This is a genomic window from Nitrospina gracilis 3/211 (assembly GCF_000341545.2).
Classification (GTDB): domain Bacteria; phylum Nitrospinota; class Nitrospinia; order Nitrospinales; family Nitrospinaceae; genus Nitrospina; species Nitrospina gracilis.
Genome location: NZ_HG422173.1, coordinates 1,244,032 through 1,301,112 on the forward strand (window position 1 = coordinate 1,244,032; position 57,081 = coordinate 1,301,112).

Annotated in this window: 54 protein-coding genes and 2 pseudogenes (1 of these 56 only partly in view); 29 read left to right on the forward strand and 27 right to left on the reverse strand. The window is 56.6% G+C overall.

Going from position 1 to position 57,081, the window contains the following annotated elements:
• Positions 1-26: 26 nt before the first annotated feature.
• Positions 27-644, reverse strand: a complete 618-nt coding sequence (locus TX82_RS15110; RefSeq protein ID WP_005008102.1) for an Lcl C-terminal domain-containing protein — start codon at positions 642-644, stop codon at positions 27-29.
• Positions 645-747: 103 nt separating this feature from the next.
• On the opposite strand from TX82_RS15110, the gene TX82_RS05965 reads away from it, so the two are divergent.
• Positions 748-1,053, forward strand: a complete 306-nt coding sequence (locus TX82_RS05965) for a Rieske (2Fe-2S) protein (protein ID WP_005008106.1) — start codon at positions 748-750, stop codon at positions 1,051-1,053.
• 4 nt (positions 1,054-1,057) lie between these two features.
• Here TX82_RS05965 and TX82_RS05970 read toward each other — a convergent pair whose 3' ends face one another.
• Together TX82_RS05970 and TX82_RS05975 are read right to left on the reverse strand one after the other, a co-directional pair.
• The gene (locus tag TX82_RS05970) at positions 1,058-3,634 is read right to left on the reverse strand and encodes an ABC transporter permease (RefSeq protein ID WP_005008108.1); all 2,577 of its coding nucleotides are present in this window, start codon (positions 3,632-3,634) and stop codon (positions 1,058-1,060) included.
• Positions 3,631-4,320 (reverse strand): ABC transporter ATP-binding protein, encoded by a 690-nt coding sequence (locus TX82_RS05975; protein ID WP_005008111.1) that lies wholly within the window; start codon positions 4,318-4,320, stop codon positions 3,631-3,633. The genes TX82_RS05970 and TX82_RS05975 overlap by 4 nt, the downstream gene beginning before the upstream one ends.
• A gap of 118 nt (positions 4,321-4,438) precedes the next feature.
• Here TX82_RS05975 and TX82_RS05980 point away from each other — a divergent pair, with 118 nt between their 5' ends.
• Positions 4,439-5,041 carry an arylesterase gene (locus TX82_RS05980; RefSeq protein ID WP_005008116.1) on the forward strand — a complete coding sequence of 201 codons (603 nt, stop codon included), beginning with the start codon at positions 4,439-4,441 and terminating at the stop codon, positions 5,039-5,041.
• A 10-nt stretch (positions 5,042-5,051) separates the two neighbouring features.
• Here the strand turns inward: TX82_RS05980 and TX82_RS05985 are convergent, their stop codons facing one another.
• On the reverse strand, positions 5,052-6,176 hold the full coding sequence (locus tag TX82_RS05985; RefSeq protein ID WP_005008118.1) for a putative Glycosyl transferase family, helical bundle domain protein: 1,125 nt from the start codon (positions 6,174-6,176) through the stop codon (positions 5,052-5,054).
• A 46-nt stretch (positions 6,177-6,222) separates the two neighbouring features.
• On the opposite strand from TX82_RS05985, the gene TX82_RS05990 reads away from it, so the two are divergent.
• The 3 genes from TX82_RS05990 (at position 6,223) to TX82_RS06000 (ending at position 9,501) form a co-directional block, all read left to right on the forward strand.
• Entirely contained in the window at positions 6,223-7,941 is a 1,719-nt protein-coding gene (locus TX82_RS05990; protein WP_005008124.1) for a radical SAM protein, read from the forward strand.
• 8 nt (positions 7,942-7,949) lie between these two features.
• Complete coding sequence (locus tag TX82_RS05995; RefSeq protein ID WP_042250661.1) at positions 7,950-8,843, forward strand: CDP-alcohol phosphatidyltransferase family protein; 894 nt, start codon at positions 7,950-7,952, stop codon at positions 8,841-8,843.
• Between the two features lie 73 nt (positions 8,844-8,916).
• Positions 8,917-9,501: a hypothetical protein gene (locus tag TX82_RS06000; RefSeq protein ID WP_005008128.1), complete on the forward strand. Its 585-nt coding sequence runs from the start codon at positions 8,917-8,919 to the stop codon at positions 9,499-9,501.
• A gap of 241 nt (positions 9,502-9,742) precedes the next feature.
• Here TX82_RS06000 and TX82_RS06005 read toward each other — a convergent pair whose 3' ends face one another.
• The 8 genes from TX82_RS06005 to TX82_RS06040 form a co-directional block, all read right to left on the reverse strand.
• Positions 9,743-10,375 (reverse strand): putative metal-binding motif-containing protein, encoded by a 633-nt coding sequence (locus TX82_RS06005; RefSeq protein WP_005008130.1) that lies wholly within the window; start codon positions 10,373-10,375, stop codon positions 9,743-9,745.
• Between the two features lie 253 nt (positions 10,376-10,628).
• On the reverse strand, positions 10,629-11,279 hold the full coding sequence (locus TX82_RS06010; protein ID WP_005008132.1) for a response regulator: 651 nt from the start codon (positions 11,277-11,279) through the stop codon (positions 10,629-10,631).
• Entirely contained in the window at positions 11,276-12,580 is a 1,305-nt protein-coding gene (locus tag TX82_RS15115) for a sensor histidine kinase (RefSeq protein WP_187291919.1), read from the reverse strand. Before TX82_RS15115 ends, TX82_RS06010 begins: the two co-directional genes overlap by 4 nt.
• Positions 12,581-12,763: 183 nt before the next feature.
• Positions 12,764-13,453 carry an LON peptidase substrate-binding domain-containing protein gene (locus TX82_RS06020; protein ID WP_005008136.1) on the reverse strand — a complete coding sequence of 230 codons (690 nt, stop codon included), beginning with the start codon at positions 13,451-13,453 and terminating at the stop codon, positions 12,764-12,766.
• A 9-nt stretch (positions 13,454-13,462) separates the two neighbouring features.
• Complete coding sequence (locus TX82_RS06025) at positions 13,463-14,350, reverse strand: transglutaminase family protein (RefSeq protein ID WP_005008138.1); 888 nt, start codon at positions 14,348-14,350, stop codon at positions 13,463-13,465.
• Between the two features lie 19 nt (positions 14,351-14,369).
• The gene (locus TX82_RS06030; protein WP_005008140.1) at positions 14,370-15,104 is read right to left on the reverse strand and encodes a proteasome-type protease; all 735 of its coding nucleotides are present in this window, start codon (positions 15,102-15,104) and stop codon (positions 14,370-14,372) included.
• A complete protein-coding gene (locus TX82_RS06035; RefSeq protein ID WP_005008142.1) occupies positions 15,101-16,084 on the reverse strand; it encodes an alpha-E domain-containing protein in 984 nt (327 codons plus the stop codon). The genes TX82_RS06030 and TX82_RS06035 overlap by 4 nt, the downstream gene beginning before the upstream one ends.
• A gap of 45 nt (positions 16,085-16,129) precedes the next feature.
• A complete protein-coding gene (locus TX82_RS06040) occupies positions 16,130-17,575 on the reverse strand; it encodes a circularly permuted type 2 ATP-grasp protein (protein ID WP_005008144.1) in 1,446 nt (481 codons plus the stop codon).
• 183 nt (positions 17,576-17,758) lie between these two features.
• On the opposite strand from TX82_RS06040, the gene TX82_RS06045 reads away from it, so the two are divergent.
• From TX82_RS06045 to TX82_RS06115, 15 genes are all read left to right on the forward strand, one after another.
• Complete coding sequence (locus tag TX82_RS06045) at positions 17,759-19,156, forward strand: hypothetical protein (RefSeq protein WP_005008146.1); 1,398 nt, start codon at positions 17,759-17,761, stop codon at positions 19,154-19,156.
• Between the two features lie 12 nt (positions 19,157-19,168).
• Positions 19,169-19,411, forward strand: a complete 243-nt coding sequence (locus tag TX82_RS06050; protein WP_005008148.1) for a glutaredoxin family protein — start codon at positions 19,169-19,171, stop codon at positions 19,409-19,411.
• 17 nt (positions 19,412-19,428) lie between these two features.
• Entirely contained in the window at positions 19,429-20,562 is a 1,134-nt protein-coding gene (locus tag TX82_RS06055; protein WP_005008150.1) for a KamA family radical SAM protein, read from the forward strand.
• 127 nt (positions 20,563-20,689) lie between these two features.
• Positions 20,690-21,151: a type II secretion system protein gene (locus tag TX82_RS06060; RefSeq protein WP_005008153.1), complete on the forward strand. Its 462-nt coding sequence runs from the start codon at positions 20,690-20,692 to the stop codon at positions 21,149-21,151.
• Positions 21,148-21,606: a prepilin-type N-terminal cleavage/methylation domain-containing protein gene (locus TX82_RS06065; protein WP_005008154.1), complete on the forward strand. Its 459-nt coding sequence runs from the start codon at positions 21,148-21,150 to the stop codon at positions 21,604-21,606. The genes TX82_RS06060 and TX82_RS06065 overlap by 4 nt, the downstream gene beginning before the upstream one ends.
• Positions 21,607-21,610: 4 nt before the next feature.
• Positions 21,611-22,099: a prepilin-type N-terminal cleavage/methylation domain-containing protein gene (locus tag TX82_RS06070; protein WP_005008155.1), complete on the forward strand. Its 489-nt coding sequence runs from the start codon at positions 21,611-21,613 to the stop codon at positions 22,097-22,099.
• A gap of 1 nt (position 22,100) precedes the next feature.
• Complete coding sequence (locus TX82_RS06075) at positions 22,101-23,198, forward strand: DUF7305 domain-containing protein (RefSeq protein ID WP_005008158.1); 1,098 nt, start codon at positions 22,101-22,103, stop codon at positions 23,196-23,198.
• Between the two features lie 183 nt (positions 23,199-23,381).
• Positions 23,382-25,199, forward strand: a complete 1,818-nt coding sequence (pilM, locus tag TX82_RS06080; protein ID WP_005008159.1) for a type IV pilus assembly protein PilM — start codon at positions 23,382-23,384, stop codon at positions 25,197-25,199.
• Positions 25,196-25,783: a hypothetical protein gene (locus TX82_RS06085; protein ID WP_005008160.1), complete on the forward strand. Its 588-nt coding sequence runs from the start codon at positions 25,196-25,198 to the stop codon at positions 25,781-25,783. The genes pilM and TX82_RS06085 overlap by 4 nt, the downstream gene beginning before the upstream one ends.
• A 7-nt stretch (positions 25,784-25,790) precedes the next feature.
• Positions 25,791-26,219, forward strand: a complete 429-nt coding sequence (locus TX82_RS06090; RefSeq protein ID WP_005008161.1) for a hypothetical protein — start codon at positions 25,791-25,793, stop codon at positions 26,217-26,219.
• Positions 26,220-26,367: 148 nt separating this feature from the next.
• Positions 26,368-28,335 carry a secretin GspD/PilQ domain-containing protein gene (locus TX82_RS06095; protein WP_005008165.1) on the forward strand — a complete coding sequence of 656 codons (1,968 nt, stop codon included), beginning with the start codon at positions 26,368-26,370 and terminating at the stop codon, positions 28,333-28,335.
• 9 nt (positions 28,336-28,344) lie between these two features.
• Entirely contained in the window at positions 28,345-29,874 is a 1,530-nt protein-coding gene (locus TX82_RS15120; protein ID WP_005008168.1) for an AAA family ATPase, read from the forward strand.
• Positions 29,874-30,770 carry a hypothetical protein gene (locus tag TX82_RS06105; protein ID WP_005008170.1) on the forward strand — a complete coding sequence of 299 codons (897 nt, stop codon included), beginning with the start codon at positions 29,874-29,876 and terminating at the stop codon, positions 30,768-30,770. Before TX82_RS15120 ends, TX82_RS06105 begins: the two co-directional genes overlap by 1 nt.
• Before the next feature lies 1 nt (position 30,771).
• Positions 30,772-31,524, forward strand: coding sequence for a tetratricopeptide repeat protein (locus tag TX82_RS06110; RefSeq protein ID WP_042250678.1), 753 nt, complete (start codon positions 30,772-30,774; stop codon positions 31,522-31,524).
• A 76-nt stretch (positions 31,525-31,600) separates the two neighbouring features.
• On the forward strand, positions 31,601-32,248 hold the full coding sequence (locus TX82_RS06115) for a DUF502 domain-containing protein (RefSeq protein ID WP_005008174.1): 648 nt from the start codon (positions 31,601-31,603) through the stop codon (positions 32,246-32,248).
• A gap of 6 nt (positions 32,249-32,254) precedes the next feature.
• Here the strand turns inward: TX82_RS06115 and TX82_RS06120 are convergent, their stop codons facing one another.
• From TX82_RS06120 to flgC, 7 genes are all read right to left on the reverse strand, one after another.
• Positions 32,255-32,839 (reverse strand): MotE family protein, encoded by a 585-nt coding sequence (locus tag TX82_RS06120; RefSeq protein ID WP_052338201.1) that lies wholly within the window; start codon positions 32,837-32,839, stop codon positions 32,255-32,257.
• Positions 32,836-33,273 carry a flagellar export protein FliJ gene (gene fliJ, locus TX82_RS06125; RefSeq protein WP_005008178.1) on the reverse strand — a complete coding sequence of 146 codons (438 nt, stop codon included), beginning with the start codon at positions 33,271-33,273 and terminating at the stop codon, positions 32,836-32,838. Before fliJ ends, TX82_RS06120 begins: the two co-directional genes overlap by 4 nt.
• Complete coding sequence (locus tag TX82_RS06130; protein ID WP_005008181.1) at positions 33,270-34,613, reverse strand: FliI/YscN family ATPase; 1,344 nt, start codon at positions 34,611-34,613, stop codon at positions 33,270-33,272. Before TX82_RS06130 ends, fliJ begins: the two co-directional genes overlap by 4 nt.
• Before the next feature lie 6 nt (positions 34,614-34,619).
• Positions 34,620-35,573: a FliH/SctL family protein gene (locus TX82_RS06135; RefSeq protein ID WP_187291920.1), complete on the reverse strand. Its 954-nt coding sequence runs from the start codon at positions 35,571-35,573 to the stop codon at positions 34,620-34,622.
• Positions 35,566-36,597 (reverse strand): flagellar motor switch protein FliG, encoded by a 1,032-nt coding sequence (gene fliG / locus TX82_RS06140; protein WP_005008185.1) that lies wholly within the window; start codon positions 36,595-36,597, stop codon positions 35,566-35,568. Before fliG ends, TX82_RS06135 begins: the two co-directional genes overlap by 8 nt.
• Positions 36,598-36,603: 6 nt before the next feature.
• Positions 36,604-38,190, reverse strand: a complete 1,587-nt coding sequence (gene fliF / locus TX82_RS06145; protein WP_005008186.1) for a flagellar basal-body MS-ring/collar protein FliF — start codon at positions 38,188-38,190, stop codon at positions 36,604-36,606.
• Positions 38,191-38,304: 114 nt separating this feature from the next.
• The gene (gene flgC / locus TX82_RS06150; protein ID WP_005008191.1) at positions 38,305-38,742 is read right to left on the reverse strand and encodes a flagellar basal body rod protein FlgC; all 438 of its coding nucleotides are present in this window, start codon (positions 38,740-38,742) and stop codon (positions 38,305-38,307) included.
• Between the two features lie 562 nt (positions 38,743-39,304).
• On the opposite strand from flgC, the gene TX82_RS06155 reads away from it, so the two are divergent.
• On the forward strand, positions 39,305-41,401 hold the full coding sequence (locus TX82_RS06155) for an SIR2 family NAD-dependent protein deacylase (RefSeq protein WP_005008195.1): 2,097 nt from the start codon (positions 39,305-39,307) through the stop codon (positions 41,399-41,401).
• 12 nt (positions 41,402-41,413) lie between these two features.
• Here TX82_RS06155 and TX82_RS06160 read toward each other — a convergent pair whose 3' ends face one another.
• The 3 genes from TX82_RS06160 to TX82_RS06170 are packed head-to-tail and all read right to left on the reverse strand — an operon-like array spanning position 41,414 to position 46,614.
• Entirely contained in the window at positions 41,414-42,799 is a 1,386-nt protein-coding gene (locus TX82_RS06160; RefSeq protein ID WP_005008197.1) for a sigma-54-dependent transcriptional regulator, read from the reverse strand.
• Positions 42,796-44,061 (reverse strand): two-component system sensor histidine kinase NtrB, encoded by a 1,266-nt coding sequence (locus tag TX82_RS06165; RefSeq protein WP_042252011.1) that lies wholly within the window; start codon positions 44,059-44,061, stop codon positions 42,796-42,798. The genes TX82_RS06160 and TX82_RS06165 overlap by 4 nt, the downstream gene beginning before the upstream one ends.
• Before the next feature lie 57 nt (positions 44,062-44,118).
• On the reverse strand, positions 44,119-46,614 hold the full coding sequence (locus tag TX82_RS06170) for a tetratricopeptide repeat protein (protein WP_005008200.1): 2,496 nt from the start codon (positions 46,612-46,614) through the stop codon (positions 44,119-44,121).
• A gap of 263 nt (positions 46,615-46,877) precedes the next feature.
• Here TX82_RS06170 and TX82_RS06175 point away from each other — a divergent pair, with 263 nt between their 5' ends.
• The gene (locus TX82_RS06175) at positions 46,878-47,954 is read left to right on the forward strand and encodes a sensor domain-containing diguanylate cyclase (protein ID WP_005008205.1); all 1,077 of its coding nucleotides are present in this window, start codon (positions 46,878-46,880) and stop codon (positions 47,952-47,954) included.
• A gap of 1 nt (position 47,955) precedes the next feature.
• Positions 47,956-48,819, forward strand: coding sequence for an HDOD domain-containing protein (locus TX82_RS06180; protein WP_187291921.1), 864 nt, complete (start codon positions 47,956-47,958; stop codon positions 48,817-48,819).
• On the opposite strand, the gene TX82_RS06185 is transcribed toward TX82_RS06180, so the two are convergent.
• From TX82_RS06185 to TX82_RS16660, 4 genes and pseudogenes are all read right to left on the reverse strand, one after another.
• The gene (locus TX82_RS06185; RefSeq protein ID WP_084604061.1) at positions 48,803-50,260 is read right to left on the reverse strand and encodes a nicotinate phosphoribosyltransferase; all 1,458 of its coding nucleotides are present in this window, start codon (positions 50,258-50,260) and stop codon (positions 48,803-48,805) included. The genes TX82_RS06180 and TX82_RS06185 overlap by 17 nt on opposite strands.
• Positions 50,237-50,794: pseudogene (locus TX82_RS17155) on the reverse strand (isochorismatase family protein); the annotation flags it as partial. The gene TX82_RS06185 and the pseudogene TX82_RS17155, both read right to left, overlap by 24 nt.
• Before the next feature lie 100 nt (positions 50,795-50,894).
• Positions 50,895-52,115: a hypothetical protein gene (locus TX82_RS06190; protein WP_005008215.1), complete on the reverse strand. Its 1,221-nt coding sequence runs from the start codon at positions 52,113-52,115 to the stop codon at positions 50,895-50,897.
• 10 nt (positions 52,116-52,125) lie between these two features.
• A complete protein-coding gene (locus TX82_RS16660) occupies positions 52,126-52,761 on the reverse strand; it encodes a M20/M25/M40 family metallo-hydrolase (protein WP_005008218.1) in 636 nt (211 codons plus the stop codon).
• Between the two features lie 218 nt (positions 52,762-52,979).
• Here TX82_RS16660 and TX82_RS06195 point away from each other — a divergent pair, with 218 nt between their 5' ends.
• The 5 genes and pseudogenes from TX82_RS06195 to TX82_RS16505 all read left to right on the forward strand — a co-directional run bounded on the left by TX82_RS06195 (position 52,980) and on the right by TX82_RS16505 (position 56,026).
• Positions 52,980-53,177 (forward strand): hypothetical protein, encoded by a 198-nt coding sequence (locus tag TX82_RS06195; RefSeq protein WP_187291922.1) that lies wholly within the window; start codon positions 52,980-52,982, stop codon positions 53,175-53,177.
• Positions 53,178-53,222: 45 nt separating this feature from the next.
• The gene (locus tag TX82_RS06200) at positions 53,223-54,467 is read left to right on the forward strand and encodes an O-antigen ligase family protein (RefSeq protein ID WP_005008221.1); all 1,245 of its coding nucleotides are present in this window, start codon (positions 53,223-53,225) and stop codon (positions 54,465-54,467) included.
• On the forward strand, positions 54,460-55,215 hold the full coding sequence (locus tag TX82_RS06205; protein ID WP_042250681.1) for a glycosyltransferase family 2 protein: 756 nt from the start codon (positions 54,460-54,462) through the stop codon (positions 55,213-55,215). The genes TX82_RS06200 and TX82_RS06205 overlap by 8 nt, the downstream gene beginning before the upstream one ends.
• 53 nt (positions 55,216-55,268) lie before the next feature.
• Positions 55,269-55,556: pseudogene (locus TX82_RS17160) on the forward strand (glycosyltransferase); the annotation flags it as partial.
• An 86-nt stretch (positions 55,557-55,642) separates the two neighbouring features.
• Positions 55,643-56,026, forward strand: a complete 384-nt coding sequence (locus TX82_RS16505) for a galactosyltransferase-related protein (protein WP_222822975.1) — start codon at positions 55,643-55,645, stop codon at positions 56,024-56,026.
• 145 nt (positions 56,027-56,171) lie between these two features.
• On the opposite strand, the gene TX82_RS06215 is transcribed toward TX82_RS16505, so the two are convergent.
• Entirely contained in the window at positions 56,172-56,402 is a 231-nt protein-coding gene (locus TX82_RS06215) for a CDGSH iron-sulfur domain-containing protein (protein ID WP_005008225.1), read from the reverse strand.
• 114 nt (positions 56,403-56,516) lie between these two features.
• On the opposite strand from TX82_RS06215, the gene TX82_RS06220 reads away from it, so the two are divergent.
• On the forward strand, positions 56,517-57,081 hold the beginning of the coding sequence (locus TX82_RS06220; RefSeq protein WP_005008227.1) for a TIGR01777 family oxidoreductase. Its footprint extends 797 nt past the window's final position; only the first 565 of its 1,362 coding nucleotides appear in the window; the start codon lies at positions 56,517-56,519; the stop codon falls past the right edge of the window.

Genomic DNA, 57,081 nt, shown 5'->3' on the forward strand with positions numbered 1-57,081 from the left:
GATGCCGGACGCGCGGTGGAGAAAACCTAGTCTGCGTTCCGAACCGCGCGCACGCCCCCGTTCTGGCAGAAGGACAATCGGCGTACGTTGACCAGGCCGCGTGGGAAGTACATGGAGCGGGCGCAACAATCGGTCAGTTTCGTCTCTTCCATTTCGCTGGACCAGTACCAGTACGCCGCGCCCGGTGCGAACTTTTTGTCCAGGCGCAGCGGGTTTTCCGGATCCTTGTCCCACGCCAGCACGTTTTCCTTGGTGTCGTCGTAGATGGTGGCCAGCTCCTGGATGGTGGGCATGCGCCAGTCGGCGTGGCCGCCCGTCTTGAGACTTTGCACGTATTTGAAGGCATCCTGCCAGTTGACGCAGTGGCCGAGATCGGCGTAGCTGTCCTTTTGCGTCCACATCAACCCATTGGCGTCCGTGAGGGTCCCGTCACCGTTGTCGGAGAAATGGGTTTGGGGTGGCGGGGGAGGGGGAGGCACGTAGGGGGGTGCTTCGAAGGGTTTGTCCTGAATGTAATGACTGGGATCGGCGGCGTCGGCCGAAACCAGACCCAGGGCTCCAGCAAACAGCACGGCGGCAAGAGGCCCTACCCGGCTTTTAAAGAAATCCATCCGCTTCAGCCCTATTGATTTTACAGGTTCCATGCAACACCCTCTTCAATTCATCCTCCCGGATTGTATATCATACGGAAGGAATGCAAATGGAAATTCTATTGCCAAACCCATTTTTACGGGATGAACGTACGCCATGGCCAAATATAAAGTCTGCAAAACCAGCGACCTGGCTGAGGGCCAGGGCAACAAATACGAAGTGAACGGACAGGACATCGCCGTTTATCATGTGGATGGCAAATTCTGGGCGACCGCGGATTTCTGTCCCCACCGGGGCGGGTCGCTGGGATACGGCAGGCTGGACGGCAAAACCGTCATCTGCCCCAGCCACGGGTGGCAGTTCGATATCACTACCGGCGAATGCCTGAACAACGTGAGCGGGGAAGTGAATACGTTCGAGGTGTCGGTGGAAGGCGACGAGGTTTACGTGGAGTTGCCGTGAGTTTCTAGCCGTCGACGCGTCTCAACGTGTGGATGGGCTTGTTGCGGAGCACATCGACACTGCTCAGGATGCCCGTGATGGTGGTCAGCATGAACGCCGCAAGGAACGACCATCCCAGCGGCCCCATCCGGAAGTGCCAGTCGGATTTGACGATGTATTCCATCACCGCCCACGACGTGCCGATGGACAGGAGAACCCCCACCGCCGCCGCGACCACACCCAGCGTGCCGTATTCGTAACCCAGGATCGCCGCCACCATGCGCCGCCTCGCGCCCAGCGTTTTTAAAATGGCGGCTTCTTTCAGGCGGCGGAACTTGGTGGAGGCGACCGCGCCGGACAGGATGAACAGGCCGGAGGCGATGGCGAATGCGGACATGAAGTCCACCAGCGTCAGCAGTTTGTTGACCACGTTTTCGATGCTCTCCACGATGTCGCGCGTGCCCAGTGCGGTGACGTTTGGCAGAGCGTCGACCACGGCCTGTTGCAGTTGCAATTCCATTCTACGCGGAACGTACACCGTGCTGACAAATGTCACCGGAGCGCCTTCCAGCGCCCCCGGAGAAAACACCATGTAGAAATTGGTGCGCATGTTGCGCCAGTCCACGCGGCGGATGTTGTGCACCGTGGCGGAAACGTGAATCCCCTGGATGTCCATCACCAGCTCGGAGCCGATGTGGGCATCCAGCCGCCGGGCCGCGTCTTCCTCCAGCGACACCAGCGCCTGCTTCCCCTCCTCCGGAGTCCACCACTCGCCCTTGATCACCTCGTTTCCGTCGGGTGGTGCATCCACGCGGTAGGTCAGTACGAACTCGCGGTTGATGAACCATTCCTCCGCGTGGCGGTTTTTGTAATCCCACTGATCGGAGCGGTTTCCATCGATGCTGAACAGGCGCGAACGCACGAGCGGGGTCGTTTCCTGTCTGGCCTCCGCACCGAAGGAATCGATGATCCGTTTGTACACATCCACCTGGTTTTTCTGGATGTCGATGAAGAAATAGTTCGGTGGCTTGTTCTCGGTGTTCTTGTTGAGCATGGCGATCATGTCCATCTGGATGAGATGGATGGACAGCACCAGCATGATGCCCATGCCTAGCGCGGTGATGATCGACACCGCCTGGTTGTTCGGCCGGTACAGGTTGGCCAGACCGTAACGCCGCGTCATGAGCGGCGATGGCGGCATTTTCCGGATCGCTTTAAGAAACAAAATCGCCACACCTGCGAGCAGAAGCGTAGAGACAGCGAGGATCGAAAGGAACACGAGGCCGCGCTTGATGGATTCCGCCTGCCAGAATACGATCGCCACCAGCCCCAGCGAAAACAGGATTCCCATGGTCCAGCGTTGCCGGCGCGAGCCGCGCGAAAGTTCTTCCTCCTCGGCAATGTGGCGGAACAGGCGCAGAGGACGCGTCCGCACCGCGCGGATGAGCGGCCACACGGTGAACAGCATGGTTGTCAGTAAACCCAGCAGAAGCGACTGCACTGCGGGCTCCCAGTGAAAGCCGGGGTTCACCTGCAGGTTCAGCAGATCGGACATTTTCTCCGGCAGGCTGTATTGCAACGCGTAGCCGATTCCGACGCCGGTCAGGCTTCCCGTCAGGCCCAGCAGCAGCGCCTGGATGAGGTACACGTAAAGCACCGTGCGCGAGGTCGCGCCAAGGCAGTTGAGGATGGCGATGGTGTCCATCTTCTGCGCCATGAAGGTGCGGATGATCATGGCCACGCCGATGCCGCCCATGAGGAGCGCGATGACACCGACGGAGCCAAGGTACTTGCTCATGCGGTCGATGGCGCCGGTCAGCGACGACTCCATGTCCTTGTAGGTGCGGATGGACGCGGCCTTGTCCTGGAGTCCGCGCTCCAGCAGGGCGACGCCTTTTTCCAGTGGGAAACTTTCAGGCAAATGAACGAGGGTCTTGTTCTTCACGCGGCTTCCCGGCGCGATGAGCTTCGCCTGCTCCAGCGTTGTGTTCGATACCATGACACGCGGACCGATGCTGAAGGCGCGGGAGATGCGATCGGGTTCGCCCTCGATCACCGCTGTAATGCGGGCCGTCACTTCGCCCAGTTGGAACCGGTCCCCGACCTTGAGATTGGATTTCACCAGGAAATTCGGCTCGACCAGCGCGCCGTGGTCGGCGAGCAATTCCGAGAGCGGCCCAGACGGATTGGTGACGAGCGTGCCGTAGAACGGGTAGAACGGCGGAGTGGCCGGAACCGATTTCAACTCGACCAGCAGGTTCGCCTGGTGGCCCGCACGCTTGGGATCGGGAAACCGCGTCATGGCGTGCAGTTCCTTAATGAATAGAAATTCGGTGCCCGGAGGCAAAGCTTCCTTTTGATAGGCGCGGTCTTCGGGGCTCTGCGGCCAACTGCTTTTGATCTCGATGTCGGCGGCGAGCAGGGCTTTCGATTCGCGCTGGATGGCCTGTTCGAGGATGTTGGAAAAACTCTTGATCGTCATGATGGCGCCGACGCCGATGGCGAGGCAGATGACGAAGAAGACGAAGCGTTTGCCCGCGCCGCGGCTCTCCGCCAGCGCCAGCCGCAACAACTGCGAAAACGACAACTGCGGCGATTTCATGACTGTTTCCAGTTGGAATTGAGTACGTCGTCGACGATGTTGCCGTCGCCCATGGTGAGCGTGCGCTGGGTGCGCGCCGCGATGTGCGCTTCGTGCGTGACGAGTATGATGGTGGCGCGTTTCACGCGGTGGAGCTCCGTGATCAGGTCCATGATCCTGTCGCTGTTTTTGGAGTCGAGGTTGCCCGTGGGTTCGTCGGCGAGCACGATGTCCGGCTCGTTGACGAAGGCGCGCGCCAGCGACAGGCGCTGCTGTTCACCACCGGACAACTGCGACGGGTAATGGTGCAGGCGTTCACCCAGGCCAACCACGCCCAGAATGTCTTTCGATTTCTTGTGCGCGCCGGACGCGCCGTTGAGCTCGGCGGACAGCAAAACGTTCTCCACGGCCGTGAGCGTGGGGATCAGGTGGAAGTTTTGAAAAACGAAACCGAAGCGTTCGCCGCGCAGAACGGCCAGTTCATCTTCGTTCAGTTTCGTGATATCCTTCCCGTCCACGATGATGGACCCGCTAGTCGGGCTGTCGAGCCCCGCGATGAGGCTCAGGAGAGTCGTCTTGCCGCTTCCGGAAGGCCCGGTGATGGCGACGAATTGCCCGTCCGGCACCGTCAGGTCGATGCCCGTCAGGATGTCCACCCGGTGTCCGCCGCCATAAAGGGATTTCGTGAGGTTTTGGATTTCGATCATCAGTTACCGCGGGTCTGCTTGGAATTGGCGTATGATTCATTGTTACAAAGTCGGGCGCGCATTTACAAAATTTTTTTGCGCGGCCCTCTGGTTTTTCACCCTCACAGGAGCTGGTCCCTTGTCAGATAAACCCGTTATTCTCGCATTTGGGGACAGCCTCACCTTTGGCTACCAGGTGCCGCCGGAAAAGAGCTATCCCTCGCGCCTGCAACGGGTTCTGAAAGCCAAGGGCTACCCGCACAGGGTGATCAACGCCGGGGTCAGTGGCGACACCACGGCGGGCGGCGCGTCGCGCATCGACTGGCTCCTGCGCCACGATCCCCAGATCGTGATCATCGAGCTGGGCGCGAACGACGGCCTGCGCGGTCTGCCTGTGGACGAGATGCAAAAAAACCTTTCCTATATTATAGAGGCCTGCCAGAAACATGGCGCGAAGGTCCTGCTGGCGGGGATGAAGATCACGCCCAACCTTGGACGTGAGTACACAGAGTCGTTCGAGCAGGTGTTTCACGACGTGGCGGAGAAATACGACGTGCCGCTGATTCCGTTTTTTCTGGAAGGCGTGGCCGGCGTGCAGGAACTCACCCAGGCCGACGGCCTGCACCCCCTGGAGAAAGGCTACGCCAAAATCACCATCACCGTGTGGAAGTACCTGGAGCCGCTGTTGGATGACGACGAAGATGACGATGACAAGGATGACGATGACGACGATGAGGAATAGGAACGAATCGTCAGCCGATCTTTTCCAAGTAGCGTTTCAATGCGTCCAGCGCTTTACCCGATTTTAAAATTTCGATGGCTTGATGGTGTGCGTCGGCGACGTTGCGGCTGTGGCCGGAGAGGTGGGGCAGGGTCGCGGCGTGGTGCGCGATCAATGGCGCGGCGGGGCCGGTTCCATCCTTCAACGCCTGTTCGCCGAGCTTCGCGATTTCGGCTTTGGTCGCGGGTTGGTCTTTGAGTGCGGTGAACGAGTATTTGATCGACTGCACGGTTCCGGCGTCGTACAGCGATTCGTAATCCAGTTTCATCTCGGCGAGAGAATCCACGCCCATCTGCATGAACACCTTCGCCTGTTTGTGCACGCCGTACAGCGTGCTCCCTTCCATGCCGTTGCCGATGAGCACGCGGTCGAATCCGGAAATCTTCGCCACCTCGATCATCGCCGTCTCGTACCCCGGATGAAAGTAATTGGAGGCGAGGAACGTGTGCTGTGCCTTCAAGGGCATGAGCATTTTTTCCAGGGTCGCCAGCGTGGTGCGCTTCACCACTTCTTCGCGCAATTGACGGAGCCCTTCGAGTTTCGGGTGGCATTGCTCCGTGCCGAGATAACCGAAGCCGAATTCTTCAATGAGCCGGGCGCGTTCTTCCAGCGTCGTGTTCTGGCGTGCGCCGTAGTGGTGGATCAGTAAATCCTCATAGGTGACGCCGTGCTTCGGTGCAGTGGGAAGTGCGGAGAGACCGAACGCGGGCAGGCCCATCTGCGCCAGCACCGGCGGGATGTAAAACCCGAACTGCGGCGCGCGGACGAATCCGTCGAACGCATCGGCGATCTGCAGAAGCCGGTCCAGTTTCACTTCCCGCTTGAGCGTGGTCTTGTCGAGCGCGCGGTAGAATCCGCGGGTCTCGGACAGGGACTCGATCTTCATGCGCGAGGCGATGAGGAATACCGCCGCCCGTGCTTCCGACACCGCGTGGTCGAGTACAAGGCCCAATCCGTCTTCCGCTTCTTCTTCGGTCAGGTCCTTCGACATGCGCGGTCCGGTGGCGATTTTCTCCAGGTAGGCGCGCATGCGCTCGCCCGCTTCATCCGAGCGGGGCGACTGGCGGCTTTTCATCCAATCCTGATTCTGGTTCATCGGCGCATTTTGCAGTATGATGAATGGTTATCTATACGAGGATTATATGCCCGATACGGAAATAGCGAAACAGGCGATTGCGTCCGGCCCGGTGGTGCGTCCGGTGAGCGTCCTGCTCATCTACCCCAGCACGACCGACGTGGCGCTGGCGAACCTGGGTTTTCAGCGCGTGTACGGTCTCCTGAACCGTCTGAATGGCGTGGTGTGCGACCGCTACAGCCTGCCCGACGACTGGACGCCGATGACGCAGGCGTTGAAACCGGAAGCCACGCGTTCGCACGACGCCGGACGCATGCCCATGGACTTCGACCTGATCGCGTTTTCGATTTCGTTCGAGCCGGATTACCTGAACGCCGTGGCGATCCTCGATTACTTCGGCATCCCGCTCGACCGCCGTGAGCGCGGCTCGAAGTATCCCCTCATCGTTGCGGGGGGGTCGGCGTTGTTCATCAACCCGGAACCGCTGGCGGACATTTTCGATGTCGGCTTCATCGGCGAAGCCGAGGGCATGATCGAGCCGTTCTTCGATCTGTACACGCAGACCGACTGGCGCGATCCGCGCGAACTGTTGGAAGAAGCCGCGCGCCTGCCGGGTATTTACATACCGCAGTTTTACACGCCGGAATACACCGATGACGTGCAGACGGCGCTCACACCGGAAGCCGGTGTGCCTGAACGCATTCCCCGTCACTGGGTTGCCGAAGGCGATGCCGCGCTCTGCACGCATTCGGAGTTGCACGGCGAGACCACGGCCTTCCGCGACATGGCGTTGATGGAAGTGACGCGTGGGTGCATCTGGGCGTGCCGCTTCTGCACGGCGGGGTTCATCTACCGCCCGCCGCGCGAGCCGGATCTCGACCAGACTTACGAGTCTTTGGAACGCGCTTTGGCGGCGCAGAACCAGAACGCCTCGACCATCGGCCTTGTCGGGCCGTCGGTGACGGATCACCCGCAACTGCTGTCCCTGGCGCGGCGCATCGTGGCCGAGGGCAAAATGCTGTCGTTTTCGTCGCTCCGCATGGAGACGCTCACCGACGAGCTGGTGGACCTGATTTTGCAGAGCGGACAGAAAACGGTGACGGTGGCGGTGGATGCGCCGTCCGAGCGCATGCGCGACGTCATCAACAAGTCCGCGTCCGACGATTTTGTCATCGACAAATGCCGTTTCCTCACGAAAAAAGGCGTCCTGCATCTCAAGATTTATTCCATCATCGGCCTGCCCGCGGAAGAAGACGAAGACATCGACCGGTTCATTGAACTCGTGAAGAATGTGCAGAAGGTGTATGTCGAGGAATGCAGTCGGCGCGGCAACATCGGCACCGTGACCATCGGTGTGAGTCCCCTGGTGCCGAAGCCGGGCACGCCGTTCCAGTGGCATCCGATGGAGGCCGTGTCCTCGCTCAAAAAGAAATTCCAGAAACTGCGGAAGGCGTTGGGGCCTTTGCCCAACCTGCACCTCAGTTTCGGTTCGCCCAATGAGGCGTACCTGCAAACCTACCTGTCGCGCGGCGACCGGCGGGCGTTGAGTTTCTTCGAGGCGTTTCTGAAGAACGGCCGCGACGAGAAGCGCGCGTTGCAGGGCGCCGTGCCGCACCCGGACCGGTTCACCTACCGCCAGTACCAGCGGGATGACTTTCTGCCGTGGGACATCGTGGACCACGGTTACTTTCCCAAGTTTCTATGGCAGGATTACCAGCGCGGCCTGCGCGCCAAGCACACGCCCGTGTGCGACACCGCGACCTGCAAAATCTGCGGCATCTGTTGAGGGTTCCCATGCAGGAGGCCGGCCCGGACTGGAGCAGGATGGAGAAACTGCCGCCGGGGTGCGGATTCTTCGACATCAACGAACTCTGGTATTTCCCCAACCGCTGGGCTGTGAAAGCGCTGTATCCCCTGCCTGTCACCGCCAACCACATCACGATCCTGGCCCTGGTTTGCGGTTTGATCTCCGCCGCTTTTTATTTTTCCGAAAGCGAGTATGCGCTGATCTGGGGCGCGCTGTTTCTGTATGGGAAGTTGTTCTGCGACAACGTTGACGGAAACCTGGCGCGCCTGCGCGGGGAGGAGTCGCGGCTGGGGCGCTTTCTCGACTCGTTTTCCGATTTCGTGGTGACGGTGCTGGTGTATGCGGGCGTCAGCTGGCAGGTGGCGCGCGAGGCAGAGCATCCCGGCTGGATCTGGACGCTGGGCCTGCTTGCGCTCATCAGCGCGCTGCTCCACTGCAGTTACTGGGTTTACTACTACGTGAGCTACACCGACCTCGTCGGCAGCTACGAAAAGAACCGCACTGACGAATCCATCACGGAAGAAGAACGCCGCAAGTATGAAATGGAAGAAGGCGGCGTGTTGATATACGGCCTGCAACGTTTTCACAATGCCGCTTACGGGTGGCAGGATGCATTGATTAAAACACTCGATCGAACCAGCCGCAAATTCGCCCGTGTTCCCGACAGTCAGAAAGGGGATGAACGGTGGTACGGCGACGCCTATTTTCTAGTAGGAATGGGGCCTATGTGTATATGTACAAATACCATGGCTCTAATCGGATTTTCGCTGATTGACCAACTGTCTCTATTCCTTCATCTTGTACTGTACTTGGGAAACGCTTATTGGGTGGGTTTGCATGTCTGGAAAATTATACGTTTCAAAACCTCTGAGTCGGGATAGGCCGCAAGGGGCAGGGGGTTGCGGGGTAATACCCTTTTTTTGGGTAGCCCGCGTTCGAAACATTTTCCTTCTATTGCTTTTATGCTCCACCCTGGCGTGCACCTACCGGGAACCGGAAGTGTATGCGGATATCGAGAACGTGCGTGCCAAACCCGGCACCCACCTCATGGCGGTGGCGGTCAAATACCTGAAGTGGCAATGGCCGAATGGACTGATCGGTTTTCCCAATCCCGGAGTTCCCAAAGTACTGAAACAGGAAGCCCGCATTTACCTGGTCGATGCACACCATTCGGACGATCTGACCAAGATCACAGTTTCCTTTGATCCCAGGAAGTACTCCAACATCGCGCCCCTGATTCTTGGTTGGGAGGAAGATGTTCTGTATTTCGGGGTTTTCGATCCCACCGCGAGCGCCAAAGAGAACTCACCCATTCAATACTACAAATGGAGTAATGAGCAAGGTCTCCAGGAAATTGCAACGGTGCCTATGCAACTCGCCTACCAACCCAATATCGGTCCTATTCCGGATGGCGTGTTTGTGCGCTACAGCAAGGGACACGATACCGTGGACGTGCAGACGGAGCGGCATCCGGATTGGATCCGCAACGCTTTCCAGGTGGACCCTGTCACCGGGGAACTGCAACCCAGAGAAGGCTGACCCCCACTGGTTCTAAAAAAATTACCCCGCCTTTGGTTTTTAATGCAAACGTATGAAGTGGTTTTTTGTTGCGGGAGTTTGCCCTTCGCCCGATTCCATTCCACAAAGTTGTGGATGGAGAAGAGGGGGAGAGAGATGAATCCTAAAGGAGATTTATCAATGGGGGAGGGTGAAGAATAATTGAAACAGAAAAGGGAGGGCCCGTGGCCTCGAAGGGGGAGAGGCCACGGGCGCCACAGGCCTATGGAACTTGAGAATCGGTCTTGATTCGGCCTGTGTGGAATAAAGTGACTTCCGGAGATTCCGAAGTCCAGCTCTGGGTTTTCACAGTACCACGGAATTCAGGGTTGCTGTTGTTCCAGTTGCTGATGCAGAATTTGCCGCCCTTCGGGCACTTCCGGTAGGAACAACCTTCATCAATTTCCCCGTCTCCGTCATTGTCAATACGGTCACAGATTTCACGCGCCCCCGGATAGGAGCTGGCGTTCCTGTCATTGAAATCTGCAGTGACGGCATATCCGTCGCCATCCAGGTCCGGACAGATTTCAACGCTGCCCAGCAGGGTTTTCTGCGACGGCCGAACTTCGACGGCATTCAACGAGCGAAAGGTTCGTCCATTGCGCTCGAAGACGAGGTTATGTGTACCCTCAGGGACGAATAACAGCGTGAATGTACCGTTGTGGGGGAGTTTTGTAGATACCGATACACCAGGAATATGAACAATCGTCCCTTGAGGGTTGAATTTACCTGAACAACTGACCACCTTGCCTTCAATCTGACCCGAGTTGCTGTGGTTGCTCATTGCGGTGAACTGCACAGACACTTCGGAAGCGGCGGCCGGTCCTGCCAAAAAGCCAAGCAGGGCAACAGTCATTAAAATGTTTTTATTTTTCCATTCATGGGATTTCCCCTCCTGAGAAGAGAAAATAATTTTCTGCTTCTGATTGTGATTTTTTATTTTTTCAAACGTACGCCAACTCTGTTGTACACAAGATAAAATGATCAGACTTAAGTGGGTATCGTTCTGATAAGGATTTTGAGGTTTGCGGTCTTGCGACCCTGTGTCGTAGAACTATGACACAGGGTCGGAGGGTGTATATAAATTATTGTAAATTAAGGGGAAGGACTTATATGAGGTTGTTCTTGATGGCGTAGTGAATGAGTTCGGCGTTCGATTTCATTTCCATTTTTTCGAGGATGCGGTGGCGGTGTGTGCTGACGGTGGTGATGCCGACCGACAGCTCGTCCGCGATTTCCTTGAGTTTTTTTCCGGCCGCAATCATGCAGAAAATCTGGAATTCGCGGTCGGAAAGGCGCTGGTGGGGTTGTTCTTCCACGTGCTGCCCCATTTCCTGAATCATTTTTTCGGCCAGTTCCGGACTCACGTACTTTTTCCCTGAATTCACTTTCCGGATCGCTTCCACCATTTGTGCCGGTGCGCTTCCTTTATTGAGGTACCCGGAGGCCCCCGCGCGGATGAAACGCATTCCGTAATGCTCCTCCGGGAAAATGCTCAGGATGAGGATCGGCAGTTTGGGTGCCAGCGCTTTGAGTTCCACCATCACATCCCATCCGGTTTTCTCCGGCATCTCGATGTCCATCAAAACCACATCGGGCCCGAGCTGTTTGACCAGGTCGATCACCTCCTGCCCGGTGGAAGCCTGGCCGATGATTTCGATATCAGGAGTTTTGGAGATGACTTTTTCGATGCCGTGCCGCACGATTTCATGATCGTCGGCGACGATGACGGAAATTTTTGAATTCTGTTGACGGGTCATTTGCTGTTTGCCGGAAGTTTGACTGTGACAGTGGTTCCTTTTCCAGGCGCTCCGTGAAAACGGACCTTGCCCTGCCACACCAGAGCGCGTTCACGGATTCCCAGAAGTCCCAAAGACTGCGGCCGGTGGATCTGGTGTTTGCGGATGCCGATGCCGTTGTCCTGCACTTCCATCACTATGTGACGGTTTTCCTGTTTCAGGCTGACCGACACCCGGCTGGCCTGAGCATGGCGCACGATGTTGGTCAGTGTTTCCTGAAAAATACGGAACAGGGCAGTGCTCCGTTCCGCATCCAGCTTGACGTGTTGGTCTATGCCTTGCAAGTCAAATTCGATGTTCGTCCGTTTTTGTATTTCCTGGGTCTGCCATTTCATGGCTTCCGGCAGACCGAATACATCGAGAAGACGTGGCCGCAGTTCGGTACTGATACGCTGGACCGCGGCGATGGTCTGGTCGATCAGCCGCGTCATGGTGTCGGAGGATTGCTTGTGTTCGGGGTTGTCCGGATCAAGTTCGTCCTGCAGGCAGGTGATTTCCATTTTTAGGGCGGTCAGGGTTTGTCCCAGTTCGTCGTGCACTGCGCGGGCGATGCGGGTCTGTTCCTCTTCCCGTATGGCCTGCAGGCGGTGGGTCAGTTGCCTCAACTGTCCACGCGAGTGGGTGATTTCCTCCACCATCGGATTGCTGAGCCGCCAGAACAGCACGATGCTGGCCCCGATGACGCCCGCGCCCACGGTCACTGCCAGCAGTCCGGTTTTGTAAAAAGGTTCGCGAATCTCCGCAAGGTCGATTTTCGCCACCAGCGCCAGGTGCAAATGTTCGATGGGTTCGTAGGCTGCGAGGGTGGTGACGTTGCGGTAGTCGGGGCCGACCATGAATCCTGCCTGCCCTTTCAGCGCACGGCGGATGGGTTCGCCCAGCGGCGAATCAAAGGGAATCGAGTCCGGGATCATCAGGCTGGAATGGCGGTGGCTGAGCAGGAACTTGATCTGGTCACTCACGCGCTTGGCCAGGATAAACTCGCCGGTGTCGCCAAATCCCTTGAACTGTTTGTGGGCTTCAATGAATTGGCTGAGCGTTGCCGCCTCGGTGCCTTCGGGATAGTTGTGGCTGTACACGCTGTCGAACCGCGCCACCGCTTCCATCAATCGTGCCTGGCTTTGCGCGGTTTCGATGAGGCGGGCTTTTTCTTCCTCAAATGCAGTGCGGTACAACAGAAAGATGGCCAGAAACACCACGACAAAGGCGGCGCCTGTCATGATCAGTATCAATACCAGCCGTTGTCTCTGGGTGTCGCGCATTTCAACATCCCTCTTCATGCGGGTGCGCTGAAGGAAAAGTTTCCACAGCATCACCCGCCGAAGGGAATTGTATCACGGCAAACAAAAGAAGGAACCGCAACCAGAAAGGAAGGGGGCAAAAAGAAAATCGCTGAATGCTTGCTCCGGGCCACGCCAGGACCGCTTGTTCCCGCCCCGTGTGAGTCAGTTCATGCGGACGTCCCAGTTGACTTTGGAGAAGCTTCGCGAGCGTTGCACGATTTCCAGCTTCAGGTTGATCTGGGTTTTGATCAGGTCGAGACGTTTGAGCACGTCCAGTTCTTCGAGGAAGGCCTGCTTCTGGTCGAGGGCGGAATCGAACATGTAAGCAACGCGGTCCACCGCCTCGCCCAACGTTTCGCAGTTGGTGAGATCCAGTTCCACCTTGTGTGCGTTCTTGCGTGGCAGGTGTTCGATGAATTTCCGGTATAGGGTGGTGAGTTCGTCCAGTTGCGGGGGTGCTTTATCGAGGAGAAAATCGTTGGTGCAGGCCAGCGGCTCCACTTCGGCCTCTCGGTACAGAGAGTCTCCCACCTCGCTCACGATTCGGAAACGAGAGCGGCCATTGAGCACGATGTCGTAACGGCCGTCGTCGTACTGAAACCATTTTTCGAGGTTGCCCATGCACCCGATCTGCTTGATGGCCGGCCGGGCAAAATACTCTTCTTCATATCCAGGTTCCAGCAGCACCATGCCGATCCACTGGTCGTTGTCGATGGAGTTCTGGACCATTTTGCGGTACCGGGGCTCAAAGATGTGGAGTGGCAGGTACGTTTTTGGATAGAACACCGAAGTCGGAAGAGGGAACAGAGAAATGCGTTTGGGCGCCGTGTCGCCGGAATGGGAATCGGTCATGAATTGCCTTCAGTCTTCCATCAGGTCCGCGTTGTGGGTTTCCAGAGCATCGATCCGCGAGATCTGGATGTTGTATTCGAGAGAGGAAGTGACGCCGGTACCGCGGTACATGCCGGAGGTGGGAGCGGTGAGGGAGGGCTTGCAGGCGGAAGCCAGCGCCACATGCCGGTCCGCCACCGCGAGGCCGTGCGTCGGATCGTATCCGCGCCAGCCGCCGCCGGGCAAATAGACCTCCGCCCAGGCATGCAATTCGTGCTGGTCGAATCCGTCGTCCTCGCCGAAAAAGTACCCGCTGGTGTAACGAGTCGCCAGCCCCAGCACCCGGCAGATGTCCATGAACAGCACCGTCAAATCCCGGCAGGCGCCTTCGCGCGTTTTCAGCAGGTCCGACGGATGCAACGGCTCACCCTGTTCGCGCAGGACGCGGTTAAAATTTTCATGGAGGTACTGGTTGAGGCTGGTGAGAAAGGAAGTCGTGTTGGTGCCGAACTCCTTAAGCAGGGCGTTTGCAAATTCGTGTACGTCATCGCTGGAATACTCGCGCGTGATGTAGGGGTCGAGCGCATTGCCGTAACCGGCTCCGTATTTTACAGGCAGACTGAGCGTCTGGGTGTCGGTGAGGATGAAGTCGAACGGATTCTTCCGCGTCGTCTCCACCTCGGACACGGCCCGAAGGGACAGGCGGTCCAGAAGGCCCGTCGACCAGATGGAGGCGGAGGAATTTCCTTCCAGGTCCACCGATTCCGTCATGCCTTTGGGCGCGGGTTCTATATCCAGGGAATGTTTGTGGAGAGTCTGCCAGCAGTCGGAACGCGGACGCAGTCGGATGGTCATCGGCTCGATGTACGCGCGGTCGGAATAAATATAACGAATGGCGTGCTCGATACGAAACAGCATAAGGAAAACCTCTGAAAAGTCAGGAAGGCGAAGAAGGTTTGTTGAACAGCGCTTCCACCCAGTCTGAGGGAAGGGCCTGGAGCGAGCGTTGGATCTGGTTCTTCCACCATTGAGATACCTGGCGAAGGTCCCGTTCCTTGTAACTGTACTCCAGCATGGTTTTGGTCTCCGCCTGGTAAACCACCACGTCCAAAGGAAAGCCGACGTCCGTGGCGCTCTGCCGGGTGGCGTCGAACGCCAGCGCGCCGATTTTGAGCGCCATCTTGAGATCGGTGTCGTAACGCAGCGCCCGGTCGCAGATGGGCTTGCCGTACGCCGAATTCCCGATGATATGATAGGGAGTCCCCTGCCCGATTTCAACCCAATTGGCTTGCGGGTAGATCATGTAAAGTTTCGGCTCCGCGTCCCGTTCCAGTTGGCCTCCCACCAGGGCATGCAGATTGAAGGTGAGGCTGCTTTCCTCCAGCGCCTTCTTGTCTTCGTCCGACACTTTTCGCACCTGCGAGGCCAGCCGGTTGACCGCCTTGTACAGCTTGTCGAAATTTTCCTGTTCCTCCTCCAGCACCTCGTCGAAATAGGTGATGACCTTGTCGCGTGCCGAGCGCAGGCCGGAGGACATGACGAACATGGGTTTCCCGCCGGGGCGGTGGATAGACAGCTTGCGTGCGCGGATCTGTTCGGTGCCGGAAGTCAGGCGTGAGTCGGCGATGCCCACCAGCCCCTCGGCGACCTTGATCCCGATGCAGAAAGTCATGCCTGTCGCGCTCCTCTTTCGAATTGCGGGGGTTCCAGCGAGAAAAACGTGCGGCCGATTTCCTGTGTGATTTGAATGAGGTCTGCCTGGAAATCGTCCAGGTATTCGTGCAGGCCGTGGGAGAAAATTTCCGCGACGGTGGTGTAGTTGATACGGGAGCGAAGGCGGCCGAGCGTTTGTTCCGCGTTATTGCGGTAAGTGCCGGGCGGCGAGCCGGTGATCTTCGACAGCGCCTCTTCAGCTTCGTTGAGGCAGAAATGAATCGAGCGGGGGAATTCCCGGTTAAGAATCAAAAAATCCACGACGTTGTCCGGTGAAATGTGTTTGTACTGTTTCCGGTACATTTCGAGGCCGCTGGTTGATTTGAGCAGGACCGCCCACTGGGTGTCGTCCACGGGCGTTCCAATATACTCCAGCTTGGGAAGCAGGATGAAATATTTCACGTCGAGGATACGCGATGTTTTGTCGGCGCGCTCCAGCATGCCCCCCAGGTGCGCGAAATTCCACGCCTCACCGTGCGTCATGGTCGAGTCCATGACGCCGTTGAAAAGGTGGCTTGCGGTCATCACTTCGTAAAAGAAGTCGAAAGGATTGGACAGCGCGTTGCCGTTGGATTCCTCCATGCGCACGAGCAGGTAAAACTGGTTGATCTGTTCCCACATTTCGGACGAAATGACCTCGCGGATGCTGCGCGCGTTTTCGCGGGCGGCGGTGATGCAGGAGATGATCGAGTTCGGATAATTTCGGTCGAAGGTATGAAACCGCATCACGTTTTCGCGCGTGGGCTCGCCGTAGGTTTCGTAAAAATATTTCTCGTCGCCGGTGATGTTGATCAGCGGCTTCCAGTGGTTGTGCTGATCCAGCAACAGCGGAAGGTCAAGGATCATCTGAAGGTTGACGTCGATGAACCGCGCGACGTTCTCGGCGCGCTCGAGGTACGTGCTCATCCAGTATAGAGAATCGGCGACGCGGCTCAGCATGGTTTTACTCCAAGGTTTTCGACAAACAATGCGCCCATAGAAGCCTCATTCATTTTGCGAATCGTACAGCACCCAGGTGTCTTTACTGCCGCCGCCCTGCGACGAGTTGACGACCAGCGAGTTTTTCTTGAGCGCCACGCGGGTCAACCCGCCGGGAATGACCTCGATGTCCTTGCCGTAAAGCACGAACGGACGCAGGTCCACGTGGCGGCCTTCATAACGGTTCTTTACCAGGATCGGCGAGCGTGACAACTGGATCACCGGCTGGCCGATGTAGTTGCGCGGGTTCGCCTTGATCTTGTCCTCGAACAGCTTGCGTTCACGGTAGGTGGATGCGGGCCCGATGAGCATGCCGTAACCGCCGGAGGCGTTGGTTTCCTTGACCACCATGTCCTTCAAGTTGTCGATGATGTGACTGCGCTCCTTCGGGTTTTCCGCCAGGTACGTCGGCACGTTGGGCAGAATGCAGTCTTCGTTCATGTAGTAGCGGATGATCTTCGGAACGTAGCGGTACACCGCCTTGTCATCCGCCACGCCCGTGCCGGGTGCGTTGATCAACGCCACGTGGCCTTTCATGTACACCTCCATCAGGCCGGGGCAACCGAGCAGGGAATCGGAGCGGAACACCTTCGGGTCCAGAAAGTCGTCGTCGATCCGGCGGTAAATGGCATCCACACGCTGGAATCCCCTTGTCGTTTTCATGTACACGAAACCGTCGGAGACGACGAGATCGCTTCCCTGCACCAGTTCGATGCCCATCTGCCGGGCCAGGAACGAATGTTCGAAGTAGGCCGAGTTGTGGATGCCCGGCGTGAGGATAACGCGGCAAGGATCGCGCACCGATTCGGGCACGAGGTGATCCATCACCTGCAACAGCAGGTTCGGGTAGGCGTCCACCGGGCGCACGCGCATGGCGCTGAAGATGCCGGGAAAAGTTTGCTTGAGCACCTGCCGGTTGCCGAGCACGTACGACACGCCGGAAGGACAGCGCAGGTTGTCTTCCAGAACATAAAACTGCCCGTCGCGGTCACGCACCAGGTCGGTGCCGGTGATGTGTGCCCAGATGCCTTTCGGCGGATGCAGGCCGATGCATTCCTTGCGGTAAGGTTCCGAGGAAAGAATCAGTTCCTTCGGCACCACCCCGTCCTTCAGGATTTTCTGGTCGGAATAAATATCCTTGATGAATTCGTTGAGCGCGAAGATGCGTTGCTTGACGCCGCGCTCTATGTAATCCCAATCCTTTGCGCTGATGGTGCGGGGAATGATGTCGAACGGAAATATCTTTTCCACACCCTGTTCGGCGCCGTATACGTTGAAGGTGATGCCGAGGTTGAGCAGGATGGTTTCTGCGGCCCGCTGGCGTCGCTGGAGGTCGCCTTTTTCCAGATTGTGGAGGAGGTCGACCAGGGATTCCACGCCCGGCCGGGCGTGGCCCGGGGTCTCGAAGATTTCGTCGTAAAATGGGCCGGGATCGTAGTCTTTAAAGTTCATAGAAGTAAGGTAAGGGTAACACAGGGTTCACGACTATAAAAAGCGGCCTGGAGGGCGAAAAGGTTGAATCCAGGCAAAATGGCCCCATTCCCGTATCCATTTAGAACCTTTCGGGCAAACCGGGCATCTTTATAAATGATAGCCGCAATCGGTCAATCTTTCATCTATCATATATAAGAGATCATGATCGCAGGTCCTTCAGCCCTATGCACCGATATTGAAAACGCCCTGATGGCGTCTGGAGTGTATTCCCCTAAATCGGACGACCCCGCCAACACCTGGCGCATCTCCCCTCAACCGTTTTATCTTCCGGCAAAGGATGTCGCCTTCTTTGAAAATCTGGGCGGGCACCTGCTCCGGTTTTACACCGCACTCAACCGCCTGTACCTGGACAGCGCCAAGGGCAAGATGCCCGGATGGATCGCCGAATACCTGGACGCCGGAAAGCCTTCGGAGCTGATCGATCTCGCCCGCATGAACCGCTTCAAAGGAAAATTGCCCGGCATCATCCGCCCCGATGTCATGGTCCTCGACGACGGCTTTGCCGTCACCGAACTCGACTCCGTGCCCGGCGGCTTTGGCGTCACCACACAATTGATGTCGTTGTATAGCCGGGAAGACATTGTCGGTGCGAAGGCGGGTGGCATTCCGGAATTGTTCTACCGCATGCTGGAGTCGGTGACCGGGGTGGACGGGTGCACTGCCGCCATTGTGGTATCCGACGAGGCGGCGGATTACCTGAACGAGATGCAGTACCTGGGGCGCGTGCTGAAAGAGGCGGGACGGCCGGTCTATGTCGTCCATCCGCGCGACCTGCTCTTTAAGGAAGAAGGACTCTACGTGCAGGACGGGGAGCGCGAGGTTGCGCTGGATGTCATTTACCGCTTCTTCGAGCTGTTCGATCTGAAGAACATCCCGAAGGCCGAACTGGTGGCTTACGCGGTGAAGAAGGGGAGGGTGAAGGCGACGCCGCCCTACAAGCCGCAACTGGAAGAAAAGCTGGGTTTCGCCCTGTTTCATCATCCGGCACTGGCCACGTGGTGGGAAAAAGCGCTGGGGGATGAAACTTTTAACCTGCTTAACCATCTAATTCCAAGTACCTGGGTTCTGGATTCACGGAGCCTGCCACCCCACGGGGTCATTCCCGGCCTCACGGTGAGGGGCGATAAGGTCAATGACTGGAAGGTGTTATACGACCTCACCCAGAAGGAGCGGGAGCTGGTCATCAAGCCTTCCGGGTTCAGTCCGGATGCCTGGGGGAGCCGCGGCGTCGTGGTGGGGCATGATGTCCCCGCCGAACAGTGGCAGGAGTCGTTGCAGTCCGCATTGAACGCGTTTCCTGAGCAACCGCACATCCTTCAGGAGTTTCACAAGGGAAAGCGGTTTCGCCAATCCTTCTGGAACCACGGGGCGCAGACCGTCGAAACGATGGAATGCCGGGTGCGGTTGACGCCGTATTATTTTGTGACCGGGGAGGAAGCGCCTCTGGGCGGCATCCTCGCCACCCTGTGTCCGCAGGACAAAAAGAAAATTCATGGCATGGTGGATGCGGTCATGGTACCATGCGCCGCCGGAAAGTGAAGAAAAGTGAAAATGATTAAATTTTATAGTGTTTACGGTTGCGGTTACTGCACCATGGTGCAATCCGCACTCGAGCAGTTGGACCTCGATTACGAAACCATCATGGTCCCCGCGCCGCACCACCAGCGGCAGGAAGTCAAGGAACTGACCGGCCAGACCTTCGTTCCCGTTCTCGTCGATGGCGACGTCATCCTGCATGACGAGTACGAAATCATCCGATACCTGAAATCCACGTACTCCAACAACTCCAACTGAAATCGGAAAAGGTAGCCATGCAATCCTGGCAAAGGCAATTGAGTGACAGCGTCGTCAAGGTGGAGGATCTGCCTTTCGTCTCCGGCGACGAACAGTACCGGGAAAAATTGAAGAAGGTGGCGGAAATCTTCCCCATCCGCATCAATTCCTATTTCCTGAAACAGGTGAAAAGCGAACACGACCCGCTCTGGAAACAGGTGGTGCCCACGGTGGAAGAGCTGGACGATCTGCTGAGGTCGGAAGAAGGGCTGGATTCCGATCCTTTGAACGAGGAAAAGGACATGCCCGTGCCGGAGCTGGTGCACCGCTACCCGGACCGGGTCCTGCTGATGCTCAACAACCAGTGCCCGATCATCTGCCGCTTCTGCACGCGCAAACGCAAGATCGGGTTTCCCGGCATCGTCACCCGCGAAACGCTTCGCCAGGGCATCGAGTACATCGCCCAGCATCCGGAGATCCGCGACGTCATCATGTCCGGTGGCGACCCCCTGCTGGTTCCCGACAAGGAGCTGGAGCGCATTTTAAAAGCCCTGCGTGAAATACCGCATCTGGAAATCATCCGCATCGGCACACGCGTACCGGGTACGTTGCCCGACCGCATCACACCGGAGTTGTGCGAGATTCTGAAAAAGTACCATCCCCTCTACGCGAACCTGCATTTCAATCACCCGGACGAAATCACGCCGGAAGTGGAAGTGGCGTGCAACCGCCTGGCCGATGCGGGCCTGCCGCTCGGCGCGCAGACCGTCCTGCTGAAAGGCGTCAACGACACGGTGGAGGTGATGACGGAACTGGTGAAGAAACTCCTGCGTGTCCGTGTGAAACCGTATTACCTCTACCAGGCCGACATGACCGTCGGCACCGACCACTTCCGCACCTCGGTGGAAAAAGGGCTGGAGATCATCCGCGGCCTGCAGGGCCACACCTCCGGCATGGCGGTGCCTTACTTCGTGATCGACACGCCGGGCGGCGGCGGCAAGGTGCGCCTGCTTCCGGATTCCATCGTCGAGTTCACCGACAAAGAGGTGGTTGTTCGGAATTTCGAAGGCAAGACGTTCCGCTATCCGCAACCGTTGGAAAAACAGCCGAAACGCAAAACCCCGCAACCGGAACCGGCGGCGCCTTCCAGCAAGTTGTGCGAACTCGCCTGAAACGGCTCACTTTAAATCCCTCAAACTCCTTTTCATTCAGCACAATGCCCTTATACTGTCTGTAAGGCCCTTGTGACCCGCCCGCAGGGTTTTCGGGCTTTCGTGAACCTCAAATTTCCGGGGAATCATGAGGCGACGGAAAACACCTCAATCGAACGCTATTCATAACGAGCACGGATTCACCCTGCTGGAAGCGATCATGGTGATCATCCTGGTGGGGGTCCTGGGCGCGCTGTTCCTGCCCCGGCTTTCGTCGGACGCGATTCCCCTGAACAGCGCCACCAGCATGGTGGAGGCGGACCTCAAGTTCGCGCAGGAGCTCGCCATGGCCCGCAACCCGGCGGCGGGCAGTCCTATCGGCATCACCTTTTCCGGCGGCTCCTCCACGTATACGCTGACCGATCCGGTCGGCGCGTTCACCGCCAACCGCACGTTTCCCGGAGGCGTCACCATCACTTCAGGCGGCACCATCAACTTCAACAAGTACGGCGAGCCCCAGACCATCAGCAGCATCACGCTCACCGCGCCCGACGGCTCCAACAACTCCATCACCGTGGAAGCGTTCTCCGGGAGGGTGATCATTTCATGATGTATCGAATTTACAAGATCCGGCCGGCAAGACTGCATTCCGAAGGGGGCTTCACCCTCATGGAGATCATCATCGCCATCCTCATCGTGGGCATCGCCGTGCCGTCGATCATGATCGCGTTCTCGTCCCTGAAAGGTTCTGTCATTCCGGAGTACACCATCGAGGCGGCGGAGTTGGCGCAGTTGCAGATGGAGGCGATATCGGAGAAAACGCGCACGCAGATTCCGGCGGCGGGCAGCTACACATGTGCGGCGTTCCAGGCGACCGTCACCGAGGTGCAGTGCGCGGTTGCCGGGTTCGGCGCGTACACGTTTGCCTGGGTGGTGGCGGATGTCGATGCCAACGATCCCGACACCTCCAATCCCGGCGCCACGTTCGCCAAAAAAGTCACGCTCACGGTGACACGCGCCAACATGACGCCCGTTTCCTTTTACGCCCTGTTTGCGACGGACTGACGCCATGAACCTTCGACACACTCTTCATAACCAGCGCGGCATGACGATGGTGGAGATCATCCTCGTGATCGTGATCCTCGGCATCATGATCGCCGTGGGCGCGCAGTTCCTGTTTCAATCGGCGGAAGTGGATCAGCAGCATTCGGAACGCGTGGACCGGGTGACGCGGGCCTACGTCGCCATGGAAATCGTGGTGCGGGAGCTGCGCATCGCCGACCCGGCCTCCATCGCCATTGCGGGAAACAACTTCTCCTTCGACAAGCAGTTCGGTTACCCGCAGGACCCTGCGACGAACAACATCAATTACACCTACAGTCCGGGAGCCCAGACGCTGCAACGCAACGGCGGCGCCACCACGACCATTGCGGAAAACATGAGTGCCTTTTCCATCACCGACAACGGCGGCTGGTACACCCTCTCCATGACCTTGAGCGGACCCGTGAGCGGCAACTTCACCCTGACCTCGGCGGTGCGGCCGCGGACTTTGAGCTGATATGCGAAAACTGAAACACAGATTTCGATCTTTGGGCAACGAGCGTGGCATCGCGGCGCTGGTGATGGTGCTTCTGGGCGCCACCCTGGTGACGGCCATCGCGCTCAGTTTCCTTTCGCAGACGCAGACCAAACAGTACGGCTCCACCCTCGCTTCCACCGGGGTCAACGCCTTCATGACAGCGGAGTCCGGACTGCGTTACACGGAAAAATGCCTGCTCAACAACGATCCGGCGTGCCCCGCCGTGACCGCCAACACCGACTGGACTCTTTTGACCGTGGGCTTCACCAAGACCTTCGGTTCGGGAAACGGGCAGTTCACCATCACCTTCGCGCCGGTCGACTCCAGCACCGTGGTGGTTACTTCCGTCGGCACCTACCGCGGGGCCCAGCAGGAAGTGTCGAAGACCATCATAAATACGTCCGCGTGCAAGCTGGTGCCCAACGTCATCACCACCTGCGGAAATCCCAATATCCACGCTCAGGCGACGGTGGTGGGCAACGTGGAGACCGGTTACTGCCCCGCAACCCCTCTGGTGGATCCGATCACGCTTCCTCCCAATCCGGCCGGGTGCCCGAACCTCTCGTATCCCCCGTTTCTGGGGGTGGGGTTTGCGGCTCCCTACCAGTACTGTTCCTGGACCCAGCTCCTGGGCAACGTCATCATCAACGGACCGCTCACGGTGTATATCGCCGAAAAAATGGAACTGGAATTGTTTGCTCAAATCACCATCAATGGCGACGTGACCATCGTAACGGGCAATGATATCACTCTTGTGGATAATGCCTCGATCACCGTGAACGGCACCCTGACCATCCATACGGACGAGAAATTGAAATTGGAGGACCAGGCGTCTATCAATGTTCCCAGCGGCGACCCCGCCCGGGTGCTGGTTCTGGCGGGCAACCACGTTGAATTCCATGATGACAGCGTCTTTGTGGGAGGGGTGATCACCAACAACCATATAAAACTCCGGAATGACGCTGTTTTCACAGGGGCCGCCATTGCGGATGACGGCAGGTTGGATAAAAACACCACTGCCACCCATGGTTCCACAGCGGGTGTGAACTCCCCGATGTACAACCAGTGCCTCCCCTGATGGCGGCCGCCAATGCCTGCGTGCCCGCACCCGAAAATCCCCCCCCAATTTTGTGAATTTTGTAAAGTATTGAAAAAAATAGTATTAGGCGAAGCGCGGTGTTTGGGTTAAAATGGAGTATCGCAGTAAGCCAGTTTTAAGCCTTTGAAACGGCTTGAATTTCCCTTTTTTTGAGGCGGCGGGATGAAATTTCCCTCTCTTCCCAAACTCACACAGCTTCCTTCCATTCCTATTGGCAAATCGGCCGTGGGGCTGGACATCGGGACGCATTCGATCAAGATCGTCGAACTCAATGCCCGGGTGGGGGGGTGGTCCATCGGCAACTACGGCCACCAGGTGATCCCGAAGTCCATTGCCGAAAGCGAGGGCAACCTGGAGATGATCGGCGAACTCATCCGCCTGCTGTGCGCCCGCAACAACATCAAAAGCAAGCGCGTGTTCCTGACCATCGGCAGTTACAACGTGCTGATCCGGAAACTGCAGATCCCGAAGATGCCGGAAAACGAGGTGGTGGAGGCGATCAAGTGGGACGCCCGCGAGGCGATGATGTTTCCGCCGGAAGAAGCGGTGCTGGATTACCACGTGCTGGGCGAGACCACGCAGGAAGGCCTGCCTTTCGACGAGGTGCTCGCGGTCATCGCACCGAGGGAGGAAATGGAACGGCTGGCTTCCATTGCCTGGCATGCCGGGTTGAAGGTGGAGGGCATCCTGCCGCACCCGATCGCTCTCGAGGAATACGACAACGTCTGGGTGGAGGACACGCACAAGGAAGGGTTCACCACCTGTTTTGTGGACATGGGCGCCCAGCGCACGCGCGTGTATTTTGTGACCGGCGTCGAAGTCCTGTTCTCCCGTGAAATCCCCAATGGAGGAACCACGGTCACGCAGGCGCTGGCCGGTGAATACGTGACCGAGAGCGGACGCGTGGTGAAGGTCGATGAAAAGCGGGCCGAGGAGATCAAGCTTCGCTACGGCCTTCCCCTTGAGGGCAGCGATGAAGAGACCCACGACCGTATTCCGGCCAGCGAGATCCGGGGCCGGGTCCTGCCTGTCATCGAAAGGCAGGTGGAGGAGATCGAACGGTCCATCGAATCGTTCATGAACTCGTATATCATGACGACGGTGGAGCGGGTGGTGTTCACCGGAGGCGGGGCGGGACTCAAGGGACTGCTGGATCACGTTCACGAGCGGCTGGACCTCACGGTGACCGCTTACAATCCCCTGGCCCAGCTGGAGATTTCCAGCAGGCTGAAACGGGAAGGGGATGCCGAGGATTTCGGCTACAGCATGGTGGCCGCCGCCGGCTGCGCCGCGGACCAGTGCGAACACGTCAACCTGTATCCCGAACACCTGCGCCAGACGCTTTCCAAGCGTGTGCAGGAGATGACCCGGTTCGCTCCCGTGGCCCTGCTCCTCATTTTACTCGCCTCCATCAGTTTGTTCCTGCGTATCGACAACTATGAAAAAGAGCAATTCCTGTCGCTGGAAACGCGTCACTTGAATGAGTTGCGTCAGCGCTTCGTGGCGCTGGACGTGCCGAAACGCAAACTGGAAAACCTGAAAGAGGTGAAGGAACTGTTGCAGGCCCAGCTGGACCAGTTACCCAAAAAGGAAATAACGCCGATCGATCTGCCGCAGGTACTGAACGACATCGCCCGCCGGGTGTCCTGGAACATGGCTTTGGAGCAGGTCACTTTCAGCGAGTACGGTAAGAACGGAAAAGAGACGGAAAACGGCGAAACCGCGGAAATGGAAACGCGGGTGGTGCAGAAGGGCTGGGGTTTCCTGGTGCGGGGCACCATCTTCGGAAACCGCCGGAGGGTACTCCAGTCGCTGGAAGAATTCTTGAAGGAACTCAAGTCGGAGCCCCAGTTTTCGGATGTCAAGCTGCTGGAATCGCAGGTGTCCGACAAGGACAAGTACACGCGCAAGGGGCTTGATTTCACCCTGTTCATAAAAACGGTGTCCTCCGAAAACCCCCTTCCGGAAAAGAAAATATGAAATCCCTGGAACCCAACTGGTTGGACAAACTGACGAGACGCGAATTCGCGTTCCTCGTGATCACGATGCTGGTGGTGATCGGGGTCGGGTATTACCAGTTTGAGTTTTCTCCCCTCATGAAAAAGCGGGAGCGTCTGGCGACTAAGACCCAGGAAGTCCAGAATAATCTGGAAAGCTTCAAGCTGGTGCTGAACCGGTCTTCGGCGCAAAAGCTCACAAGGGAGATCCAGCGGACCGAGGTGGAAATCAAATCCCTCCGCCATGAAATTTCAGACATCAAGTCCAGCATGACCGAAAATGTGGAGGATATCGTCCAGGCCCTGGGCAGGCAGGCCAGGACCAACCGCGCCGAAATGCTGCGCTTCAACTCCCATGAATCCCGGGTGGAATTCAAGGGCGGCAATTTCCGGGCGGTGACGCTGACGCTGGCCATAAAGAGCCATTACCGGGGCGTGGGGCGGTTTGTGAAATCGCTGGAGAGCATCCCGGCGGTGTTGTCGATCAAAGAACTCCGGATCCTCCGCACGCGGGAGACCCACCCGCTGGTGGAGTCCGAACTGATCATCCAACTTCTGGTTTCGTGAGGCAGCCGTGAACCTCAAGCGCATCGGAAAGCGAACTGTTTTGCTGATGGGAGTCTTTCTGGCATCCACCCTGGTCTGGCCTCCGGTCTCGGCCTGGGCGGTGCGGGATAGCGACTCGTATCATGGCAACCCGTTTGCCCTGCCGTCGGGGGTGTATTACAAGGCGCGAAAAGGTGAGGGGGTGGAGCCTCCGCCGAAAAAGAAGGAAGAGGTCAAGGCTCCCGAACTGCCGCCGCTCACCCTGCAGGCCGTGGTGTGGGGCGGGCCCCGTCCCGTTGCGGTGATCAACAATGAAAATTTTCTGGTGGGCGACACCCTGTTCGGCCACGAAATCGTCGATATCGGCCGCGATGAAGTGGTGCTGATGGGCAATAAAAAGACCCAGACTCTGCGGCTCGATCCCGTTCCTTTAAAAGTGGAACGCACCCTTCCCTGACCCCCCGCCAACCCTTCCTGCGGGGCAGTTTTTGGCAAGTCGTTGAAAAATCATTAAAAAAGTTGTTTTTTTTGCTGGCGCCCGGGCTTGTTCTGGTGTAATATTTATAGATAAATTTCAACAAATTTAAATACTTTCTGCGTGTCTTATGGCAAGGTTAAACAAACCATATTGTGCCTTTGCTGTCGCGTGGGTTTTGTGGGGCGGCGTTTCCTGTGCATCGAACCCGTACTACGATTCACCGCTTTCAAAAAACAACGCGGCGGAAATCAACCGGACTTTTGACAGCCAGGTGCCGGACGCCTTCGGTCCGCAACCGGGGGGGCAGGGCCCTTCGTCCGAATTGATGATGAGCCAGCCGGAGTTTGTTTCGGAAAGCCTGGGCGAGGAAGGCGTACGGCTGGAACAATTGCGGCGGGACGGTCCCCGGTTCACCCTTTCGGCCCAGGACGCGGATATCAAGAACATCCTGCTGGCGCTGTCGAAAGGTGTCCGGCAGAACCTCGTCATCGATCCCGACATCCGTAGGAAAGTGACTGTGGACCTCAAGGACGTGACCATGTCGGAAGCGCTTGAGAACATCCTCAGTCCGCTTCATCTCGATTATAAGTTCGACGGCAAATTCATCCGCGTCTTCAAGCAGAAGATGGAGACGCGCATGTTCCGGCTCAATTACATCGTGTCCCAGCGGGCGGGGGTCAGCAACGTGCAGTCGCTGAGCGGCCAGGGCACTTCCGGCATTCAGAACAGCGTCGTGTCCGGTTCTTCCGGTTCCAATTCGGGAGGTGGAGTCGGTGGCGGCAACAACGGCGGAAATCAACAGAGTGAATTGATGAACCGCACGTTCACGCAGATGGTCACCTCCGAACGCAACGACCTGTGGCGCGAGATTTTCTTCGGCCTGAAACGCATCGTCGAGGGCAAGATTGAAGATCCCAACCAGATGGACGAGGAGAAAATCTTTGGGGATCAGCAGGGCGGGGGGCGGCAGTCTGGATCCAGCGGCCAGCAGCAGGCCGGCGGGATGCTGGGAAACTTGCTGGGCATCAACCCGCCGTCGGCCCAGACCCAGCCGGTGAGGGACGACGAAACGGGAAGCAAGCTCCCCAGCCCCACGGATGAGGAGAAGAAATCGGACAGTTATTTCACCATCAACCGGCAGGCGGGCGTGGTCATCGTTCACCATTACCCGGATGTGTTGCTGGAGGTGGCGGAGTTCCTGGAAGCGGTGGAGGGCTCCGTTCAGCGGCAGGTGTTCATCCAGGCCAAGATCCTGGAAGTGAACCTGAATGAAGAATACCGGCTGGGTGTGGATTGGAGCCAGGTCAGCCCGTTGAAGATCATCAACGACGGCGATCCGGACATTCTCCAGGGATTGAGCCCGGGACCGGGCCAGCCTTTCAATTTAGGCAATTCCGCCGGAGCGGGAAGCGCACTGGGAACCATGGTGGCGGGTGCGGGCGGCATTTTTTACGGGCTCAGCAACACCCAGATCAGCGTGTTGATCGATGCGCTCGGACAGCAGGGCAACGTCAGCGTGCTGTCCAGCCCGAAGATCGCGACTCTCAACAACCAACGGGCGGTGATCAAGGTCGGGACGGAGGACATTTTTTTCCTGCCCATCGTCATTCCAGCCACCACCACGCAGGCCTCGGCCACGCAGTTTGTGCCGTCGCAGATCACCATCGGCATCGTTCTGGATGTGCTGCCGCAGATCAACATGGACGGCACGGTGATCATGAGCATCAACACCAGTGTTTCGGAGCGGTCGGGAGAGCGCACTTCGCCGGACGGATTGAACACGGTACCCATTCTCGACGTGCGTGAATCGAACAATGTGGTCATGGCCAGGAGCGGGCAGACCATCGTCATCGGCGGCCTCATGAAAAACACGCGCCGGAGGGACAACAACGAAGTTCCATTCCTCGGCAAGATTCCTCTGTTGGGAAAACTGTTTCAGTACGAAGCCAGCGTGGATGAAAAGACCGAGTTGGTAATCATCCTCACGCCGAAAGTCATGGTGGGTCAATCGATCGATGAACGCTTGAAGCAGGAGTACGAACGGTTCAAGCAGTTCATGACGCCCACGCAGACCCAGGCGATGATGGAAGAATAGGGGGAAGCTGTGTATACGGTATTTTACAACTTCAAGGAAAAACCATTCAGCCTGACACCAGATCCCAGGTTCATCTTTTTCAGTGATGGTCACCAGGAAGCGCTGGACCATATGATGTACGGCATCAGCCAGCGGGAAGGATTCATGGCCGTCACCGGGGGAATCGGCACCGGAAAGACGACGTTGTGCCGGGCTCTTCTGGAGAACATGGATGAAAAGGACAAGGTGGCCCTGATCCTGAATCCCATTCTTTCCTCCTCCGACCTCCTGCGGGCGCTGGTGCAGGATCTCAGGGTGCAGCCCCGTTATATGGAACAAAAGCAGAACGCGCAGGAGCCGGATATCTGGGTGGAGGAAAACGGCAAGAGTGACGAAAAATGGACCGTGGAGCAGGTCAAGTGGCTGCGCAACGCCTCCAAAAAAGAACTTCTGGATGCGTTGAACGATTTCCTGCTGGATCAGTATGCGGCCGGAGGCTCGACGGTGGTCATCATCGATGAGGCGCAGAATCTTTCCCTGGATGTCCTGGAGCAGATCCGCCTGTTGTCCAACCTGGAGACGGACAAGGAAAAACTCCTGCAGATCATTTTTGTCGGACAGACCGAATTCGAAGAAAAACTGAACCTGCCCCAGCTCAAGCAACTCAACCAGCGAATTTCGGTTCGTTACGATCTGCGGCCCCTGACCAGTGAAGAGACCCGCACTTACGTGTATCACCGCCTGCGTGTGGCTTCCACCACGCCCCGGGTCACCTTCAGCCGCGGCGCGTTCAAGGCCATCTATTCTTATACGCAGGGTTACCCGAGGCTGATCAACCTCGTCTGCGATCGGGCCCTGCTTGCGGGGTATAACGAACGTACCAAGTGCATCGACGCCAAACACGTGCGGCAGGCGATCAAGAGCCTTCTGGGCGACGAGGACCAGCGTCCCAGTTTCGATCTGGTCATGAAACTGAGACTTGCAGTTGCGGCATCCATCCTGTTTTTTGTGGCGGGCGGGTTGTTTTTCGTTCAGGGAGACTCCGCGTTTTCACGAACCGTAAACAACCTGAAGCATTCCATCGGTTCGGCTATCTCCATCGGAACACCGGCGGAGGCAAAAGGGGTTCCGACACTGCAGCCAAAGCTGCCTTCTGTCCAGGCGCCAGTACAGAAACCCAAGGTCACTTCGGAAAAAACGAAACCGGTGCAAGTTTTGCAGGAAGCGCCGAAGCAGGTTCTGAGTGTAGTTCCCCCCGAGAACATAATCCGGTTGCCCCTGAACTTTCCGGCACCGGTGGAGGAGGAACTGTTCCGCATCCAGATCAGCTCCTGGAGCAAGCAAGCCAATGCCGCCCGGGTTTTGAAGGGTCTGGATAAAAAAGGGTTTGAGGGATATATCCGGGAAAGCACCATTTCCGGCAAACCCTGGTATGTTGTCTATATCGGGCCGTATGGTACAATTAAAAAAGCCCGCGACGACATGCATCGTCTGGAAGCCGAAGGCAACGACCCGATTCTGCTTTCCTACAGTCCAAAGGGCATAGAAGGCGGCCTCTAATGAGCCTCATTGCGGACAGTCTGAAAAAAGCGCAAAAGGAACGTGACAAGGATCAATCCGCACGAAACCGTTTGCGAGGTTCCATATTTTCCAGTCTGTCCCCAAAGTATCAAAGGGCGTTGTCCCTTCTGGGCTGGGTTCTGATTCTGGCCGGTGGGCTGATCACCCTTCTCATTCCCTCTGCAAACTACCAGGCTGAGGTCAAACCCCTTCTTCTGGCCAAACCTCCCATGCCGGGCGAAGTCCGAAAAGGAAAATCGTTTCGGCAGAAGACCGGTCCGGAAACCGTTTCCACGTTTCAGGATTCCAAGACCCAGACAGGTAAAAACGGGTTTTCGAAATCGGAACCGGTGGCGGTTGTGGCCATGAACCCGAATGCGCAACCGCCGGAAGCTGGCGGGACTAAAACCAAAAGCGGCAAAGGAAAGAACACGCTCCCTTCCAGCAAGAATCCTGAAAAAAGTGGAATGGGAACGGCTTCGGTGATTTCGGGTTCCAAACAGAAACAGTTGCCGGAAGAAGTTTCCGGCAAAAAGACGATCCGGGGAACGAAAAAGCAAACAGGCCGGATTAACGGTAGCGGAACAAAGAAAAAAACGGGTTCGACCAGGGTTCAAAAGTCGATCAAGAAACCCAAGTCGAGACCGGTCCGGGCGGTTCCTCCGGTTCCTCCTGAAAAGGAGGATGTCGTGGCCTATGAGCCCTTCGTCAAGCCGGAATCCGCTCTGGAGCAGGTGGCGGCTTTGACTGAGGGGTTGAATTCGGAAGCCAATCTGGAACCGGGAAGCAACATCCAATCCAAAAGAAAACCAGGCCGGACCCGTTTCCGGGGAAAACCAGCTGGTGCAGGAAGTTCCCGTCACGGACCTGATAAAAGAAAATCCAAAGCCTCCTGAAATGGAGACGCAGCAAACCAATCAGCCGGAACAGGAAACAGAGACCATTGTGACGGTGACCAGCGAAACGGAGCAGCAGGTGGTGGGCGACGAATCCATTTCGGTTGTTCCCAATGAAAGCGACCGCGCCACAACGGAAAAAATGAAAACCGGGTTCGATCCTCGATCCCTGGATGATAAATCGCGCTATTTCAATATCGCCACATTCCACCACCGCAACAAAGATTATTTTGCGGCGTTGAAATATTATGAAAAAGCGAAGCGGCTGGATCCCACCAACGCGCGCATTCATAACAACCGGGCTTTGATCTATAAGGAAATGGGCAAACCCCAGGAAGCCATAGGCGAATTGCTTCAGGCCGTCCGGCTCGATTCCAACTACGGCAAAGCCTACAACAATCTGGGCCTCATTTATTACAAGATGGGAGACGGAATCAATGCCGTTCGTTATTTCGAGAAGGCGACGGAGCTTGATCCCGCAAACGTGGAAAGCATCAACAATCTTGCCATCCTCTACAAGCAGCAGCGGCACTATCGGCGAGCCGAGTTGCTTTACCGGAAGGTCATCAACCTGGAACCCCGCCACCCGGAGGGGTATTACAATCTCGCCCTCCTGTATGAGGAAACGGGTCGCCTGAAGGATGCGATCGTGTACTACAACCGGTTCGTCGAACTGGCTGCCTCCACCCGCCCGGCCCTCACCCTGAAGGTGCGCGGCCATATTCAGAAATTACAAGAAAAGTCGCAAAGCTGATTCCCGGAACTGGTAAAATGCGGAACAGAAATTCCGCCTGAGCCAGGCACCCCCACAGGGTAAGGAGGCATCCGCTTTGAAATCGTTTGTCAAAAAGTACCTGATTGCGGGACTGTTGATCCTGTTCCCTGTCGGCCTTACCGTATTTGTCCTGGCGTTTGTGATCAATTTGCTGGATCGCGTGATGGCACCGTGGATCTCTCTCGCCATCGTGCGCTGGAACATTCCCCTTCCAGAGGATTTTTATCTCCCGGGCCTGGGTTTCTTTCTGGTCTGCCTGTTTATCTTCATCGTCGGTCTTGTGGCGACCAACTTTTTCGGCAGGAAACTGGTCGCTCTGAGCGACCGGATCCTGCACCAGACGCCCATAGTCCGCAGCATTTACACCACGATCAAGAAGGTGGTCGATTCGGTTTCCGAGGCGGACACCGGTTCGTTCGACCAGGTGGTCGTTGTGAAATACCCGCACGATGGCATGCGGATGTTCGGGCTGGTGGCCGGCCGCACGCGGGGAGAGGTGAGGGAGCATTCGGGCGATGAGGATCCCGTCAACGTGTTCGTGCCTTTGATCCCCAACGTCACGCTTGGGTTTTACCTGGTTCTGCCCAGAAAGGATGTCACTCCCATGGACATCACTGTGGAGGAGGGGATGAAGTACCTGATGTCCTTTGGCCTGGCGAAAGGGGAAGGAAAAAAGAGTTCTTCCTCACCTCATGAAAATTAGGGCGAATCAGGGTTTTTTGGATTTGCCGGCGATTTTTTCGGTGAGATTTCTGGCCACCTGGGTGTTCATCTTGCCCAGCACGGCGCCGGCGTCCCGGCTTTTCATCTTGGACAAAATCTGCACGGCGATGTCCTGATCCATGTTCTCCAGCAGGGTGGCGGCTTCCGTAGCTTTCATGCTGGAATACATTTTCACCAGCGATTCCACGTTTTTCTGGATGAGGTCGCGTTTGATGCCGACCTGTTCCTCGCTCCGCGCCAAAGCTTCTTCAATTTTCTGAAGGTCGCTGCGTACTTTCTTTTCCAGGTCTTTCAGGTTTTTTTCGCGCAGGGCCAGTTCTTCTTCCCGTTTTTCCAGCTCGCGGTTCTTTTTTTCAATCATCTCAAGCATGCGGAACGTTTCCATGTTCATCTCGAGGCGGGACTTGTCCGTGCTGGGCAGATTGAGGTTGCCCTTGGTGTTGCCGGAGCCGGATTCTGATTTCGTCTGGGGGGAGTCGCCGGTCTGGGCCCCCGCCAGTGTGGTTCCGGCCAGGAACAGGGCGGCCAGCAGGGCGGGGAATTTTCGGAAGCGTTTCTGCGTATGGTTCACGGCTCCCTCCTGTGCCATTGGGAGGAGGCAACGTCATCGAGAAACGCGGTCTCTTTCTTTTCCGCTTCCTTCTTTTCGCGAAGTATCTGTTGTTCTTTGAGGACCTCCAGAGTGCGGCGTTTTTTCATGGTCTCTGCCAACTCCAGCCGCTTGGCCTCCATTTTGCCGGACACCTCATCGATCGTTTGGAGGTTTTGCTTTTCTTCCAGCCGCCCCCCTTCAAAATAATTGTCATAAAGACCCAATGTGGAGGGGTCCAGATTCTCTGAAAATTTCCGGTTCAAGTTTTTCTTCTGTTGATTGCGGCGTTCATTCAAACGGTTCAGGGTTTCCCGGTGAGCTACCAGTTGTGCGTTGATCTCCGCGAACGCACGTTGAACCATGTTCTCCTGGTTTTTACGGACCCGCAAAAGCCCTTCCAGCCGGAAACTCATGCGTCACCTCCCGCCGGTTCTTCATGCAGCACATGGTGCAATTGTGCCACGCTGTCTGAAAACGAACGCGACTCGTTCATGCCCTGCCTCAGGTACTGGTTGAAGGCTTCAATTTTCTGAATGGCTTGATCGATTTTTGGGTTGCTTCCCTGCGCGTAGGCCCCGATATTGATCAGTTCTTCCGCCTCGCGGTAGGTTGCCAGAATGTCCTTGAACTGCATCGATAACTGGTAATGTTCCGGTGTCACCACTTCGATCATCATACGGCTGATGCTTTCCAGGATGTCGATGGCCGGGTAATGATTGTGCGATGACAGACGGCGCGACAGCACGATGTGACCGTCCAGAATGGCGCGGACGGCGTCGGATACCGGTTCGTTAATATCGTCACCTTCCACCAGCACGGTGTACAGGGCGGTGATCGACCCTGCGGCGGCGGAGGTGCCCGCACGTTCCAGAAGACGTGGAAGGAGTGAGAACACGGATGGGGTGAACCCGCGCGTGGTCGGCGGTTCTCCGACGGACAGGCCGATTTCCCGCTGCGCCAGCGCAAAGCGGGTCAGCGAATCCATCATCAGCAGCACGTCGTTCCCTTCGTCGCGAAAGTATTCCGCAATCGTGGTGGCCAGGTACGCGCCACGGATACGCACAAGAGGAGGCTGGTCGGAAGCGACAGCGATTACCACGGAACGTTTCATCCCTTCGGGTCCCAGGTTTTCCTCGATGAATTCTTTCACCTCGCGACCGCGTTCGCCAATGAGGCCGATGACGTTGACCTCCGCGGTGGTGTTGCGCGCGATCATTCCCAGAAGGACCGATTTGCCGACGCCCGTTCCGGCCATGATGCCCACACGCTGTCCCTTGCCGAGGGTGAGCAGGCCGTTTATGGCGCCGATACCGACATCAAGGGGTTCCGCAATACGGGTGCGGTCGAGCGGATTCACAGGCTTTCCCTGTACCGGATATTCCTTGCCCATCGGGATGGGCCCGAGACCGTCAATGGGATTTCCCGTGCCGTCGATCACGCGGCCCAACAGGTGTTCGGAGACGTTGAATGCGGGGGCTTCTTCCTTGGCGACGATCACGCTGCCGGGTTCAATGCCGGCCATGTCGCCCAGAGTCATCAGCAGTATTTTGTTGTCGCGGAAACCGACCACCTCCGCATCCACAAACTTTTTGTTCTGGCGGGAATGGATGGTGCACAATGCGCCCAGGGACACGGCGGGTCCGTTGCCTTCCACGATCAATCCGGTGATCCGCACGACGCGGCCCTGCTTGCGAACCATTGACACATTGTCGATGAAGCTGTCGTATTTTTGCAGATCGATGGTGTCGGGCATGGGCTATCAGCTCTCGTTTTTGGGATCGGTCTCGTTTTCGTCACCGGAATCGCCGGGTTCTTCCGCGGGTCTTTCTTCCGGTGCGGAGGCGGACGGGTCCATTTGTTCGTTTTCCCCGTTTTCTTCATCGGATTCCGCGGCTACGGGTTCCGGTTGGATGGATGGTTCCGGGTAGTCCTGCAACTCTTCCGGAAGAGGGGGTGCGCGGTGCAGGAGTTTGTCGATTTCCGCCTTCAGGCGATCGATGTCCGCTTCCACGTTGCCGAAGTTCGATTCCACCCGGCATCCGCCACGTGGTACGGAAGCATGGCCCTCCACCCGCACATTGCGAATGTCGGGGAACAGGCGGTCGAGTTCCTGGGTGTAATTTTCTGCGTGCTCGCGGTCCCGCGGATGAACCTTGATGACCAGCGTTTCGCGATCGAGGATGGAACCGACGGCCAGGCGAATGATGTCGCGCACGCTGTCTTCGCGGCTGGCAAGGTCGGTTTCGATGATTTTTTTGGCGATGCCGACCACCATGTTCACCATCTCGCGTTCCAGCTTGGCATACATGGAACTGCGGAACTTCCCTAGCTCTTCCACGCCTTCGGTGAGCGTCTCCAGAAACGGGGTGAATTCCTTGCGCGCCGCTTCCTCTCCCGCCTTATAGCCTTCTTCGTAACCGGTTTTGTGCCCTTCCTCCCGCGCCTGGGCCTTGACTTCCTCCGCCTTGGCCTTGATTCGTTCGAGGGCGTCGGCGAACACCTCCTGCACACTCTGTTTGGCTTTTTCGATGTTGTGTTCGTCAAAGTTGCGGGATTTCTCGAGATCGAACTTGAAGCCCCGGGGCAGGTCGCGCCGCACTCCAAAATCCTGGAACTGGAACGGAGCGTCCCCGGAAGTGGCGGGCGATTTGGGATCCTTGCCGGACCCCTCGACGTCTTCCTTTGAACGGAATGGTTTGAACGTTTCAGACAAGTTCTTCCGCGCCTCCACCGATGGCCAGTTTGCCTTCTTCCTCCAACCGCTTGATCACCTGCACCACCTTCTGCTGGGCGCGTTCCACCTCGCTGACTTTCGTCGGACCCAGGGCATCGAGGTCTTCCTTCAGCATGTTGGCGGCACGGTCGGACATGTTGGAGTAAATTTTGTTTTTCACTTCGTCGCTCGCGGTTTTGAGCGACATCAACAGGTCTTCGGACTGCACTTCCTTGAGAACCATCTGCAGACCGTTGTCGTCCAGCTTGAGAATGTCTTCGTACGTGAAGCGCAGGTTGCGGATTTCGTTGGCGAGATCGGGATCGATCTCGTCCAGGTTCGACAGCAGGGAGGTTTCCGTCGCGCGGTCGAGTTCGCTGATTACCGTCACGGCCGTGTCCAGGCCGCCCATCTTGCTTCCGGAAATCGCGCCGGAAGTGCGGAACTCGGACTGCAGCGCTTCATCGAGATCGCGGATGACCTGCGGCGACACACGCTCCAGCGTGGCCAGGCGATAAATGACCTCGGTGCGGAACTCTTCCTTCATTTCCTTCAGCGTGGCGCTCGCCAGGGCGGAGTCCATGTGCGCCATGACAATCGCCGCGGTTTGTGGATGTTCGTTGGACAGAAACTGCGCGATGACCTTCGGCTCCAGCATGCGGATGGTGTCCAGTCCGCCGCCCAGGTCCTCGCCGGGCAGGGTGACGTTGTTCAGGATTTCCGTCGCCTTGTCCGCGGGCAGGGCCTGCAACAGCGTGCTCTTCAAAAAGTCCAGACCGGAAACGCCCAGGCCACCGCCGATGCCGGAGGTGATGTTGGTGAAAAACTCGCGCGTGATCTGATCGACCGTGGAGGTTTCGACGTCGCTCACGGCGGATATGTAGTTGCCGATGCTTTGGATCTCGCGCTCGTCCATCTGCGCGAGGATCTTCGCGGCCTGTTCCTCGCCCATCGCCATGAGAAAGATGGCGGCCTTTTCGGGACCGGTCAGTTTCTGGTTGGTTTTGGGATTCATTGTGCCCATGGGTCTCTATGCTCCAGCGCTTCGTTCTCTCATCCATTTGCGAATAACGGACGCGGCGTAACGGGGATCGCGCCCGACCAGTTCTTCCACCGATTTGCGCATCTCGATGTTCTCCTGCGCCATCTGCGCCATGCGCTTTTCTTCTTCCTGCTTCTGGATCTCTTCGGGAGTGGGGCCTTCATCGATTTCTTCCACCACTTCCACGCTGGTGGTGATCCACCGCACCATCGGCAGGAGGACCCGCATGACAAGCAGTACCAACAGTATAGCACCGATCACGTATTCAGCGATTTTGAGGGCCAGCTCGAATTTCTGGGCCGATACAACTTCCTCGCTCTGCAGGAACCGGGTGGATTTGTCGAACTGCACGTTTTCCAACTGGATTTGGTCGCCCCGCACTTCGTCATACCCAACCGCGGTGCGCACGAGTTGCAGTAATTTGGCCATCTCCTCCTGCGAACGGGCCTGGTATTCCGGCGGATCGCCGACCATCTTGCCGTCCACCATCACGCTGACCGACAGCTTCTGGATTTCGCCGGTCGTCTCCTGCACGTGCTTGACCACCTTGTTGATCTCGTAATTGAGCGTCGATTTCTCGTTGTTGCGTTTCGAGCCCGTGCCCGTCGCCTGCTGGTTGCCGGTGCCCGGCGTCAGCGACTGCACACCCGCGAGGCCGCCCGGCGGCGCCGCGCCGATCACCTGCTCGGTGGTGTTCTGCTCACTGCGGATCACCTGCGAATCGGGATCGAAAATTTCTTCCGTGCGCTCGACCTTGTCGAAGTTGATTTCCGCCGCGACCTTGGCGATGACCCGGCCCGGCCCCAGCGCGTCTTCCAGCATGCTGACGATGCTCGATTCCAGTTCCTTCTCGACGCGCCGCTTGTGTTTGTAGTTGGACGCCGTCAACAGGGCCGCTTCAGAAACCTCCTTGCCGCCCGACAGCATGTTGCCCTGAAGATCGACCACCACCACGTCGCCCACCTGCAATCCTTCGACGCTGGCGGAGACGAGATGCACGATGCCCTGCACCTGCGTTTCAGACAAGGTCTGTCCGGCATTCAGCTTCACCATCACCGATGCCTTGCCGCGCGGTTTCTCTTTGGAGAAGACGTCCGTCTTCGGCAGGACCAGGTGCACGCGGGCGTGTTCCACCGCGGAGAGGGAAGTGATGGTGCGGACCAGCTCGCCCTGGAGCGCGCGCTGGAAATTGAGTTTCTGCACGAACTCCGTCATGCCGAGCGGCGTGTCTTCGAACAGTTCGAGTCCCACCTCCGTGCCCGTCGGCAGGCCCTGGCTGGCCAGGTCGAGCCGCACTTCATGCACGCGGTTGGACGGGATGCGGATGTTGCGTCCCTGGTTCGACAACTCGTACGGGATGTTCTGCGTCTTGAGTTCTTCCACCACCGCCGCCGCGTCCTTCTCCGACAGGTTGGCGTACAGCAGTTGGTAGTCCGGCGCCTGCGCCCAGAACAGCATGGCGACCACCGCCGCGCCCATGCCCGCCAGCAGGCCCAGTGCCGCGACTTTCTGCACCGCCGGCAGTTCGTTGAACCGGCGTCCGAGATTGGTTAAGAATTCGAGAAACGCTTCCATGATCTTGCCCCGTCAATGGTTGTCGTTGTGTTCGTCATAAATTGAAATTCCCATTTTCTTTTTTTCAATGTCCCTCAACGCATCAGCCCGTTTGCCGCGGGCCACGCCCGCCGCTTACCTACCCAGATCGATCGCCCTCAGCGCCATCGTCTTCGCCGAGTTCATCGCCTGGATGTTGGCCTCGAACGAGCGCGTGGCGTTGATCAGGTTCACCATCTCTTCCATCAGGTTGATGTTCGGCATGGCCACGAATCCCTGCTCGTTGGCGTCCGGGTGGTCCGGTTTGAACACCATCTGCGGCTCACTCTGGTCCTCGACGATCTCCGCGACGTGCGCCTCGCGGATGCTGTCGAACATCTGCTGGTGCAGGGTGGCGGCGAAGTCCTCGTTCATCGGGACGGCGGACACCACCACATCCTTGCGCTTGTAGGGGCCGCCCTCCGGCGTGCGGGTGGTCTCGATGTTCGCCAGGTTGCTGGCGATGGCGTCCATGCGCTGGCGCTGGACGTTCAGCCCGGAGGCGCTGACCTGGATCGACGTCAAAAAATCCATCGTGCGAATCCTTTACAGAATAAGGGTTTCCGCCCGCCGGCCGCCATTTTGCGGGGACGGGCAATGTTTACAGGGATTTAAAGCAAATTCGGTGCCAAACGCGCGGGAATTCAACGAATTGGCCGGATTCGGCGGGCAGGACGGAAAGGCTTTTAAAACAAAGGGGTTGCGGGCGTGGAGGCGGGGAGGGCACCGGCGGCGCGGGGGAAAATCAGGCTTTATTTGGCCACCCGGCAAATCTTGCTGTCATCTTTTTGGCGATGGGCAAGTTTGTCCGGCCGGCCACGGTAAAGCGAATGAACCACTGATGAGCACAGACCGGGCTCCGCCCGGAGGGGGTAGGGAGGAACCACAGATAAACACCGATGCGCACCGATGAAAAAAACTTTCTCTCTCCTCGCGGGAGAGGAATGAGGTGAGGGGGAACAAGTGATCCCTCCCCTTTTCAAGGGGAGGGTTGGGAGGGGTTACTTATGGTCCTTCCTCTAAGGTTTTGAAACAGGCCTGCAAAAATTTGGTATAGTTTAAAAATAAAAATGAGAATTTTTTAATAAGTTAAAAAATGATTGATGGTAAAGACCAAGAAACAATCAAGGCCATACGTTCTTTAAAAAAAGTCGTGGAAAAAGGCGAAAAGCCTATTGTGTTTTGGATAGGGGCAGGAGTCAGCTATTGGCAGGGTTATCCTCTCTGGAATCAGCTTGCAGATTACTTCCACTCCGAATTTTTGAATAGCTCTATTAACTATGATCTTGAACAAGGAAAGGCTTTGTTAAAGGATCATAATAACCTGCCTAAGTTTTTTGGATATTGTAAGTCTATAGATCAACAGTTGTACAATTCGCTATTATCAGAGAAATTTAAGTTTAATCCAGTAAGCTCTCCGGTTTATGTCCGCTTTTTAAATTCCATTTCTTCTATCCAACCTATCTTTATACTTACAACAAACATAGATGAATCGCTGGAAAAAAATCTGAAGGTTGAAACAATTCAAAACGTAAGTCTAGAAAAGGCTAATAACTTTATTCAAGGCTCAAATTCCTTTGTGTGTAAACTCCATGGCTCAATAAGTTTTCTAGATAGATTAATTTTTACATCAGAGGAATATGACGAATTAATAAAGAAGGAAGAATATGCGGGGCTTTTGGAACAGGTGTTTTCAGAAGCGATCTTAATATTTATTGGATATAGTTTGGGAGATAAGTATGTTCTTCAATTGTTAGAAAAAGCTTCGAAGAAGAAACCATTGTTTGGGGATGGCCCCCATTTTTTACTTACCTCAAATAATATAGAAAATCTTCCGAAAAGCATTAAGCAAATAAAATTTATTTTTAAGGAAAATAGTGACCGAAGGGCAATAGTCCAAGTTTTAGATATTATTGTTTCAAAAAGTAGTGGAAGGATAAAGGTTGAGCCAAAAACTAAGTATGAAGAATCAAAGGTCCTTAAAAGTGCATACTATATAGCGGATTTATTTCCTCCCGGAACTTGGTCAACATCACAAACACTTACCTTGCATTCTCATGGTAAGGAAGATAGAAAAATGATTGTTGGCAATGGGTTTTCTGATAAAGAATTTCCGGACCGATATTCTTCGGCAATGCATGATTTAGTGGTCGGCCTAATTTGCTTCGATAATATTTATATTGGTTTAAAATATTTGACGCACTTACATGAATTGGTGGGTGGTCAGCTATTTGCGACCCTTGTAAAGGAAGATGTTTTTAGGTTTATAAATTATGAATTCGGGGTTGGAGTAATTTATAAAAACCTGCAAACTTTTGTTGAAGGGGATTTTGTTTCCGGAGTTTCTGATCCTGAAAGTGAGGGTATCTTTTCAACCACCGGAGTAATTAAAAGAAAAATTTTACCTAAGCCAGGCAAGGAAGCTGAAGCTCAAGATATATTTAATCGGATAGAAAAGAACACGTTTTCTTTTAAGAGGGAAGAAATTGATGTTGATGGATTACTGTTTGGAACCATTTTGCATCCAGAAATTAGAAAACTTCTGGGTTTAAGCGATGGATTTCTACCCTCTAAAATTCCTTCTTGGTTGGCATTTCCTGTAATGAGGTTTTCGGAAATTTTAAAAGTAGGTGCAATTTGTAATGGTTTAAAAATATCAGCAGTTAAACTTCCCTACGGAGGTGAAAAGCTGGCCGGAATTTCTTTTTCAGCCGCGTATGCTACGGAGTGGGCTGATGAGGCTGCTAATTATATTTTGTCGGGAAGATACAGTGTTGACTTGGGGCCAATGGTATTTGGCAATCCCGATATAATTTTTAGTATTTTAAAATTTCGAGATACAGAGGAAGGTGTTAGGTTGCGAAAAGAAATATTAAATGCATTGGCCGTTAATTATGGGGGTGACTTCATAACATCTGTTAATGCAGGGTTAGAAAAGAATATTCCGGTTAAAGTTCTACAAGAAGCCCGAGACAAAATGGAAAGCCTTTTTTTGAATAACAATTCAAATTTAAATAGTACCCCAGCAATTTGGAGCAATTTTAAAAATCCTGATGATGCATTAAAGTTATGGCGTGAAAGAAGTAAAAGAGAGTTTGAAGAATACTGTCTGAATAATAATATTCAAAAATATAACTTTTGTCCATGTGGCTCTGGGGACAAAGTTAAGTTTTGTTGTGGGCAAATTAATTGAAATGTTAGGGTGTTACGCCTTCTCTTTATACTCCGTAAGCTTATTGCGGAGGGTGCGGATGGAGATGCCGAGTTGCTCGGCGGCTTTGGTCTTGTTGCCTTCGGTTTCTTCCAGCGTCCTCAATATCAATTCCCGCTCCATCTCCTGGAGCGTGCCCCGGAAATTCCCCAAAGGACTCGACCCGTTCGCGCTGGCGGGCTGGGCGGCGGTCGCCGCGTCGTCATCCATGAACAGGTTGGAGGGCTGGATGGTGTCGGCGTTGCACAAGAGAACCGCGCGCTCCATGATGTTCTCGAACTCGCGCACGTTCCCCTGCCATTGATATTTCTGTAACAGTTTTTTCGTCTCGTCAGCCACGCCGGCAATCGCCTTGTTGTTCCTCTGCCCGTGCTTCCTCGCGAAGTGATCGGCCAGCACCGGGATGTCCTCCTTGCGCTCGCGCAGGGGCGGCAGTTTGAGCGGAATGACGTTCAGCCGGTAATACAGATCCTCGCGGAATTTCTGCTCGGCGATCAGCGCTTTCGGGTCGCGGTTGGTCGTGGCGATGACGCGCACGTTGACCGGGATGGGTTCCTTGCCGCCGACCTTGTCCACCTCGTGCTCCTGCAAAACGCGCAAAAGTTTCGCCTGCAGGGGCAGGGACATCTCGGTGACTTCGTCCAGCAACAGCGTGCCGCCGTGGGCGAGCTCGAACTTGCCCTGCTTGGCGGTGATGGCGCCGGTGAACGATCCTTTTTCATGCCCGAACAGCTCCGACTCCAGCAGTCCTTCCGGCAGGGCGGCGCAGTTGACGGCGAGGAACGGTTTGTCCGCGCGCGGACTGCACTGGTGGATGTAGCGTGCGAACAGTTCTTTGCCGGTGCCCGTCTCGCCGGAGATCAGCACCGTCGATTGGCTGTACGCCACGTTCTCGGCGAAGGTCAACAACTCCTGCATGGTTTTGTTCTGCGTCACGATCTGGCGCGGATCGATGGCCGCCGCGTCGTCATTCTCCGTAGCCGCATCAGATGGCGCCGTGCTCATCGCGGTGTCGGTCTGCAAAGCGCGGGTGACGGTGGAGACCAGCACGTCGGCGGAAAACGGTTTCAGCAGGTAATCGAAAGCGCCCTGCTTCATGCTCTCCACGGCGTTGTCGATGGTGCCGTAGGCGGTCATCATGATGACGCGCGTTTCCGGTTTGAGTTCCTTGATGGCTTTCAGCAGTTCCGCGCCGGTCATCTTCGGCATCTTGACGTCGGAGATGACGAGGTCGAAGTCCTCGATCTCGACCAGGCCCAGCGCGTCTTTGCCGTTCTCGGCGGTTTTGAGGTCGTGCCCCTCGCGCTTGAGCGCGGCGGTCAGCGCGGCGCGCATGTCCGGTTCGTCATCGACGATCAGGATGTGGCGTTTCGTTTTCATGACGCGGGCGTGTCCGAGCCGGGGAGGTTGATGGTGAAGGTGGTGCCGCGGCCGGGCTGGCTGTCCACGTCGATGGTGCCGTGGTGTGCCTTGATGATGTTGTGCGCGATGGCGAGGCCCAGGCCGGTGCCTTTTTCCTTCGTGCTGAAAAACGGATTGAAGATGTGTTTCTGGTCCGACTGCGCGATGCCGACGCCGGTGTCGGCGATGGTGGTGCGGATGAAGTGGCGGTGGAACGTCTCGCCCGCGGGCGCGGCGCCGCGTTCGGTCTGGATGGTCAAAGTGCCGCCGACGGGCATGGCCTGCACGGCGTTGCGCAGGAAATTGAGGAACACCTGTTTGAGCAGGTGCTCGTCCGCGTTGGCGGTCATCGTGCCCGCGCCGAAATCGCACACCACGTTGACGTTGTCCGGAACCTGCAACTGCGACGGGTCGGCGAGCAGGTTTTCGAAAAGCGTGTTGAGGTCGCACTGACTGCGCGACGGTTCCGGCGACTTGGCGAACAGGAGCAGGCTGGAGATGGTGCGGTCCATGTTGCGCACGCCGTTGATGATGTGGTCGGCGGGCGCGCGTTTTTCCTCGTCGTCGCCGAGGTCTTTTTTGAGGAGCGACGCGAACAGTTCGATGCTCGCCAGCGGGTTGCGGATTTCGTGGGCGATGCCCGCGGCCATCTCGCCCATCGCGCGCAGGCGGTCGTTGCGTTCGGCTTCCTCTTCGAGGCGTTTGAGTTCGGTGATGTCTTCGACCAGGAGCATGGTGCCGATGCGTGCGCCCTGTGCGTCCAGCACGGGGGAGGCAGCGGTGCGCAGACGCAGGTCGCGTCCGTCGGTGGTCAGCACCGATTCCTGGAACACCGGTTGCGCGTTGGGCGTGTCGTTCACGCGCGCGATCAATTGCGCGAAGGGATCGACGTCGAACACCTCGCCCAGCGTTTTGCGCTGGACCGCGTTTTCCTTGAGGCCGGTGATGCGCTCGGCGGTTTTGTTGAAGGTGGTGATGCGTTGCGCGTCGTCCACCACGATGACGCCGGTGGTGAGGCTTTGCAGGATGTTATCGAGGTAACTGCGGACCGCTTCCTTTTCCTTCAGGTTCTGTTCGAGCTCGGCGTTTTTCTTTTCCAGTTCGAGGTCGAGCGCGCGCACGTGTGCCTGCAGTTTTTCGTAGGACTCCTGCAGGTGCTGGGTGGTTTCGGTGAACGCCTGAAACGCGGCCTGAAGGGTTTCGAGATCCGGCACCTGCCGGTCCTGGGGTTCGTCCGTCATGGGCCACTCGAGAGGAAGTTTGCGTACGGCTTGCAAGGTCTTATTCATTATAGAAGATCACAACAGGTCTTTTAAACGATTTTCCCAGTCCATGACCTTGAGGCGGATCTCCGCCGCGTCCTGCACCAGGTTTTGTCCGTTGTCCTTCGTCTTGATCATCTCCTTCAACTCCGCCTGCGCCTGTTTCGGTTGCGACAGTTGTTCGAGGTTGTCGGCGATGAGGAAATCCGCGTAGCTGCGGAGCGAATGATCGGGAAAGCGTTTGCGTCCCGACTCCAGCATGTTGAGAGATTCCGAGTAACGGCGTTGGAGGTGGTACACGATGCCCAGCTTGTAGTAGGTGGACTGGATGAACTCCGGCGGGTTGCGCAGGGCGCGGTCGGAGTGGTCGATCACCTTGCGGTAGGCATGGCCCGCGCGGTCGAGGTCGTCGGACTCCATCCAGATTTCGGCCAGCCGGTACCAGGCCAGCGGGAGCTTGCCGTTGCCGCGGGCGATGATGGATTCGTACGTCTGCACCGCCTTGTCGATGCGTTTCTGTCCGCGGTAGGCCTGCGCGAGGAGCATCATCGCATCCGGCACCTCGGGACTGTTCGCGTAATTGTTGAGAAAGGTTTTGCTGACCAGTTCCGCATCCTCGAAGCGGTTCTGGGCGAGATGGATTTCGCCGAGGTTCAGGAACAGCCGGTCCGAGTACACGCCCTGCGCGTCCTTGAGCTTCACCTCCTCGAAAAATTTCAACGCCTCGACGTGCATGCCGATGGCCTGGTAGGCTTCGCCGATCTGGAGTTGCGTTTTCAGGTCATCGACGTCGCCGATGCCGAACGTCAGGAAATCGTTGTATGCATAGAGGATGGGCAGGTGGCCGCCCTGTTTGGAATACTGGTCGATCAGGTGGCCCATCGCGCGGTGGATGGCGCTTTTCGCGGTGCGGTAATAGCGCGACGACTTGTCGCGGTCCAGCAGGCGCTTGAACTCCTGAATGGCCTGCAGGAAGCGCTGTTCCTGGAAGAGGGCCGAGCCGCGGCTCAGCAACACTTCCGAGCGCACGTTGCGTGCTTCCGTGCCGGCAAAGATGGCGTTGTAGGTTTCATAAGGTTTGAAGTAAGCCGGGTTGTCCATCACCAGGTCCGGGACATCGAGGCCGGGGTAACGGATGCCGATGTCCGCCATGCGGATTTTGGCGTAGAGCGCGCGCGGGCCTTCCGGGTCGATTTTCATCGACCGCTCGAACACGGAATAGGCGGCCATCCCGTTTTTCTCCAGCAGGTAGGAATCGCCGATGCGGTTGAACGCTTCGTGCGCCTTCAGGGAATCCGGCTGCAGGTTGACCAGTTGGAAATAATATTTGCGGGCCTTGCCGTATTGCTGGCGGGAAAAATACAGTTCACCGATGGTGAAATTGAGTTCCGGTTCGTTGTTCAACTCTTTCGGCCAACGCTGGACCGCGTCCTCGAACACCTGGAGGGCCTTGTCATATTCCTTGCGGTCGTAATACGCCTGGGCAATCTGGTACACACTGGCCCGAGCATTGGGTTCCGTGGCCTGGTCCTTCAGGATGACGCGGAATGCGCGATAGGCCTCATCGAGGCGGCCTTCCTTGAACATCATGCGCGCCAGTCCCAGCTTGCGTGCGTCGTTGTAGCGGCTACGCGGATTGCGTTCGATTCCCTGCTCGTAGTGCGTTTTGGCTTCGAGAATGAAATCGAGATCGTCGTAAATCGTCGCCAGTTTGTACAGGGCGTGGTCGTAGAATTTGGAGTCCGGGTATTTGCGGATGGCGAAACGGTAGGCGTCGATGACGGCCTCGAAATTCGGTTCCTGTTTCTGCACGGCCAGTTTCCATTCCGCTTCAGCGACCAGGTAGGCCGCGTTGGCGGCGAAGGGGCTTTCGGCAAAATTCCGGACATATTCGCGCAGTGCGGTGGCAGCTTCCCTGTAATTCTGTTGCTGGAACAGGTTGAGCGCGCGGGTGTATTCGTTCCACCCGTAACGAAGTTTATCCTCGCTTTCCGTCCGAACGGTATTTTCGATTTCATTCAAGGTCATGCCTTTGACCCGTGGTGCCTTTTGACCCTCTTTCTTGGGAGCAGGAATGAGCTCTTTTTTTGACTTGAGAATCTTGAGGGGTGTTTTTCTGGCCAGATCGAAGACGATCCGGGGCGGATTGTTTTCAAAAAAGTGAATGAATTGCGTATTGGCCTGGTGAAAATGAAGCGTGATCTTGACGATGCCTTCCAACTCGCGGGTTTCGATGCGGGTCAGGTTGACGTCTTTGAACGCCTGCGGTTTGATTCGCGGATGCAGAACCGCACCGCGCAGAAAGATCCCAATGCGTTTGTTGCCGAGGTCGGGGATGACCCGGTATTCGGCAGGACGATTGAGCAGGATGACCACCCGTGTTTTGTCCGGGTGGGGACCCAGCTGGATGTCCTGGATTTTAATGGGACCGGACGGGCTTTGTGCATGGGAGAAATTCGCCAAAACGAAAATCAGGGACACCCCCAGCGCGAGAATCCGGCATCCGGTTTTGAATGAAGTTCTGCTCACCATATAAAAACACTCCGATTGGCAATGCAGTTCATGAAAAGCAAAAGTGATACCGAATGAAATTCATTATATCCCAGACTCCTTTAACCCATTATAATAAAAGGGAAAACTTTTGGTGCGCCGGTTGGGCGAAACAGCCGATGCCAGGTTGAAAATGGCGGGGTTGCTGGTCGTTTATATATTATCGTCAGAAATTTGACGTCAGTTGAGTGCGTTTATAGGTTTGACTTGAATTTTCTGACCGAATCTAAGATAACTTAGAGTTTATGGACCCGATCGATCAGAGCCAACTGAAAGAGACCCGGCAGGTCCTGGAACTGGTGAAAAACCAGAAAGCCATGCTGGGCGAGTCTCTGGTCAGCCTCGACCTGTTTCTGTACCTTCATAAAAGCATCAGTCTCCTGCACCTGGACGACATCAAACCTGTCCTCTTGGAAAAGCTGCCGCACATCCTCGCGGTTCGTTACTTTTCGTTATTCCTTTATAATCCGTCGCAGATGGAGTTGACCCTGGCCTGCAGCAATCACCTCGACATGGCAAAACCGCTGAGCTTCAGCGTTTCCGAGTCGGGAGTCATGCAGGATGCCCTGAACCAGAAGCGGTACATCTTTGAAGCGGACTTCACTACCTCAAAGTATTTCAAGGGCAGAAAAAATCCCCTTTTCAAAAACAATTTTTTCCTGTGCGTGCCGTTGATGATTGAAAACAAGATCATCGGCGTGATCAACGTCAACGACAGCGACAAGGGGTTTTTGTCGGTGTCGGACATGGATTACATTCTGAACGTTCTGGAGTTCGTGGCCCTGTCCGTAAGCAACGCCCTGTTGCACGAGAAGACGGAGATGCTGTCCATCACCGACGGACTGACGCAGTTGAACGATCATCGGCAAATGCTGCACATTTTAGGCAAGGAATTCGACCGTTCCCAGCGGTACCAGTCCTCGCTTTCCCTGTTAATGATGGACATCGATAATTTCAAAAGGATCAACGACACCTACGGGCACCAGAAGGGGGATGAGGTTCTGGTGGCTTTGGCCACGGTGATGAGCCGGCTTTGCCGGTCCAACGACACCGCGGCGCGGTATGGCGGGGAGGAGTTCGCGGTCATTCTGCCTGAGACGGACAAAAAGGGCGCGATGGTCATTGCGGACCGCATTCGACAGGAAATGGCAAAGATCGCTTTTGATGTGGAAAACAAGGAATTTGGTGTGACGGTCAGTGGTGGTATCGCGGAACTGGATTTGTCCACCATGGAGTCTGTTTCGGATTTGATTCACGCTGCGGACCGGGCCCTATACAGGGCCAAGGAAGAAGGGCGGGACCGCGTTATTCTTGGAGATTGAGGTGTCTGCCACCCTGCTCGATGCATACAAGTGCCTTCCGGGCCTGCCCAGCCATCCGGAGCAGATTGCAAAGGTTATCGACGTGCTCGGAAAAACGTCGTCGGCGGATTACGACCTCCTGCACCTGATTCAGTATGATCCCGCTATCGCCGCCCGTATCCTGGCTGTCGCCAACCTTCCCGTGTACGGGTACGAGCGACGCGTCGAGTCCCTGCAACAGGCGGCAGGCCTGCTTTCACCCAGCCTGGTGACCAGCGTTATCCTCACCACCCCGGTGTTTGAAATGTTCCGCGACGCCGATCATACGTACCACCGGAAATTCGATCACCTGCAACTTTGGGCGCATGGCGCGGTGACGGGAACCCTGGCGGCGCTTCTGGCGAACAAACTGGGTACTATGGAAGAAGACGTGTGCCTGACGCTGGGGTTGCTGCACGACCTGGGAAAGATGGCGCTCATCATCAACCATCCCAGGGAGGTGCTGGAGGCCCTGGACCGGGCAAGGAAGGATGCCCTGCCATTTCCTCAGGCGCTTCAGGACGTTGCCGGATGCACACCCCAGGAAGTGGCGGGACAGCTGGCGGAGGAATGGCATTATCCAGCCAACCTGATCGAATACATTCAGTCCCTGGAAAACGGCAAGGTGGCCCGGGAGACCGGTCCCGTAGTCATTGTGCGGCTGGCAAACCGGCTGGCGGAAGACTGGGGATACGGCGATGGGCTGCACCTGCCGGAAAACGAACCGCTTGACCCGTTGGTGGCGGCGCTTGGTATATCGCTTTCGGACCTTTCGCAATGGAAGCCGGACATGCAGTCCCGGGCGGAAAATCGAGCCCGAAGGATCCTTTCTAAAACGCTTTCCTGAAGAAATCCGCTATCGTGCGGAACACGGAACCGTTCAATCCCAGGCTGGAGGCATGTGTTTGGCGGTCCACCTTCTGGGTCAATTCCTTTAAATTTTCGGAGACGGTCACCGGGTACGACGGGGCCGCCGTGCCCAAAGATCGAAGCGGTTCAGGCAGGGCCATCAATTGCAATTGCGCATGGGCGCGCAGGGTTTGCAGGGAAACGGATGGATGCAGGCGGCGCCCGCCTCTCATCATGGGTGCGATCAGGGTTTCGCCTTCCAATTCTTCAGCGGCCAGGCCCAGTTGGTCGTTTGCAAACCGTCCTCCGGCATCCCGTAACCGGAACACCTGCTTGGCACCGGGCAGGGTGGCTTTTCCTTTGGATCGCTTGCGCCGCGGCTTTCCGTCATACTCCTGCAACTTGTAGGCGCATTCCAGAAACGGGGCATCATCAGAAACTACCAGCCGCGTGCCAATTCCGAATCCTTCCACCGGAATGTCGTTCGCCATGTATTCGGCAATGGCGTGTTCGTCGAGATTGCCGCTGACGAAAATCTTGATGTGTTCCAGTCCCGCCTCGTCCAGCCGCCGGCGCACCTCACGCGCCTGTTCCTGCATGTCGCCGCTGTCGAGCCGCACTCCCTGAATGCGTATCCCGTTCTTTTCAAGTTTGCGGGAAAGCCTGATGACCGATTCGGTGGCCTCAAAGACGTCATACGTATCGAGCAGCAGGGTGGTGTTTTGCGGCCATGAGCGACAGAACTCATAAAACGCCGCTTCCTCGCTGTCGTGAGCCTGAATGTACGAGTGCGCCATGGTTCCATAGACTGGAATGTTGTCGGTGGCTTCTGCCAGTACGGTGGCGGTTCCGTCGAATCCGGCGAGGAAGGAAGACCGTGCTGCCAGCCATCCCGCTTCCGCGCCGTGGGCGCGGCGCAGACCAAAATCGACAAGGCGCCCCCGACCTTGTGCCGCGAGCACGCACCGCGCCGCCTTGCTGGCGACAAGAATGGAATAATGAAGCAGGTTGATGATGCGCGTTTCCACAAACTGCGCTTCCGGTAAAGGCGCGGTAATTCGCAGGACCGGCTCGTTGGCAAAGAACACCGTGCCTTCGGGCATGGCATCCACATCTCCCGTGAAGCGGAACGTCCTCAACGAGTCCAGAAGTTCCTGGGGGAAACGCCCGCTTCGCTTCAGCGCATCCAGTTCCTGCGGAGAAAAATGCAGGGCTTCCAGGTAACGCAAGACAGGCTCCACCCCTGCACACATCAGGAAGTTGCGGTGAGGGGGAAGGTCCCGCACAAAAAATTCGAACACCGCCTGCCGGGTCATCCCCTGGTCGTTATAACTTTTTAACATGGTGAGCTGGTAGAGGTCGGTGAGAAGCGCACTGGCCTGCGCGGGATCGAGGCAGATGTCGTTCACCGTTGCGAAACGGCAACCGAGCTCCCGCATTTCGTTCAAGGCCCGCGCTTCGTCCTCCGGATTCACGTTGACGGCACGGATGGCGTCCTGCAGCAAAACCACTTCGAAAGTGTTTTTCACCGCATCGCGCACGGTGTTGAGCACGCAATAGTCGGTGGCGAGTCCGCCGATGAACAGGCGGCGCACACCCTTTTCTTTCAGCCGGGAATCGAGGTCCGTTCCCTGAAAAGCGGAGTAGGCGTCGGCTTCTTCGGTCTGGGCTTTACTGATGACAACTGTGTCCGCCAGGTTCAGCTCGGCGGCGAAATCCGCACCCTCGGTGCCCTGGATGCAGTGCGGCGGCCAGGGGCCCCCCTGCTCTTCAAAGGAACAGTGAGTTTCCGGATGCCAGTCCCGGCTGGCAAAGATCGGAAGGGATGCGGAGCGGAAAAAATCGGCGTACCGTTTGAGGGGTGCGATGACCTGATCGCCATGGGGCACGGCCAGGCTGCCGCCGGGCAGAAAGTCGTTTTGCAGATCGACGATCAGCAGGGCGTCTCCAGATTGTGGCGTCAGGTCCTTCATGCAGGCACCCGAAGTGGAATGATGGTTCCATTCTAACGCACCTGTATGCAGGATCAACCCGGCGCCGAGGTTGTGGGTGTAAAAAGAGGGGGAGTTCGTATCAGCCCGTGCGGGAGAGGGCGGCTTCGCAATTCAAAAGAAAATGCACGATCGACCGAGCACAGCCGTTCAGGTCGGTGACGCTGAGGCTTTCGCCGGGTTCGTGCATGCGGCATTCCTGATCGTAGGGCGCGATGACAAGGGGTGGAATGTCGTCCAGCGCCTTCATCAATTTGGCAACAAAGGGGATGGACCCGCCGCAGCCGAACAGGCAGGGTTTCATTCCATAGCCGACTTCCAGCGACTTCAGCATCAGGGTGAATGCCGGGTGTTCGATTCCCGTGCTCCAGGGAGACCCGCCTTTGTCATCCTCGAATTCCAGTTGCACCCCTGCCGGTGCGTTGGCCTTGAGGTGTGCCTTTACGTTTTCCGCCGTCTCGGTTTCGTTGTTGCCCGGCGCAAGACGGATTTCCACCATGGCTTTCGCCGTGTTGTCTGCAAACCGGCGGGTGGTGCCGTCGTTTTCGGCGTGCAGGGATTCGGAGGTGATCCGTTCAATGGGGCCTTCCGGTGCCATGTAGAGGTGCACAGGTCCGGCGGTGAGGCGGCCATTGCCGTCGATCAATCCGTCGATCATGCGCGCCAGTTGAATCTCCGCTACCGGGAATGGACCGCCGGAGACACCGGAATGCGGATCCTTGAGAGCAGCCTGCACAATGAGGTTCAGCGGCAGGGTTCCGGAGGCCGGGGCCTCGGCTTCTTCCACCGTGATTTTCAGGTTGAACGGGTTGAGCCGTTCCAACACCTCGGCAACCGCCGACCGGAAGGCGTTCGGGTCGAGCTGGCCTTTCAGGTGAAACGTCAGTCGTGCCGCTGCCGTGCCCAGCACCACTCCACCCGCCACGCGGTGCCCCGGCCGCACATTGGCATACGAGGTCCGAAGCTGAGCCTGGATCATGGCCGCATGGTTTTCTTCCACGGTCAGCTTCACCTGGGGCAGGAGTCCGGCCATGCGGCGCTGGGTTTCGACGGTTAAAGGCACCGCCTCGTACCCTTTGCGTTCGTCGGGGGTGACCGGGATGTCGCGCCGGGCGATGGCGTTGACGGCCAGTGAGTGGTCCTCGTGCACGAGCGTTGCCAGGGTTTTATAAAGGGCCGTCTGGGCGTCGAGGCCGCTTTCATTTGCGGTCTGTGCGGTGACGTGCGTCTGGGAGATGCCACGCAGCGAAGTGGTCAGGCCCGGCACCCCCGTCGCCGGATTGGTGACGTCGGTGATGATCACGCAGTCTGCGTCAGCAAAAAAAGTCCCGGTTCTGCAAAATCTGCTCGATCAGTGAGTAGGACCCCGACTCTTCTTCCGTCTCGAAGATAATTTTTAAATTGCAGGGGAGTTTAGCCAGCGTGTCTTTCGATGGGTTACGGGGATCGAATCCGATGGATTGCAGGGTGGCGTCCACCGCCATGCCGATGCCGATGACGCCGCTCAGGTCGTCGGCCGCGCCGCGCCCGAAGGCACGGGTGCGGTCTTCGTTCCAGCGCAACTCCGTTGGCGACACACCGTCCCATTTCAGGAAGCGACCGTCGTCCATGTACGGTTGTTTGTCCAGGTGTGCGTACATGAGCACCGTGGGTTTTCCATCACTGGCAGTGAGCGACGCCATGATGATGGGCGTGGCACGCTGGGGACCTTTGGGCGGGGTGTTGATGTGCACGTAATCGAAACCGATCCCGTGCAGATAACGTTCCGCAACCTCTAAAATTTCCTGCATGTCCGTCGGTTCGGTGCGATCGCCCTCGAATTCGTTGACGCTGAAACTGCGGCTGTCGATGCGCACCATCTCGCGCATGACGTCCATGTGACGTGAAAACAGTTCGGTGTCCGTGTCGATGCGTCGCCGTGCGTCACGGCTCCATTCCGCAAGATCCATGGGGAATAATTGGGATTCGGGTTTGTGAAGTATTGACAACGTCGATTTCTTTACAAAAACCGACCCATCATATAATATAAAATCCGGTTAGCGGCAAATGGATTTTGCCGTTTTTTCAGGGGGGGTCGCATGTCCCAGCGTGTTCTCAATTTTTTCCGGTTGATCCGTATTTACAGGAACGAGGCAATTGGCCGCTCATTCGCCGGTCACGTCGGCAATTGCTTAATTTTGTTCTGTGCCGGAACGACATTCACCGCAAGCCCCTGTGGGCAGTTCCATTTTACTGGATGGACCTGTTGAAGGGATTGGACATGCTGGTGTGGCGGCTGGAGACGTTCGGTTTCCTCTTCCAGAACGGAGCGACTCCCGAAGAGCGGGTTCGCCTGAACCAAAATCTGAATGCCTCACATCCCTGATTCGCATTGTCTCCTTTTAAATAAACGCTGGAGACCAGGAGTGCCATGATTTCCCAGGCTCGGCCTGTCGACGCCCCGGTTTCCCTGCGGGCCTCACGCGCTCACAAAGCCGGTCTCTGGTTGACCGTTCTCACCGGCGCCGTAATTCCGGTAAGTACGTCCCTGACAGAAATACTCACCACACTGGTTCTGGTGCTGTGGTTCGTTGCGGGTCATTACAAAATGTTTTGGACCCGTATGCGGTCGCACCCGGTGGCGCGCTCCGCGGCGATATTGTACCTGATGCTCATCCTGGGGGTGGTGTACACCTCGGCGGATCTACGTGACTCTTTCGGTATCCTGGGCAAGTACCGGGAACTGATTTTGATCGTGGCGTACCTTTCTTTTCTTGATAATGAAAAAACCCGCCACATGTGCCTTGTGGGTTTCGGCGCGGCGATGGTCCTCACGCTGATTGGATCGTTTTTCCAGTACTACATCGCGTCTCCTTCCACGGATCCCAACCTGCGGGTCGGGTTGCCATTCAAAAACAGCATCACGCACAGCCTGCTGATGGCGGTTTTTGCTTTCGGCCTGATGGTACACGTGTTTTCCCGTCGGGAAAACCGCAACAGAATTATTGCACTTTCCTTTTTATTGGCTGTGGTTGTGTTCAATCTGTTTTTCATGGTGGACGGACGTACCGGGTACGTGTTGTTTTATCTCCTGGGATTTTTGTTCCTGTTTCAGAAATTCAAACTGCGGTATGCGGTGATGGGTGTTGCGGTTTTGGTCGCATTTCATTTTACGCTCAGTTCGGTTTCTCCTTTGTACCAGACTCAATGGGATTTCCTGACGCGCGGCATCACCAAGTACATGGATCGGGGGGACGCGGCTTCTTCCATCGGTATGCGCATCGAGTTTTCAAAAAACAGCTATGAGATCATGATGGAACGCCCCTTGCTGGGTCACGGTACCGGAAGTTTCCGCCAACGGTATGCGGACCACGCCGCAACAAACCAGCTGGAGCGAGTCACCGACAACCCCCACAACGAATACCTCATGCTGGGTGTGCAGACCGGGTGGATGGGAATCGGTTTGTTTTTTTACTTCATATATACTTTGTGGCGATATTCGTTTTCGCTCGATCCGTATCACCGCAGCCTGGCTCAGGGACTGGCGGTGATGGTGACCTTCGGGGCTCTGGCCAATTCACTTTTGATGGACCACACCGAAGGCATGCTGATTGGCTGGCTGGCGGCGGTGCTGTACTCTCCGCTTGGGCTCGCATCAAAAACAGAAAATGCTTAGCGTCATTCTCATCACCAAAAACGAAGCCGTGCGCATCCGCCAGTGCCTGGAGTCGGTGAAGTGGGCCGATGAAATCGTGGTGTTGGATTCGGGAAGCACCGACGGCACGCCGGACATCTGCCGTGAGTACACCAGTGAGGTGCACGATGTGGACTGGCCGGGATTCGGCCTGCAGAAAAACCGCGCGCTGGACATGGCAACTGGGGACTGGGTCCTCTCTGTGGACGCCGACGAGGTGGTGACCGACGCGCTCCGCGATGAAATCGAGCGCACTTTGCGCAAGCCCAAATACAATGGATACAGGATCCCGCGTTCCTCGCATTATGTGGGGCGGTGCATCCGGCATAGCGGATGGACACCCGATTACGTGGTGCGACTGATGAAGAAAGGCTCCGGTGCGTTCACCAATTCTCTGGTGCACGAAAAACTGGAAATTGCTGGCAAGGTGGGAAGGCTCAAAAATCCGCTCATTCATTACAGCTTCGATACCTTCGAGGACGTGCTCGACAAAATGAACCGTTACTCCACCTATAATGCACAGATGCTTTACGAGCAGGACCGCAGCTCCAGCCTGTTGGAAGCCGTTGCGCGCGGCATGTGGGCGTTCTTCCGCACTTATTTTTTGAAGAGGGGATTCCTCGACGGCAGACAGGGATTCCAACTGGCGGTGTCGAATGCCGAAGGCACGTATTACAAGTACGTTAAGCTGATGGAACTCCATCGAAAAAAGAAGAGTGAGAAACCGTGAGGGCGCTCAGCATTATCTTAAGTACGTACAACCGTCCCGATGCGCTGGAGCGGGTGCTGACCAGCCTCGAAGCGCAGACCGAAGGCGACTTTGAGGTCATTGTGGCGGATGACGGATCGACAGAAGACACGCGCGCGATGGTGGAAACGGTTTCACAAAGGAACAGGCTGGTGCTCAAACATGTGTGGCATGAGGATCAGGGATTCCGCGCCGGGGCCATTCGCAACAAGGCGGTGGCGGCGTGTGAGGGCGAACGGCTGGTGTTTCTCGACGGCGATTGCATGGTGTTCCCGGATTTCGTCGAGCACTATATTAAACTGATGGAGCCGGGATTCTTCCTGGCGGGCAACCGCGTTCTTCTTGATGAATCGCTCACCCAGCGCACGCTGGATAAAAAACTGCCTCTGCACAAATGGAGTCTTTTGAAGTGGATTTCGGTACGGCTTCGCGGCGAGATGAACCGGTTGATTCCTTTTTACGCCTGCCGCTTGGCCCATTGCGAAAACTGTCGTCGCGCAAATGGCAGGGAGTCAAAACCTGCAACCTTGGCGTGTGGCGGCAGGATTTTTTCGAAATCAATGGTTTCGACGAGCACTACCAGGGCTGGGGGTATGAGGATTCGGATCTCGTCATCCGCCTGCTCAATAAAGGCATTGTGCGCAAGGAAGGTCGTTTTGCCGTGCCGGTTTTGCACCTGTGGCATCCGCTCGGCAAATCGCGTGAGACGGAGGAAAACTGGAAACGGCTGGAGGCGGTCATGCAATCAAACACCACGCGTATCGACAACGGCCTGAGCAATCACCTTGCATGACGGTAAAAGGCTGCAAACAATGTTCAGTTGGGTGGCCGGGTCCAGATATCGACCACCCTGTTCGTAAAACGGGATGTTTTTTCTGCAAGAAAGGCCGCTCCTCAGAGCGGCCTTTTTGATTGGCCAGTGGATTGTTCAATGACAATCAGCAGTTTTTGTGCGCCCCATCGCAGATGGGGGAGGTCTTGGTGAGACCGCAATCGCAGATGGTCAACCTGCGGGGTCGTTCCAGAGTTACCTCCACCGGACTTTTCCCGGTGTCCTTCCGGTCGTGGGAGCCGTCACAGTACGGTTTATTTTCCGACTCGCCGCAAGTACAATAGTACTTGGTTCCCGGGGTTTCGTTCACATAAAAAGGCTTGTTCTGGTACGCCATGCAAGTCTCCTGTTTTGTTTAATCGGTTTTCATCTGCTTCAAGTTCCGTAAGGGGATCGGCCGGTCGCCTTCCTTTTAGATGGAAACAACGGCGGAAGGGTTTGGAATTTTTTCATGAAAATTCTCGTCACCGGTGCCACCGGGTTTGTCGGTCAACAACTGCTTCCCTTACTGAAAGACGCGGGCCACGAGATTTCCATTTTGACTCGCGATCCGGAAAGCGCGGTGGTGCGTCTGCCGGTTCTCTGCCGCCGTTACAAATGGGACCCCGCCCTGTTGGAGCCGCCGAAGGAAGCACTGGAAGGTGTGGACGCGGTGATTCATCTTGCGGGGGAAAACATCGCCACGCGGTGGACCGATTCGAAAAAAATGGAACTGGAGCGCTCGCGCGTGCTTTCGACGCGCCAACTGGTCAAGGCGATGGAAGAAATGGATTCGCGGCCGGGGATTTTCATTTCCTGCTCGGGCATCGGTTATTACGGCGACCGCAAAAGCCTGGAGCTGGACGAGTCACAGGCGCCCGGTAACAGCGTGCTCGCCGAAGTGTGCAGGAAGTGGGAAACGGAGGCTTTGAAAGCCGAAGCCTTGGGTGTGCGTACGGTGGTTCTGCGTATCGCCACCGTGCTGGGTACGGATGGCGGCGCGATGCGCTTCATGCTCCCAGCCTTCCGCATGTGTG

Bases quoted from the DNA above. Each gene is read 5' to 3' on its own strand.
- TX82_RS15110 (WP_005008102.1), bottom strand. From the start codon at position 644: ATGGAACCTGTAAAATCAATAGGGCTGAAGCGGATGGATTTCTTTAAA.
- TX82_RS05965 (WP_005008106.1), top strand. From the start codon at position 748: ATGGCCAAATATAAAGTCTGCAAAACCAGCGACCTGGCTGAGGGCCAG.
- TX82_RS05970 (WP_005008108.1), bottom strand. From the start codon at position 3,634: ATGAAATCGCCGCAGTTGTCGTTTTCGCAGTTGTTGCGGCTGGCGCTG.
- TX82_RS05975 (WP_005008111.1), bottom strand. From the start codon at position 4,320: ATGATCGAAATCCAAAACCTCACGAAATCCCTTTATGGCGGCGGACAC.
- TX82_RS05985 (WP_005008118.1), bottom strand. From the start codon at position 6,176: ATGAACCAGAATCAGGATTGGATGAAAAGCCGCCAGTCGCCCCGCTCG.
- TX82_RS05990 (WP_005008124.1), top strand. From the start codon at position 6,223: ATGCCCGATACGGAAATAGCGAAACAGGCGATTGCGTCCGGCCCGGTG.
- TX82_RS05995 (WP_042250661.1), top strand. From the start codon at position 7,950: ATGCAGGAGGCCGGCCCGGACTGGAGCAGGATGGAGAAACTGCCGCCG.
- TX82_RS06005 (WP_005008130.1), bottom strand. From the start codon at position 10,375: ATGACTGTTGCCCTGCTTGGCTTTTTGGCAGGACCGGCCGCCGCTTCC.
- TX82_RS06010 (WP_005008132.1), bottom strand. From the start codon at position 11,279: ATGACCCGTCAACAGAATTCAAAAATTTCCGTCATCGTCGCCGACGAT.
- TX82_RS15115 (WP_187291919.1), bottom strand. From the start codon at position 12,580: ATGCGCGACACCCAGAGACAACGGCTGGTATTGATACTGATCATGACA.
- TX82_RS06020 (WP_005008136.1), bottom strand. From the start codon at position 13,453: ATGACCGATTCCCATTCCGGCGACACGGCGCCCAAACGCATTTCTCTG.
- TX82_RS06025 (WP_005008138.1), bottom strand. From the start codon at position 14,350: ATGCTGTTTCGTATCGAGCACGCCATTCGTTATATTTATTCCGACCGC.
- TX82_RS06030 (WP_005008140.1), bottom strand. From the start codon at position 15,104: ATGACTTTCTGCATCGGGATCAAGGTCGCCGAGGGGCTGGTGGGCATC.
- TX82_RS06035 (WP_005008142.1), bottom strand. From the start codon at position 16,084: ATGCTGAGCCGCGTCGCCGATTCTCTATACTGGATGAGCACGTACCTC.
- TX82_RS06040 (WP_005008144.1), bottom strand. From the start codon at position 17,575: ATGAACTTTAAAGACTACGATCCCGGCCCATTTTACGACGAAATCTTC.
- TX82_RS06045 (WP_005008146.1), top strand. From the start codon at position 17,759: ATGATCGCAGGTCCTTCAGCCCTATGCACCGATATTGAAAACGCCCTG.
- TX82_RS06050 (WP_005008148.1), top strand. From the start codon at position 19,169: ATGATTAAATTTTATAGTGTTTACGGTTGCGGTTACTGCACCATGGTG.
- TX82_RS06055 (WP_005008150.1), top strand. From the start codon at position 19,429: ATGCAATCCTGGCAAAGGCAATTGAGTGACAGCGTCGTCAAGGTGGAG.
- TX82_RS06060 (WP_005008153.1), top strand. From the start codon at position 20,690: ATGAGGCGACGGAAAACACCTCAATCGAACGCTATTCATAACGAGCAC.
- TX82_RS06065 (WP_005008154.1), top strand. From the start codon at position 21,148: ATGATGTATCGAATTTACAAGATCCGGCCGGCAAGACTGCATTCCGAA.
- TX82_RS06070 (WP_005008155.1), top strand. From the start codon at position 21,611: ATGAACCTTCGACACACTCTTCATAACCAGCGCGGCATGACGATGGTG.
- TX82_RS06075 (WP_005008158.1), top strand. From the start codon at position 22,101: ATGCGAAAACTGAAACACAGATTTCGATCTTTGGGCAACGAGCGTGGC.
- pilM (WP_005008159.1), top strand. From the start codon at position 23,382: ATGAAATTTCCCTCTCTTCCCAAACTCACACAGCTTCCTTCCATTCCT.
- TX82_RS06085 (WP_005008160.1), top strand. From the start codon at position 25,196: ATGAAATCCCTGGAACCCAACTGGTTGGACAAACTGACGAGACGCGAA.
- TX82_RS06095 (WP_005008165.1), top strand. From the start codon at position 26,368: ATGGCAAGGTTAAACAAACCATATTGTGCCTTTGCTGTCGCGTGGGTT.
- TX82_RS06105 (WP_005008170.1), top strand. From the start codon at position 29,874: ATGAGCCTCATTGCGGACAGTCTGAAAAAAGCGCAAAAGGAACGTGAC.
- TX82_RS06110 (WP_042250678.1), top strand. From the start codon at position 30,772: ATGGAGACGCAGCAAACCAATCAGCCGGAACAGGAAACAGAGACCATT.
- fliJ (WP_005008178.1), bottom strand. From the start codon at position 33,273: ATGAGTTTCCGGCTGGAAGGGCTTTTGCGGGTCCGTAAAAACCAGGAG.
- TX82_RS06130 (WP_005008181.1), bottom strand. From the start codon at position 34,613: ATGCCCGACACCATCGATCTGCAAAAATACGACAGCTTCATCGACAAT.
- fliG (WP_005008185.1), bottom strand. From the start codon at position 36,597: ATGGGCACAATGAATCCCAAAACCAACCAGAAACTGACCGGTCCCGAA.
- fliF (WP_005008186.1), bottom strand. From the start codon at position 38,190: ATGGAAGCGTTTCTCGAATTCTTAACCAATCTCGGACGCCGGTTCAAC.
- flgC (WP_005008191.1), bottom strand. From the start codon at position 38,742: ATGGATTTTTTGACGTCGATCCAGGTCAGCGCCTCCGGGCTGAACGTC.
- TX82_RS06155 (WP_005008195.1), top strand. From the start codon at position 39,305: ATGATTGATGGTAAAGACCAAGAAACAATCAAGGCCATACGTTCTTTA.
- TX82_RS06160 (WP_005008197.1), bottom strand. From the start codon at position 42,799: ATGAAAACGAAACGCCACATCCTGATCGTCGATGACGAACCGGACATG.
- TX82_RS06165 (WP_042252011.1), bottom strand. From the start codon at position 44,061: ATGACGGACGAACCCCAGGACCGGCAGGTGCCGGATCTCGAAACCCTT.
- TX82_RS06170 (WP_005008200.1), bottom strand. From the start codon at position 46,614: ATGGTGAGCAGAACTTCATTCAAAACCGGATGCCGGATTCTCGCGCTG.
- TX82_RS06175 (WP_005008205.1), top strand. From the start codon at position 46,878: ATGGACCCGATCGATCAGAGCCAACTGAAAGAGACCCGGCAGGTCCTG.
- TX82_RS06185 (WP_084604061.1), bottom strand. From the start codon at position 50,260: ATGCGGGAGCTCGGTTGCCGTTTCGCAACGGTGAACGACATCTGCCTC.
- TX82_RS16660 (WP_005008218.1), bottom strand. From the start codon at position 52,761: ATGGATCTTGCGGAATGGAGCCGTGACGCACGGCGACGCATCGACACG.
- TX82_RS06200 (WP_005008221.1), top strand. From the start codon at position 53,223: ATGATTTCCCAGGCTCGGCCTGTCGACGCCCCGGTTTCCCTGCGGGCC.
- TX82_RS06205 (WP_042250681.1), top strand. From the start codon at position 54,460: ATGCTTAGCGTCATTCTCATCACCAAAAACGAAGCCGTGCGCATCCGC.
- TX82_RS06215 (WP_005008225.1), bottom strand. From the start codon at position 56,402: ATGGCGTACCAGAACAAGCCTTTTTATGTGAACGAAACCCCGGGAACC.